Raw genomic sequence first — 47076 nt, 5'->3', positions numbered from 1 at the left:
CCCTCCTCCAAGGCCTCGCGGATCTGTTCCACCTGCGCATCGGTGAGCTTGCGAGGTCGTCCGGTGGGCGGGCGGCGGCGCAGCGCCGCGGTTCCGCCCTGGTCCATCCGACGTTGCCAGCGCCGCACGCTCTCAGGTGTGACCCCGAGCATGCGGGCGATCTGGGCCTGGGAGTGGCCTTGGTCCAGGAGTTCGACCGCACGCATCCGTCGGGCTTCGGCCAGTTGCGGGCGGGTCAGCGGCGGGACGGGTTCAGTGGGGGTGTCGGGTTCGACTCGCGGGGGCATACCGCCATGCTCACACGACTGAGCTTTCCGTACCCACACAACTAACGAAAAACTCAGTAAGAGCTCATCTCAAAAGCCCTGCTTGCCCGCAGGTTCTTCCGGTATTTCAACCACGATCACAGCCCCTCCGGAATTGAACTGCACACAACTTTCACGGTGCACATCGGCAACGTGCACGTGGTTCAAGGCAGTCACGTGCTGGCCATTGAGGCGTTCCGGGCCGCCAACCCCGACAGGTTCACCCGTCGACCCGAAGGCCGCGTGAGCTGGGCATCCAGGAAGGCCAGGTGGGCATGGGATACCATCACCAAGGCAATGCGCTAGACACTCCTCCCTGGAACACACCAGGAACCATGGAAATCCTTATCAAAGCGAGATTTCCGGCCTCACTAGCGGCCAAATATTCGCGCGGCAGCCAAGTCACTTGGACGAGTAATTGCCACGGCCCTTCAGCCAAATGAGCATCTCATCTGCAGATTCGACCATTCCGCGATCGAACCATTCTTTGATCCAGCCGTATAGTCCATACGAGAAGAACGCCGCGAGATAGGCTCCGAAGTTGGGGTATTCGGGCTTGGGGCCGACAATGCCATCAAGAAACTCGTGGAGCAAGGGAAACAGGGAGCGTCGACTGAGAAGCAGGTAGAATTCTCGGTGTTCGTTGAGATGAGCAAATAGATGCCCGAGAAGCCCGTCGTCACCTCCTCCGCCTTGCTGGTCGAAGTCACGTGTCCAGTCTGCGAACAGCAGCCTGATGTGCTCGCGGAGGATGTCTTCTTTCGTTGCGTAGTTGCGGTAGAACGACACCCGGCTGACCCCGGCACGGCCGGTGATCTGCCCGATCGGGATCTCCTTGAGCTCCCGGTCAGCAAGGAGGGAGAGGAGCGATGCGCGGATCTGGCGTTTGACATGGGTGTCTTTTCTGGGGCCTGGCATGTTACATCTCCGCGTTTTTGTATCATTTTTCGCCACTGTGTGCGTCCAACAGCGCCAGCTTGTTACGATTGTAACATCGGGCATTTCGCGCGCGCCTCCGACAGCCGAAGCGCATGGCGTCCGACCTTCGAGGACGAGAAATGATTGGGACCGGGAAAGTGAAGACCTGGCAGAAACGCGCGATCATCATCGCGGCCATCGTGATCGTGGGGGGCACGACCGGATGGTTGACCTTCAACCTCGGTTTGGATTTCCTACTCGGCGGAAGGACTTTCTCGTGATAAAGAAGCTGCTGTGGGGCCTGGTCTACATGATGACCTTCGTCGTGGCGTTCACGGGCGGCATAGCCGTGAACATCCTCTCGAATCAGAACTTCGCGGGCATCGAGGACGTCGAATGGGACGATTCGATGTGGACGATCGAGACAGACCTCGCCTACGCGGACGGCCCGCTGAACAGATTCGACCTGTACCTACCCGCTGACAAAGCGAACGCAACGAAACTCGTTCTCTATATCCACGCGGGTGGATTCACCGGTGGGGACAAGGCCGATGACGCGGCGATCGCGCAGTCGTTCGCCGCGAAGGGCTATGTCGCCGCGACGATCAACTACTCGCTGCGCTCTGACACGAATCAGACGAACGTCATGGAGATGACTCATGAGATAGATGAGGGTGTGGATGCGATTGTCGCCACAGCGACGGAGCGCGGGTACGACCTCGACGGGATGGTCATCGGTGGGGGCTCCGCGGGCGGGAATCTCGCGCTGACGTACGCCTACCGGGATGCCGCCGACGCGCCGGTTCCGGTCGAGGCGGTCATTTCGCTGGTCGGTCCGGCGTCGTTCGAACCGGCCGCGTGGTTCGGCTTCGATGATGGCTACGCCTCGGACGACACCGCTGAGGCGGGGGCCGGATTCGTCTCCATCATCACCGGCGAGCAGGTCACGCCGGACATGATGCGCTCAGGTGACTACGAACAGTACCTGAAGCCCGTGTCGCCGCTGATGCTCGTCACCCCTGACGCACCGCCCACTCTCCTCGCCTACGGGGAGCTCGACAAGGTCGCCCCCTACGCCGCGAGCCAAGACCTCCCGGGCGTCCTGGCGGAGAACGATGTCCCCTATGACGCGTTGATCTTCCCCGACTCCGGTCACGCGCTGAACCGGGATCCCGAGATGGGTGAGCAACTGGGCGTGAAGTTCGACGAATATCTCGACCGGTACGCCCCCCTCGGCTGACACGACAACAGATCAAACCGCAGCACGATACGAAGAAGGACACTGTGAGTACCGAGCGAACACGCCCGTCCAAGACGCCGCGACAGAGGAAGCGGCGCAGGATCACCATCTGGTTGAGCGCGATGGTGACCGTGGTCCTGGTCGCGGTCGGCGGTGTGTTCTGGGCGTTCAAAGCAGCTCAGAAAGAGACGTTCCCACACCTGCCCGACAAACCCGACGCGGGCACCTGGTACGGCGTGTATCCCGACGGGGCCCGGTCCGCACTGGGCGATCCCTACCACGGAATCTTCCGCCTGGGGACCTCGAACAACGTGATGGTGCTGTTCAACGGCGGCGGGGTCAGCGTCAACGCTGAAACCGCGGCGAGCACGGATCACCAGTACTTCAACACCGAGACGGGCGGGGACATCCTGGCCCGCCTCAGCCTGGGCAGCGAGACCGAGGCGAATCCGTTCGCGGACTGGACGATCATCAACCTGCCCTACAGCACCGGGGACTTCCATTCCGGCGCCGGCGACTTCGACTTCGACAACCCCGACGGCGAGCCCGGCACCCTCCACCACGTCGGCTACACCAACCTCGACCTCGTCATGAACGCCGTACGCGCACACATCGGCACCCCGGACAAGCTCCTCGTCGCCGGGTACTCCGCCGGCGGTTTCGCCACCGCGCTGCTCTCCGACCACGTGATGGGCTACTTCCCCGACACTGACAACGTCACCGTCGCCGTCGATAGTGCGCTCCTGCTCAACGACGACTGGCGCGGCATCGCCACCGATGTGTGGCACACCCCGCAAGAGATCACGGATCGGCTCACCACCGACAACATCACCCTCGACGCCCTCACCGCCCTCGCGGAGGAACACCCGGACGTCAAGATCCTGTTCTCCTCGTCCACCCGCGACGAATCGCTCGTCGAAGTCCAGGCGTACTTCGACACCGGAACGCTCGACAAGACCGCCGCCGGAGGCAACGAGTACACCCGCACACTCCGCGCCTTCATAGACCGGCTCCGCCAGGTCTCGCCTCACGTCGCGTTCTACGTCTTCGACGGCGCTCCCCTCGACAGCGGGCTCACACAACACACGATGCTGCTCCTGACCTCCTTCAGCGAGGATCTCGGCGACATCACCCCCGCCCAGTGGATCAGCAACGCCGTCAACGGCACCCTCGAGGACCACGGTCTCGACCTGCTCCGCTGAACCGGACTCCGCACGCCGATGGTGTGCGCTGAACGCCTTCGAGCCGACCTTCGACGGCCGGGTGACCGCAGCAACGCCATTGACTGGGAAGATAGTCGCACCCTTGACGTGACACACCCTGAGACGGCCGCCGCTGTGATCATGCGGATGTGCAGGAACCGAACGATCGGCGGTGGCCGCTCCGTTGGGCACCACCGGACGTGTCGGGTGGCAAAAGGCGATCCCGACACACCGGAGACTCCAACACTGGGCACAAGAGGTGTTTCGTGTCGGGAGCCCGGAGGGTATCCGGTCAGTAGGTCGCCCGACCTCCGCTGATGTCGTAGACGGCGCCGGTGGAGAAGCTGACCTTGTCCGACGCGAGCCAGGCGATGAGCTCGGAGACCTCCTCCGCGCGGCCGACCCTGCCCATGGGGATGAGGCCGGTGATGTGGGCCAGCGCCTCGGGGCTCGTTGCCGCGTTCATCGGGGTCGCGACCACGGCGGGAACGACGGTGTTCACCAGTACGCCGCTGGTGGCGAGTTCCTTGCCCAGGGACTTGGTCAGCGCGATGACGGCGGCTTTGGACGCCGAGTAGGGCGACATGTTCGGGTTGCCGTCCTTGCCCGCCATGCTCGCGATGTTGACGACCCGCCCCCAGCCGCGCTTTCGCATGGCGGGGACGAACGCACGGCAGGTGTTGAACGTGCCGCGGACGTTCACCGCGAACGTTCGCTCCCATGCCTGGGGCGGAACCTCCCAGAGCGGAACGTTGGGGCCGACGATGCCCGCGGAGTTGACGAGGATGTCCACCGCACCGACCTGGTCCGCCGCGGCCTGCACCGCGGTGGTATCGGTGACATCGACGACCAGGTCCGCGTCGTCGGCAATGTCGAGGGTGAGGACGGTGATCCCCTCCTGCTTCAAACGGGCGGCTGCGGCCTTGCCCAACCCACTGCTGCCACCGGTCACGAGGGCGGTTCGATACGCGTTCATGGTGTCCTTCTCAGAGGGGGTCAGTGTGATTCGCGATCGACCCGGTCGCCGCTGGAGCCGGTGAGGAAGTCGAGGTCGGCTCCCGTGTCGGCCTGGTTGACCGTGTCGACGTAGAGGCGCTCCCAGCCGCGTTCGGGGGAGGCGCAGGCGCGCATGAGCTCGGGCGAGGGGGCGCGCGCGTCGAGTTCGTCGTCGGGGACGTCCACGAACAGGGATCGCTTCTCGACATCGAGGACGACGGTGTCCCCGGTGCGCACCCGTGCCAGAGGGCCTCCGGCCGCGGCTTCGGGGGCCACGTGCAGAACGACGGTGCCGTAGGCGGTACCGCTCATGCGCCCGTCACAGATGCGGACCATGTCCCGGACTCCCTGTGCCAGGAGTTTGGAGGGCAGAGGCATGTTGGCGACCTCGGGCATGCCCGGGTAGCCCTTGGGCCCGCAGCCGCGGAGGATCAGCACCGAGTCCGCCGTGACCTCCAGGTCCGGTTCATCGATCCGGGCGCGCATGTCCTCGATCGAGTCGAACACGATGGCGGGGCCGCGGTGGCGGAGCAGGTGGGGTGAGGCGGCCGCCGGCTTGATCACCGCTCCGTCAGGTGCGAGGTTGCCGTGCAGCACGGCGATTCCGGCGTTCGGTAGAAGGGGTTCGGCCCGGGGCCTGATCACCTCGCGGTCATGGACGCGGGCTCCGTCGATGTGGTCGACCAGAGGGCGGCCCGTGACGGCGACAGCCGTGGGATCGAGCAGGTCGCGGATCTCGTTGAGCACCGCGTGCAGGCCGCCGGCCCGGTACAGGTCGTCCATGAGGAAGCGCCCGGCGGGCAGCAGGTCGACCAGGAGCGGCACGTCGGAGCCGGTCCTGTCGAAGTCCTCCTGGGTCAGGTCCAGGCCCAGCCGTCCGGCGATCGCGAGGAGGTGGACGACGGCGTTGGTGGAGCCCCCCAGCGCGGCGAGTGCGACGATGGCGTTGAGGAAGGACGCGCGGGTGAGCACGGTGCTCGGGCGGCGGTCGGCCTCCACCATCTCCACCACGAGCCGACCGGTCCCGTGCGCCGCCTCGAGCAGTCGGCTGTCGGGGGCGGGTGTGCCGGCCACGCCGGGCAGTGTCATACCGAGGACCTCGGCGAGCAGGCCCATGGTGGAAGCGGTGCCCATGGTGTTGCAGTGTCCCCGGCTGCGAATCATGGAGGACTCCGAGCGCAGGAAGTCCTCCCCGGAGAGGGTGCCTGCGCGGACCTCCTCGCTCAGCTTCCACACGTCGGTGCCGCACCCGAGCGGTGCGCCGCGGAAGGTTCCCGTCAGCATGGGTCCGCCCGGAACGACGACGGCCGGTAGGTCCACGGAGGCCGCCGCCATGAGGAGGGCGGGGATGGTCTTGTCGCATCCGCCGAGGAGAACAACCCCGTCGACCGGATTGGCGCGCAGCATCTCCTCGGTCGCCATGGCCGCCATGTTGCGCCAGAGCATGGCGGTCGGCCTGACCTGGGTCTCCCCCAGGGAGATCACGGGAAGGTCCAAGGGGATGCCCCCCGCCTCGTAGACACCGTTCTCGACGCTGCGGGCCACCTCGTCGAGGTGCGCGTTGCACGGTGTCAGGGCGGAAGCGGTGTTGGCGATGGCGATGTGCGGCCGCCCGTCGAACACGTGGTCGGGCAGCCCCCGGCGCATCCATGCGCGGTGGATGTAGGCGTTGCGACCGTCGCCGGAGTACCACTGGGAACTACGTCGAGCCACCATCACACCCTCCTTTTCCGATTATTGGAAATACGATCCACCTAAGGAAACGCAGCGATAGATTACTCGCGAACGACCCCCGGGGAAACCCCGAGGACGGCCCTCTTCCATTTTTTGGAATGATGGTCTAACTTTCGGAATATCACCGGACTACTCCCCCGTCCTCCCGCGTCGGTACCAAGCGACCACAGGGGGGCGGCTTGTGGGATCCGACCCGGTACCGGCCGTCCCGGCCGCGGCCGACCGACGACCTGCCCGCGATCCGCGAGAGCACCATGGGAAGGGACACCGCCCAGTGACCAGTGTTGCAACCGCTGTACCGGCCTCCGAGGGCCGGTACGCGCTCGGCGAGGGACCGGTATGGGACTCCGCCCGGGACCGGCTGCTCTGGGTCGACATCACCGCGGGCGAGATCATCGAAGGGCGGCTCGACCCCGACAGCGGCCGCATCACGGCGACGGGCGTACACCGCTTCGAGGGCACCGTCGGAGCGGTCGCCACCTCCGCGGACGGCGACCTCATCGTTGCCGAGCGGTCGACCCTCACCCGGGTCCGTGCTGACGGCCGCCGCACCGGCATCGCCCGGGTCCTGGACTCCGGTGCGGACAGCAGGCTCAACGACGGCGCCGTCGACCCGGCCGGGCGGTTCCTCGTCGGCAGCCTGGCCGATGACGACCGCACGGGCGAAGAAGTCCTGGCCCGCCTGGGGGCGGACGGCCCCGTCCTCCTCGACACGGATCTGAACCTGTCCAACGGACTGGCCTGGAGTCCCCGGGGGACCCGCTTCTACAGCATCGACACCGTGCCGGGCACCGTGTGGGGCCGTGACTACGACCCCGCCACCGGTGCCACCGGTCCGCGCGAGCGGCTGTTCACCGTCGAGGACGGCTTCCCCGACGGCATGTGCGTGGACGCAGAGGGCAACCTCTGGATCGCGGTATGGGGACGCGGCCGCATCGAACGCCGCGCTCCCGGTGGCGAGGTCCTCTCCACCGTCGCGGTCGACGCCCCGCACACGTCGAGTGTCACCTTCGCCGGACCCGACCTGGACATCCTGGTCATCACCACCGCGACTCATGACCTCTCCCCCCGCGACCTGGACGAATCTCCCGACTCGGGTCGCCTGTTCACCGCGCGCCCGGGCGTGCGCGGGCTCCCCACCCCTTACTGGGTTCCGAGCACCCCGTAACCCCTTCCGACACCAAGGAGAACACCGTGCACCTCATGCGCATCGGAGCCCCCGGCGCGGAGAAGCCCGTCGTCCGCATCGACGAATCCACATATGTCGATGTCAGCGACCTCACCTCCGACTTCGACGAGAGGTTCTTCGGCGCGGGCGGCACCGCCCTGATCGCCGAAGAGGTCGCCCGGCGGGCCTCCGCAGGCGATGTGCTCCCCTTCAAGGGCGAGCGCATCGGCCCGCCCATCGCCCGGCCCCACCAGATCCTGTGCATCGGCCTGAACTACAGCGACCACGCCGCCGAGACCGGGCAGGCCGTGCCCGACGAGCCGATCCTGTTCACCAAGTCGCCCAACACCCTCGTCGGACCCAACGACGACGTGCGCATCCCCCGGGGGGCCACCAAGCCCGACTGGGAGGTCGAGCTCGGGATCGTCATCGGCCGACGCACCTCCTACCTCGACTCCGTGGAGGAGGCGGCCGAGGCCATCGCGGGCTACCTCGTGGTCAACGACGTCAGTGAGCGGTCCTTCCAGCTGGAGCGCGGCGGCCAGTGGGCCAAGGGCAAGTCCGCCGAGACCTTCAATCCGGCGGGCCCCTGGCTGGTCACCCCGGACGCCGTCGAAGACCCCGGCGACCTGCACATGTGGCTGGACCTGAACGGGGTCCGTCGCCAGGACGGCAACACCAGGACGATGATCTTCGACCCGCTCTTCATCGTGCACTACCTGAGCCGGTTCATGGTCCTGGAACCCGGAGACCTCATCAACACCGGTACTCCCCCGGGCGTGGGCATGGGTTTCGACCCGCCGGTGTGGCTCAGGCCGGGCGACGTCATGGAGCTCGGTATCTCCGGGCTGGGCACGCAGTGTCAGCGCGTCGTCGGTCCCAGGTAGGGGGCACCGATGCGAGCCCTGGTCATCACGGGCCCCGGCAGGGCGGCCGTGCACGAGGTCGAACCTCCCAGTCCGGCCGTCGGCCAGGTGGTCGTGGACGTCGAGCGGGTGGGGGTCTGCGGAACCGACGTCGAACTGTTCACCGGGCGGATGAGCTACCTGCACACGGGCGAGGCGCGGTATCCGCTGCGTCCGGGGCACGAGTGGTGTGGAACGGTGACCGCCCTCGGCGACGGAGCCGATCCCGGGTGGCTGGGCCGCCGTGTCACGGGCGACACCATGCTCGGTTGCGGCCGCTGCCGCGCCTGCCGGTCCGGTCGGCACCATGTGTGCGCGGACCGGGCGGAAATCGGGGTGCGCGGCGGGTTCCCGGGAGCCCTGGCCGAACAGATCGCCGTCCCCGCCTCGGCTCTGCACTCCCTGCCCGACGCGGTGGACGCGACCTCGGGCGCCCTCGTGGAGCCCGGCGGCAACGCGCTGAGGTCCGTGCGCGCCGCCGGTCTCACCCGTGGTGAGCGCATGCTGGTCCTGGGCACGGGCACCTTGGGGTTGCTGACCGCCCTGTTCGCCCGCGCCCAGGGCATCGATGTCCATCTCATGGGCCGTGACGAGGACCAGATGCGCGTGGCCGGGGAGCTGGGTTTCACCGGGGTCTGGACACGGGACTCCTTGCCGTCCCTGGTCTGGGAGGCGGTCGTGGACGCCTCCAACTCTCCTCGACTGCCGGGCCTGGCGCTGGACCTGGTCGAGCCGGGCCGACGGGTCGTCTACGTGGGCCTCGCGGGAACCCCGAGCAGTATCGACACCCGCGATCTCGTGCTCAGGGACGTCACGGCCGTCGGCGTTCTGGGAGCATCGGCCGGGCTGGGCGGGACCATCGACGCCTACGCGGACGGCTCGGTCGACGCACGTCCGTTGGTCGCCGCCACCGTGGGTCTGGAACAGGCGCCCTCCGTGCTCTCCGGTGCCCGACCGGAGGGTGCGGGGGCGGGCCCGAAGATCCACTTCGATCCCCGCGTCTGACCCGCAGTGCCGGGGCCGCCCCCTGTACGGCCCCAGTCCATGGAGACAGATGACGGGAGGAACCGCATGGGGCTCTCATCCATGCCCGAAGCCCTCTGTTCTCTCGTTCGCGCCGAAGATATGCGCGCGCCCGAGATGCACCCGATCCAGCTGTCCGCCACGCCTTCTTCCCGATATCGGACTACCATGCCGATAGTCGGATCGGGAGGAGTGTCGTGGTGACACCGGAGGCGGGCCGCGATGAGTCGCGTGTCGTCGGTGCGGACCGGGTGCTCGCGGTACTCATCGAGCTGGGAGGCCACCCGCAGGGAACGACCCTCGACGAGCTGGCACAGGTGATGAGGAGCCCCAAGCCGACCGTGCACCGTGCGCTGACGTCGCTCCGGAAGGTCGGGCTCGCGACACAGATCAGACGCGGAACCTATGCGCTCGGGGACGAGTTCTTCCGGCTGGCGTTCCGCAACTTCGCGGAGCGGCCCGAGACCATGCTCATCACGCCGATCCTGGAGGAGCTCTCACAGCGCTACGGCGAAACGGCCCACTATGCGGTGCTCGACGGCGCCGAGGTCGTCTATCGGGCGAAGACCGACCCCCCGGGCGGTGCGGTACGGCTGACCTCCGTGGTGGGCGGACGGAACCCCGCCTACCGAACGGCGGTGGGCAAGCTCCTCCTGAGCCGCCACGTCGACAGTGAGGCGGAGTTGCGGGAGCTGCTCGGCACAGAGCCCCTCGACGAGCGCACACCGCAGACCATCACGGACATGGGACGGCTCTGGAGCGAGCTCCAGCTCGTCCGCGAGCGCGGCTTCGCCGTTGACGACCAGGAGAACGAGGTCGGCGTCAACTGTGTGGCCGTTCCGGTCTATCCGGTCCCGGGCGCCGCGGCCAGCGGAGCGGTGAGCGTGAGCGCCCTCGCCTTCCGGCTTCCCCTCGCCGACCTCGTCCAGGAGGTGCCGACGATCATCGGCATCGTCGAGGGCGGTCCCCGGACTGCTGGTTGAGCCGCTGGGCCACCGTCGAGACGGAAAGCCGTCCTGATGCCGATTGCGGACGGCATATCCACCGGCGGCACCAGCCTGCTCGGCCGTCGTGCGGAAAGGTCCCGTTGATCCACGGCAGGGCAGGGTCGGAGACGGCTCCGACCGCCTCTGCGGGCATTACGTCCCGCGCGCTCGGTAGTGCTCCAGCGCCATTCTCCGCACTTCCCGCCAGATACCCCGGACAGCCTGCCCGCACGAACACCACCTCCGACCGAGGCTGGAACTGCTCTGGTGGTGGAGTGCCCGCTCTCCGGCTTCTCCGGGCCGGGGAGCCTTCGTCGTCGCCACTGTTACGATTCAGTGCTGTAGGGGCACGGCGCGTTGGGAGGCCCGGGTGGCACGGCGGAGAGGCGTCACAGCCACGGACGTGGCCCGGGAGGCAGGCGTCTCCCAGACCACCGTCAGCTACGTTCTGAACAACGTGCCCCATCAGAAGATCTCCGCGGCGACCCGGCAGCGCATCCTCACCGCGGTTGAGAAGCTCGGTTACCGGCCTTCCGTAGCGGCCCGGACTCTTCGGACAGGGCGCAGCGACACGGTGCTGCTCCTTCTCGCGGACATGCCTTTGGGCCACACGGCGATCGAACTGATCGAACGGCTCACCCAAGTCCTCCAACGGCATGGGCTCAACGTCGTGACCCGGATCGACGACGAGAGCTCGGACGGCTCCCTGTGGGCCGACCTGGTGCCCCGGACCGTGGTCGTGCTCGCCCCCGTCAGTAGCGAGCGCCGCGAACGCATGGAGAGCGCCGGCATCCAGGTGATCAACGCATGGCGTCGTGAGCCCGGGGAAACCGGCCACGATGCGCTCGGCCGGTCCCAGAACCGTGTCGGCCGATTGCAGGCCCATCACCTGGTATCCGCCGGACACCGGCGGATCGGTTACGCCGCACCGCTCGACACCAGGCTGAGCGCTTTCCATGAACTGCGTTCTCAGGGTGTGGAGGACGTCTGCGCCGAGCTGGGCCTCGAACAGCCCGTCGTGCGGGCGGTCGAGGCCGACGCCGGTGCGGCCGCCGCGGCGGTCCGGGCCTGGCGCTCCGAGGGTGTGACGGGAGTCTGCGCCTTCAACGACGAGATGGCCTTCGCACTCCTGGCGGGAATGCGTGGAGAGGGGTGGACGGCGCCTGTGGACCTCGCGGTCATCGGAGTGGACGACATCCCGGTCGCCCGGTTCGCAGAGCCCCCGCTCACCACTGTCGACCAGCATATGGAAACGGTCGCGGGCGAGTTGGCGCAGGCCGTCCTGCGGCCCCGTGACTCCCTTGCCGATATCCACCGCCTACGGGGTGAGTCCGCCACCGTGGTGGTGAGGAGCTCCGCCTGAGTTCCCCGTGCTGGTGCGGATGTAACATGGCGGACGGGTGAAAACGTCCGATGTCCTGTCCTTCTGGGTCTCCGGCGGACTCACCGGACCGGTGCGTCCCGTCAGCGGGCCGGGGAGGACCGTGTCCTCAACCGGTCACTTGACCTTCCTGACGGGGAAGATGGCCAGGGCGCCGATCAGTGCCGCCACCAGCGAGAGCACCCAGACCGACGCGTATCCGCCGGTGAGGGCCACGAGCTGGCCCGCGATGAGGGGGCCGACCGCCTGCCCGAGATTGATCCCGGTGGTGCCCACCCCCAGGTCGCGGCCGACGGCCTTCCGGTCGGGCAGTACGTCGATCATCAGTGCCCGGTCGACCGCGAGGTAGCATCCGGCGGCGATGCCGCCGAGGACGTTCTGGATGATCAGGGACTCGAGCGTGGGCCAGAGCAGCGGCACCGCCATGGAGACGGCGAACAGTGCGGAGGCGGAGATGACGAAGGGCTTGCGGCGCCCCACCCGGTCGGACCACGTTCCGGTGACGAGCATCGAGATGACGGTTCCCGGTATGACGGCCGCGGTCATGACGGGGATCAGTCGGAGTGCCTCCTCAGTGCTGAGGGCCGGCTGGATGTAGCTCTGCATCATGTAGAGGTTGAAGGCGTTGGAGGCGCCGTAGCTCAGCATCACGGCGAGGCCGCAGAGCCAGACCCAGCGGAAGTCGGCGGAGCGCAGGGGGATCAGGTAGGACTTCAGCAGCCCCGCCCAGCCGACTTCGGGGACCTGCAGATCGGCCGAGGAGCGGTCCCGTGCGACCAGCACGAACAGGACTCCCGTCACCGCCAGTGCCAGGGCGAAGGGGTAGTAGGCGGCGAACCCCATGATGTCGAACAGCGCTCCGGCCCCGACCGCACCGACCATGACACCGAGCAGGGTGCCGATCCCGGACACGGCCGAGGTGGTGCCGAGCTTGTTCTGGGGGACCCGGTCGGGGACGGTGGTGTTCAACGCCCCCTGGGCGGCGTTGAGCATGAGTTGCACGAGCGCCCAGACGGCGATCAACAGGCCGATGCCGGTGGAGAAGCGCACCCCCACCAGGAGGGCGGCCGCGAGCACGCTGCCCGCGGCGATCCACGGCGCGCGCCGCCCCCAGGGGGAGCGGGTGCGGTCGGAGAAGAGGCCGACGAGGGGCTGGATGACCATCATGGCGATGGCGCCGACACCGGTGATGATCGACAGGTTTCCGGCCCGCGCCGCCTCGTAGGAGGCAAGCAGGTCGAGCTGGTGTTGCTGCTGTTCGGTCGCCGTCGCCGTGCCCGCTTCGACCTGGGCCTTGAGGTCGTTCAGGTGCTGCAGGTCCGCACCCGCGTCGGCCCCCGTGAACCAGTTGGCGAACTCGATGTCCTGGACCTGCAGCGGCAGCAGAATGGCACCAATGGCACCGTTGACAGCGGTGATGGCCGCCATCGCCAGGATGTAGACGAGCAGGTAGCGGCGGAACGGCCGACCGCCGAGGTAGGTCATCGAGGTTCCCGGAACCGATGGTTCGGCGATGTGCTCGGAGCGGGGCGGTCGTGCTGTGGTCATGGCCAGAACTCCTGTGAGAGCCCGTACAGGGGGGATGGGTCGGTGTGTGCAGGCGGAGCGCCGCGTGGTGTCCGCGAACTCCTGTGTCAGCTCCTCGCCGTTCCTTCGCCGGCGGTGGAGCACGGTCGCTTCAAACGGCCACTGACAGGCGCGGTGAGAAGGGACGTCTGTTCGGTGGCGTCCTCACCCCCGTACGGGCTGCGTGGCCTGACGGGGAGTGCGCAGGGCGGGGAGTCGTCCGTGCCCGCGGTGGTCACCGCGGGCACGGCGGCAGCGGCATTCACCGTCCCTCCTCTACGGAAACGCGGACCGTCGCCGTACCGCAGTCCTGCGCCGAGGCCGTCATCCGGATCTCGCCCGGCCCGGTGGGGCGCAGTACCGCGAGGGCCCTCCCCCGGTAGGTGCGGCGCTCGTGGGAGTCGAATCGCTCGTCCGTCGAGGGGAGTGCACTGGCGAAGCCCGCCAGTTCTCCGTCACCGGATACTTCGACGCGGACGGGGCGGTCGGAGGCCGGATGGCACTCCCCCCTCGAGTCCGTGAGTGTGAGGGAGACATAGGCGAGGTCGCCGCCGACGGCGGCGATCACCTGCCGGTCGGCTTGGGCGTGCAACCGCTCCGGGTCCCCGGAGGTGCGCAGGGTGTGACGCCCGGTCTCGGCGCCGCCGGTGTAGGTGACGGCGAGCACCTCACCCGGCTCGTAGACGGCCTCGAATCCGGCACGGAAGGACTCCAGTGGCCGACGTCCCTGGGACCGTCCGTTGACGAACAGTTCGACCTCGTCCGCGGCCCCGTAGACCTCGATGGTGACGGGGGCGTTCTCGAAGCCCGGCCATGTCCAAGAGGCGAGGACGTCGCTCCATGCCCACGGAGTGCCGGAGAAGGCCTCACCGTGGTGCTGTGGCGGCTGCACGGCGAGGTAGGGGGCGGTGCGGAGGCCGAACACGATCTCCCGGTAGTAGGAGGCCGGGCGGCGGTGGCCGGTGATATCGAGGTCGCCGCAGTCCGCGGTGAGGTGGGGATGGGGTGCGACGAATTCCTGCGGGGGACGGCCGGGCGCGCGGTACTGCGGGCGTCCGATGCCGACCTCTCCGAGGTAGTCCCAGCCGATCCAGGTGAAATCACCGATCACGTGGTCGTGCTCGTGGACGAGGTCCCAGATCCTGTCGATGTGGGTGGGGAAGGTCTCGGTGCCGAGGATGATGCGGCCGGGGAACAGGGTCCGGTCGAGTTCGTACCTGGCCTCGGCGTAGTTCATACCGGCGATGTCGAGGACGGAGAAGGACTCCTCGGTCTTTCGGGTGACCAGCTCGGAGGTGGCGAGTTTCTCCAGTCTCGCCGCGGGGTCGGCCATGAAGGTGTTGATTCCACCGTTGTCCTCGGGCCGTTCCCCGGATTCCTTCTCCTTCATGGCGGCCAGGTCGGCCATGACGGCCAGGGCGGTGTTGATTCCGTTGGTGACGAAGCGGCCGGAGTCGAGGGTGCGGACCTTCTCCGCCAGGCGACGGCCCCAGACGGCCCCAGCGGGTGAGCCCGTCTCGGGGATCTCGTTGCCGATGGAGTACATGATGACGCTGGGGTGGTTGTAGTCCTTGGCGACCATCGCCTCCAGGTCGCGTTCCCACCATTCGGTGAAGTACAGGCTGTAGTCGAAGGGCGATTTGGCGGACGTCCACATGTCGAAGGCCTCGTCGACGACGAGCATGCCGAGCCGGTCGCACGCCCGGAGCATGGAGCTGCTCATGGGGTGGTGGGACATCCGGATCGCGTTGAAGCCGGCCTCCTTGAGCAGCTCCACGCGGCGTTCCTCGGCGCGTGCGTGGGTCGCGGCCCCGAGCGGTCCGTTGTCGTGGTGGACGCAGGCGCCGCGGAGCTTCACCGGCGTACCGTTGATGCGGAGTCCGTGGTCGGGGTCGAGTTGCAGGGTGCGGATGCCGAAGGCGGTGTGCTCGGTGTCGGCGCCGTCGTCCAGGGTCACCGTCGCGGTGTAGAGCTCGGGGCTGCCGGGGCCCCACAGCCGGGGTCCGGTCACGTAGAGCCGTTGGCGGGCGACCGCGTGCCGACCGGGTTCCACGGTGACCGGTGAGGCGGTCCGGGCGACGACGCGGCCGTCGGGGTCGGTGATCTCCGTTCCCAGGCGGACGGTTCGCAGCAGGCTCTCATCGCTGTCGATCCGGACGGCGACCTCTACGACCGCCCGTTCCCGGTCCGCTTCCACGGTGGTGATGCGGACGCCCTCCGGGGCGATCCTCACCGGTCCGCCGGTCAGCAGCCAGGTGTCCCGGTACAAACCCGCGCCGGTGTACCAGCGGGAGTCCTGGTGGGTACGGGCCTCGACGCGGATCTCGTTCATCGCCCCGTGGTGCAGGTACGGCCCGACATCGGCACGGAACTGCGCGTACCCCGAGGGGCGCTGTGCCACGTGGGCACCGTTGACGTAGACCATGGCGTCCCGGTACACGCCTTCGAACTCGACGAGGACGCATCGGCCGTCGTCCCCGGTGGGGGCGGGGAACCTCTTGCGGTACTCGTAGGCGCCGCCCGGGAAGTAGGCCCCGGCTCCTCCCGCCGCAGGGGTACGCTGCTGTTCCAGCATGGCGTCATGGGGTACGGCGACCGGGCGGTGGGCACCGGCCTGCCCGGACACCTCTGCGAACTGGTCGGCCTTCGGCCGGAACTCCCAGCCGTCGTTGAACGACACGCGCTTCATCGGTTACTGCTCCTTTCGGATGGGGTGCGGCGGTCGCCCTTCGCCCCTCGGAGTGGGGCCCCTCGCCTGCGGCGGACGACGGGTCGGGGCGGTGCGACGACGATGCGCCCCGGAGGTCCGTCGTGGGAGGAGGGCGGCCGGGGTGTCACGGGAGCGCTCCGGCCCGCCCTCGCCGCCCGGCCGTACACCGGGAGTACGGTGCCCGGTCTCGCTTCGAGGGGGCCATGGTGGCGTGGTCCGACACTCTCGGTGCCCTTTCTTCGAGTGCTCGCCGGATCAGTCGTCCAGAACGGACCGCAGCGCATCGACGACCCGTGGGACGGAGCTCGCGGGTTCCATACGATTGGTGAGGTAACCGAATCCGATCCGGTGGCGCGGGTCGGCGAACCCGGCCTGGCCTCCGGCGCCGTCATGGCCGAACGACTCCTCGGTCAGCAGGGGCAGCGCTGGTGAGGACAGTTGGACCCCGGCCCCCCAGCGGTGGAACGGACCGGGACCATCGGCATCGGTGACGCCGGGGCCGCTGCTGCGCTCGCGGGTGAGCAGGGCGATACCGAGTTCGGCGAGCGGGCGAAGCCCGTTGGTGGGGGTCACCACCGACGACCAGATCCGCGCGAGTGCCGACGCCGTTCCGATGCCCGCCGCGCTCACCAGACCCGACTTGAGCACCCGGGGGTCGTTGAATCCGCCGTCCTCCGTGACGAATCCCAGCGGGAACGCGCCACCGGCCGTGAGGAAGCGCATGGACTCGTCGTCGGACACCAGTTCGGCCAGCTTGGCGTTGAGCGCCTCATAGGCCGCCGACGTGGAGATGTGGGCGACCCGGCTCAGCTCCTCATCGGTCGCCCGCAGGGTCACATCGGCCGGAGGCGCGGACCCGAACACCTCCCGGAAGAGGTCCGGCAGATCGCTCCCCGTCGCCCGCAGCACTACTTCCCGTACCAGAGGCCCCCAGGTGATCCCGTGGTACAGGTGGGCTTCACCCGGCGTCCACCGGGGGCGCTGGCGGGCCAGGCGCTCGGCGAAAGCACGGCCGTTCAGGACCTCTTCCAGTTCGGTATCGGTGTCCGGCGCGATCAGGCCGGCCCGGTGCGCCATCAGGTCCCCCACCGTGAGGGAGTCCTTGCCGTGGACACCGAACTCCGGCCAGTAGGACGCGACCGACCGCTCCAGGTCGATTCGGCCCTGTTCGGCCAGCCACGCGACCACCAGCGACGCCAGGCCCTTCGTGGAGGAGAACAGCACCGCGGGCGTCCGGGCATCCCATGCACGACCGTCCCGGGCGTCCGCCGTTCCCCGCCAGACGTTCACCACTTCGGTGCCGCGGTGCCGGATCGAGAGCGCGGCGCCTCCGGCGTCCGGTTCGGACACGGTCGCGGCGAACGCCGCCACCACCGGCCGGAACCGCTCGTCGAACGTCCCCCCGAGATCGTCGGGGATCCACTCCCGCGTGTGTGTCGCCTCTCGGCCGCCGCTGCTCGGCGTACCTGAGCTGTTCACTGGACATTCCTTCCGTCAGGGCTTGGCCGGGGTATCACGGAACCGGTAGGTGTTCGCGAAGACGAGCGGCGATACCGGAGCCCCGAGGCGCGGACCCTCGGCGATACGAACGTTTTAATCACGGACGCGGAGACCTTGACCGGATGATCTGCGCTCAAGGGTTTCCGAGATGGGCGGCTCCGGCTCCCCCGGATGCGGTAGCACTTCTGGGACAACCGTGTGAACAGAGCCGCGAGGCTTCTACTTATACGTACAAGTGAAACCTGTAAGTAACGTAATCGTCGATCGGACGGAGCACAAGAGATCAGCGGCGACAATCTTCAGGTGTCTCGTCGGTACGGCTGTCTGCCGAGATCACGTGGGGACCGGGCCGCGCCCGGCTCCGTCGGACGAAGCCGGGCGCGGTCATCTCTGTGGCGGCGGGAAGGGCGTCCCGGAAGGGTCGCCCGAGGCACTCTGCCCGAGCAGAGGCGTCAGCGTCCGCCCCGCTCCTCACGGCGCCGCTCGCGCAGGACGAAACGTTGGACCTTTCCGCTGGGGGTCTTCGGCAGTTGATCGGTGAAGTGGACCGTGCGCGGATAGGCGTGTGCGGCCAACCGGGACTTGACCAGCAGCTGCAGTTCCGTTGCGAGTGCGTCATCGCCGACCGTTCCCGGGCGCAGGACGACGAAGGCTTCGACCACTTCACCCCTGAGGGCGTCGGGCACTCCCACGACCGCCGCGTCGACCACCTGGTCGTTCTGCAACAGGACGCTCTCGATCTCGAAGGGGCCGATGCGGTATCCGGCCATGATGATGAGGTCGTCGTCCCGGGAGGCGAAGAAGAAGTCTCCGTCCTTGTTCCGGAGCCCGGCGTCACCGGTGATGTACCACCGGCCGTCCGCGGAGAAGCGCTCCGCGGTCCTGTCCGGGGCGTCGGCGTAACCGGTGAACCACATCAACGGGCTCTCGGCCACCCTGATCGCCAGTCGGCCGACCGTGCCCTCGGCGACGGGCTCGTCCCGCTCATCGTGCAGGACCTGCGCCGACCACCCGGGCAGCGGCCTGCCCATGGACCCCGGGCGGACCGGGGACCGCACGGTATCCGCCCACCCGTTGGCGATGACCATGCCGTGTTCGGTCTGGCCGTAGTGGTCGCGCACGGGGACACCGAGCGATCGCTCGGCCCAGTCGATGACCTCGGGCGTGAGCGGCTCCCCCGCGGAGGAGGCGACGCGCAGCCGCAGGCCCTCGGGGACGGCGTCCGGCCCGCTGCGCAGGCTGCGGTAGACGGTGGGGGCCGCGGTGAAGTTGGTGACGCCGAATTCACGCATGACCCGCCAGGTCGACGCCGGAGAGAAACCCGAGCGGAACAGCAGGCTGCGGACGCCCGCGGCCAGCGGAGCGAGGATCGCGTAGTAGAGGCCGTACGCCCAACCCGGATCGGCGGCGTTCCAGTAGACGTCGTCGGAGCGGACGTCCAGGCCGTACTCCAGATAGGCCTGGAACGAGGCCAGCGCCTTCACCGGGACAGGCACTCCCTTGGGGGTCCCCGTGGTGCCGGAGGTGAACAGCCGGACCAGTTCCCCGTCCCCTCCCCGGACGACCGCTCGGCCTTCCGGCTCGTCCCCGCTGAAGGCGTCGAGCAGACGGCCGAACGAAAGTTCGCCCTTCTCCGGTTCACATCCCGCGACCACGACCCGCCACGGGGCGTCGGCCGGTATGTCCTCGCCGGGGGCCAGCTTGTGCCGCTGGTCGGCATCGACGATGACGGCCTTCACCGCGGCGGCCTCCAGACGCAGCGCGATGGCCGGTGGGGCAAAGGCGGTGAACAACGGCACGTTCACCGCGCCGCGGCGCCAGATTCCCAGCAGGGCCACGACCAGGTCGGCGGACTTCCCCATGAGGACAGCGACGGCGTCGCCGGGGGCGACCCCCATGTCTGCCAGTGCGGCGGCCAAACGCGCGGAGTCACGGCGGAGCTCACCGAAGGTGAGGTCGCGGGCGGTCAGGTCCTCCTCGACGACGGTGAAGGCGACGGAGTCGTCCGGGTGCCGGTCGCACAGCAGGTCCGCCGCACACGCCTGCGGCGAGTCGAAACGGGACAGCAGCTCTCGGACCCTGTCCTGCACCACGGGCCCTCCCTGCTCATGGACGGATCGGCTTGCCCTGGTCATGTTCGACCCCTTTCTGACACCGTCTCCGCCTCGGTGCGGCGCGGACGGGCGACCTATACTCCGCAGCAAGCCGCAGGCCGACCACCCCCGGAAAGGGGTAAGAACCATGAGCCCCGTTCCGGAGACATCGATGCGTCCGGACGATGGGGCCGCTTTCCGGCAGGCCCTGCGTTCGGCCCGCGACCGCCTGGAACTCCCCCTCGCCTTCGGCGGACCGGTCCGGGAGGAGGTTCTGCACCTGACCCAGCACATCGGGGTCAGGACGAGGGGACTGCGCGGGCTGCCCGTGCTCCCGTCGGCCGGTCTGGGCGGACACGTCCTGGTGTCGCGCCGCCCGCTCGCCGTGGCGAACTACGGCTCGGACACCTCCATCACCCATGAGTACGACACACCGGTGCTCGCGGAGGGCATCCGGTCCGTCGTCGCGGTTCCCGTGGTCGTGTCCGGCTCGGTACGCGGAGTGCTGTACGGGGCGACCCGTGGCCCGGCTCCGGTAGGGGCCAGGGCGATCGACGTGATGATCGACGCCTCCCGGGACCTGTCGAAGGAGTTCTCCCTGCGGGACGAAGTGGACCGGCGCCTGGAACTGCTCCTGGCCTCGGAGACCGCCCCCCACCGGAGTCCGTACCGCGGCCGGGTCGAGGAGCTCAGGGAAGTGCACGCGGAACTGCGCGCCATCGCCCGAGCCGTGCACGACGACGCACTCCGTGACAGGGTTCTGGAGGCCTCACGGCGCCTGTCCGGGCTGTGGGCGACGCAGCCGCCGGAGACACCCTCCCCCTTGTCGGCACGGGAGACCGACGTGCTGGCCCAGGTCGCCCTGGGATGCACCAACGCCGAAACGGCATCACGGCTCTCACTGCGTCCGGAGACCGTCAAGGCCTACCTGCGCAGCGTCATGCGCAAACTCGATGCCCGCACGCGGTTCGAGGCGGTGGTCACCGCGCGCCGCCGGGGCCTGCTGCCCTAGAGTCCGTGTCGAAGCGTGATCGACCAGGGAACGCGCGCCCTCCACGTCCCGGCCGTCCGTGGAATGCCTGCGGACACGGGTGCACGGCCGGGCGGTCACCGATGGGTGGCGAACCAGTGAGCGGTGCCTTCGGCGATCATCCTGCCGCCCGCGCCGCTGAGACCGATGAGGTGTCCGGTCCAGGGGACGCCGACCACCCGCACATCCACCCCGAGGGCGCGTGCGCGCTGCGCGTAGGAGAGGGAGGCCTGGGCGGGAACGAGCCAGTCGTTCTCGCCGTACACCAGGAGGGTGGGCGGTGAGGTGGCCGTCAGGGTGTTCGCGGCGTTGACGGCGGCGTACCTTTCGGGAACCTCCTCGGGAGTGCCGCCGGTGTAGGCCTCGGCAAGGTCGCGGGAGAGGTCGCCGCTGATCGCGTAGGGGTTGCCCTCGGCGAAGCCCGGATCGGTGGCGGCGATACTGACCGCGACCGCGGTGACCTGCGGCAGGGGCCCGCAATCCGCGCCGAGGTCCTGGCCGTCGGTGGCGAGGTTCGCGGCCATCGGGGCGAGGTTTCCGCCGGCGGAGCTTCCGGTGACGTAGAGCCGGGAGGGGTCGCCGCCGTACTCGTCGGCGAGGCCGTTCACGGTGGCCAGGGCGCAGACGATCTCCTTGGGTGCGATGTCCCAGGTCGCGGTCCGGTCCGTGGCCAGGGTGTAGGTGGGGGTGAACACGACGTAGCCCCGGTCGGTGAGATGGCGTGCCAGCGCGGTGTCGCTGTCCACGTCGCCGGAGGTGAACCCGCCGCCGTGGACATGCACCACGACGGGTGCGTGCTCACCTGGTTCGACGGGCAGGTACACACCCATGCGGATCGAACGCCCGTCGACGGGCCCGTACTCGACGACCTCGTCCGGGCCCTTTCCACCGCTCAGGAACGGACCGAAGAAATCACCGGCCTGTGTGCTGACATCCTCCGCGTGGAGGGCTGCCCGCTGGTCGGCTATGACGTTCCCGCCGAAGACGGCGCAGACGGCGCAGACCACGACCCCGATGCCGAGCGCTTTAGACCGGTGAAGCGACCACGCTCCCACCCCGGCCAGGAACCCGAGAAGCGCGAGGACGGTCAACCAGCCGGGCACGTGCCCCCCGATGGAGCCCACCAGCCCGATCACCGGAGCCTGCCACACGAACGTCCCGACGGCCAGTAGGAGTGTCAATCCCGCGAGAGACCAACAGACCGCGGCCATGGCCCGCCGCAGCCGGCGGAGTGCGCGTGTTCGGGTCCTGGTGTCGTTCGTGGTCACCACGTCGGCCTCTCGTCTCGGGTCCGTGGGCATGCCGTCCGGTCTCGGGCCACATCGTAAACCACACATTTGGGTGTTTTTTGTCGGATCACAGTGTCTGCGAGAAGAGGCCCAGGCACACCGACCGGGGCGCCTCCTCTCGACAGGAACCGGGACACGAGCCACGCCTGCCGTCTCACCTCGCACGACGGCTTCTCAGCTTCGGGGAGCGTGTGCGTTGAACCATTCGACGGTCAATTGTGCGATCGCCCTGTCGGCCGCCCCGCTGAGGCCCATGAGGTGGCCGGTCCACGGGATGGCCACGGGGCGGACCTGCGCCCCGCGAAGGCGCGCCCGAAGGATGTAGTTCAGAATCGCCTGGGCGGGCACGAGCCAGTCGTTGGGGCCGTAGACCACCAGGGCCGGCGGGCACTTGGCGTCGAGGTACGCACCCGCATCCACGGCCTCGTACCGCTCGGGCACCTGATCGGGCGTTCCGCCGAGGAACGCCCGCACGAGACGGCGGCCCACGGTACCTGCGGGCACGTACGCGTTGCCCTCGGCGAAGCCCGGATCGACGGCGGGGATGGTGATGGCGATCGCCGTGATGTCCGGCAGCGAGTCGGAGTCCCGGCCGAAGGTCTCTCCTGCTGCGAGGCGATTGGCCACGAGCGGGGCGAGGTTGCCCCCGGCGGAGCTCCCGGTGAGGTGGAAGCGGCCGGGATCGCCCCCGTAGCGTTCGCTGAGCGCTCGGGCCTCGACGAGAGCACATGCGATCTGCTGCGGGGCGAGATCCCAGGTCGGCCGTCCCTCTGCCGCGTAGGTGTAGGTGGGGGTGAACACCAGGAAACCTGCCTCCGCGAGGTGACGCGCGAACCACGCGTCGCTGGTCTCGTCTCCAGCCTCCCACCCTCCACCGTGGACGTGGACGACCACCGGAGCCGGCGAGACACCGGGCTCCGGCCGGTAGACACCCATGCGGGGAGTGAATCCGTCGACGGGGCCGTAGGTCACGACCTCGTCCGGGCCGGTCGTGGACGACCGGTGGGGCCCGAAGTAGTCGCGGAACCGAGTGGACACCCCCAGGTCCGCCAGTACACGGCGCTGGTCGGCGATGACTCTGATACCGACGGCGGCCGCCCACACCGACACGGCCGCCGACACCACCGCCCAGATCGAGGGAGTCGACACCCACGCCGCGACGCCGGCGGCGAATCCGAGTACGGCGGCGACGACGAGCCAGCCGGGAACATAGCCGCCCAGGGAACCGAGGAGTCCGAGCCACGGCGTCTGCCACGCGACCGTCCCCGCGGCGAAGAACAGTGCGATACCCGCCAGTACGCACGCAACCCAGACCATGGCAACCGTCCTCTCCGCAGCGACCCGGAACCCGGGAGTCGCCCGCCCATAAAACCACACAACTGGGTGATTTTTGTGTACGGTGTCCGTACCAGCGGCGACAGCGCGACAGCGCACCCCGGTCCGACACCGACAAGGAGAAGGCGGACATGCCACAAGATGTCGACCTCGAACAACTGATCGCCGACCTCATCGGACGCGGCGAGCTGGCCGACGCCCAGTACGCGATCGCGCGCGACGGAGAGGTCCTCCGCACACGGGCATTCGGGGATGCCGCCCTCGACAGCCGGTTCTGTATCTTCTCGTCCACCAAACCCGTCTTCGCGTCCCTCATTTGGCGCCTCATCGACGACGGCGAGATCAAACCGGACACACGGGTCGTCGATATATGGCCGGAGTTCGGCGCGAACGGCAAAGACACGATCACGCTCGAGCACCTGCTGCTGTTCACCGCCGGTATCCCCTCCCCGATGCTCCCCCGTGATGCGCTGCGCACGCGTGAAGGGCGGGTCCGTGAGATGGAGTCCTGGGAGATCGAGTTCGAACCCGGGAGCCGCTACGTCTACCATCCGTTCTCCGCGGGCTGGGTCCTCGCGGAGCTCGTCACCCGGATCACCGGCCGTCCGCACGGAGAAGCACTGCGGGAGCTGGTGTTCGACCCGCTCGGCCTCGACCGGATCGACCTCGGTGCGGCACCGGAGCGCCAGGGGGACGTACGGGAGGTCCGCCACATCGGCGAGGCGCCCTTCGACCCCTTCGAGGTGTTGACGGGGCGGCCCGCGACGGAACCGCGCATCGGATCGGGGGAACCGTTCGATATCCGCGCCTTCGGTAACGACCCGGACGTGATCGCGGCCGGTGCCCCCGGCGGTGGCGCCGTCTCGGATGCGGAGTCTGTCGCGCTGTTCTACCAGGCACTCCTCCACAATCCCGCCGACCTGTGGAGCCCGGAGATCCTCGTGGACGCGACCACGAACATCCGCAACACCTTCCCCGACGGACTGCGCCTCGACGCCCCCGCCAACCGCACCCTCGGGCTGATCGTCGCCGGTGACGACAACCGGCGCCTGACACGCCCCGAGTACGGTGTCGACCTGGTCATGCACCCGTTCGGACCGGCCGTCTCGCCGACGACGTTCGGCCACGGCGGCGGCGGGGGCCAGATCGCGTTCGCCGACCCGCAAACCGGTGTGTCGTTCTGCTTCCTGTCCAACGCCATCGACCTGGACGCCTTCCGCGCCTTCCGCAATCAGCAGGACATCATCGAGGCCGCCGTGCGCTCCGTCGTCTGACCGCCGTGGGGTGCGGCCCGGCCTGTTGGGCCGGGCCGCACCCCACGGCTCCCCTTCTCCGCTCTGCCCATCGCCTCCGGGAGCAAGCCCGGAGGCGATGCCGTTCAACGGTGTGGCTCGGCCTTCCTCCCGTTCGGGCGGGTCAGAAGCGGTACCGTCCGCTGCCCACCTCGTGAGTCCGGCCGCGCCACCGCACGGTCGCCGTGGTGTTGCAGGGGATGCTCACGTCGAGCCCGTCGCGGTCCCACCGCACCGAGATCTCGCCGAACTCGGTGAGGAGGGTCCGGGAGCACCAGTCGAGGGGGACGTCGGTACGGGGCTCCACAACAATGGTCTTGTAACCGGGGGAGGTGGCGCGTATGCCCGCGATCTCCCGGCAGATCCAGTCGTCCACGCACCCGAAGGCGTAATGGTCCAGGCTCGACGTGCTCGGTGTCCCGTCGGGGGCCACGGCGTCCCAGTTCTCCCAGACGGCCGTGGCACCCTGGTCGACCTGGTAGAGCCAGGACGGCATCCGACGCTCCCACAGCAGGCGCGTGGCGAGGTCGGCGCGCCCGATCTGTACGAGCACGTCCAGGAGGAAGGGCGTGGCGAGGAATCCGGTGTCGAGCAGGCCGTCGTTCGCCTCGACCAGCTCGACGAGGCGCCGTGCGTAGGCCTCGCGCCGCTCGTCGGGGACGAGGTCGAACGCGAAGGCGAGGACGTACGCCCCCATGAGCGGTGTGGGCAGCTCGTCCCCGGCCATGAGCGTCCGCTGGATCGCGTTCCTCGCGGCCGCCGCGTGCGTCGAGTAGCGCCGGTGGTCCTCGGTCCGGCCGAGAACGCGCGCGACCTCGGCGATCAGGCTCAGAGATCGGTAGCCGAAGAACGGTGCGACGTAGAAGGCGGACTCCTTCGTGGCCTCCCAGTCGCCGCCCTTCTGGTGCCTGCTCGGAATGAGCCACTCCCCGAAGTGGAAGCCTGTGTTCCACAGGTGGCGGTCGAGCTCCTCGGGGACGTGCGCCGGGCCGCGCCGGTCCCGGGCGGTGGCGATCACCCATTCCACCCAGGCCCGCATGGACGGATAGGCGTCCCGCAGCACGAGGGTGTTCCCGGTCGCCCGGTACATCTCCCAGGGCACGATCACGGCGGCGTCGCTCCACCCCGCGATACCGGTGACCCCCTCCGTCTCGAACTGCCGGCTCACCTGGAGGGACAGCCGCTCGTACAACGTGGTGAACGGGACCGTCATCGGCACCACACCGTCGGGGAGCTGGTCGGCCGCCAGGTTGCGCAACCAGGCGGTCAGGAACGACGTCATGTCCTCGTTCGCGAACGCCGTCGGTGTGTAGAGCTGGATGTCGCCGGTGAAGCCCGCCTTCTCCCGGGTGGGGCAGTCGGTCGGGATCGACATCGTGTTGTTGCGCTGCGACCACCGCACGTTCTCGTGCAGGCGGTTCAGGCGGGCGTCGGAGCTGTCGAACGTACCGGCGGCATCCTTCGGTGTGCTGAGCACGACCGCGGTGAAGTCCTCGGCACGCACGCTTTCGATTCCCGTGACGCGCACGTACCGGAAGCCGTGGAAGGTGAAGAGCGGCTCGTAGACACGCGGGGTGCCGTCGGAGACGTACACGTCCTTCTGCCCGGCCAGGGTGCCGTTGAAGTAGCCGCCGTCTGGTGTGGTCACCTCGAAGTGCTCGAGCGAGACCTCGACGCCGGACGGGACGTCGACACGGACGCGTGTCCGCCCGGCGACGATCTGCCCGAAGTCGACGATCGTGTCCCCTTCCTGGGAGACATGGACCCCGACAGCGGGCAGGGTCGCTACCGGGCGGACGGGGTCGAGCGGCTGTGCCACGAGGTTGTCGTGGCCGAGGTCGACGACGGTGACCGGCTGTGGGTCGGAGGGCCGCGCCGTGGCGTCGAACCGCTCGCCCCAGTAGAGGTCGGATGAGGTCACCGGTCCGGTGCGGCAGGTCTCCCGGCCGTCGGAGCAGTACGTCCCCGTCCGGCCGTCGTCGTACTCCACTTCGAGCTGGAACAGTACGGCGGGCAGTTCCCTCTGCTCGTGCGACATGGGTCGGGTGACCGGGCAGAAGTACCAGCCGTCTCCGACGTACATCGACAGTTCGTTGGCTCCCGGACGCAGCAGGGAGGTGACGTCATAGGTCTGGTAGTACAGCCGGCTGCGGTAGACCGAGAACTCCGGGGCGAACTCCCGGTCGTCGGGGCGGCTCCCGTTGACCGTCAGCCGGTAGGTGCCGAGTGCGGTCGCGTACAGGCGCGCACGGCGCACGGGGCCGTCGATCTCGACGGTTCGGAGGAACTCCACCGCGGGCGGCTGGGTGCCGTGCCCCCACCCATCCGGCGCGGGCCGCGGGATGGTGCTCTCCACCCAGGAGGCACGCCAGTCGCCGGAACGCAGCCCCGTCTCGAAGGTCCCCGACGCGGCCGCCTCTTCACCGCGGTCGTCGGTCACGGTCACAGTCCACCGGTAGGCGGTGCGGCCGGCGAGCGGGGCACCGCCGTACTCGACGAACGATTGGACGTCGTCGGACACGACCCCCGTGTCCCATAGGGCGCCTCGGGCGTCCTCGACGACGATGCGGTAGGAGGCCTGCCGTACGCCCAGGCGTTCGCCGGTGATCTGCCAGGAGAACTCGGGCGTTTCGTCGATGCCGAGCGGATCGACGCGATGCAGGGTTCGCGGACGGACGACGCGCATCAGTGTTCTCCCCGACCGGTCAGGCGGTGACGGGTGATCCAGTCCCCGATGTCGCGGAGGCCGCGGCCGGCCTCCGACAGTGCGGGCCGGTTCAGGTGCCCGTGGGCGACCCCGCGCGCGAGCACCGTCCTCACCTCGACCCCGTCGTCCAGGAGCTGCCCGGCGTAGGCCTCACCTGAGGCTCGCAGCCCGTCGTACTCGCAGTTGATGATGAGGGTGGGGGGATGACCGCGCAGGTCCTTCGCGACCCCGGGGGTGGCGTACGCGGGGGCGGCCGAGGACGCACAGCCGAGGAAGTTCTCCATGACGGGCTCGATGACCTCGGGCGCGAACGCCATCGCCGGGCTGAGCCCGGCCAGTTTCCCGGCGAGTTCGTCCGACGGCGGCGGCAGCACCGGGTGCACGATCGGATAGGCCAGGACAACGCTCGCCGGCGGTACCCCGTCGTCGCGCAGCCTCAGCGCCGCCCCCGCGGCGAGGCAGGCTCCCGCGCTCGCCCCGCCGATGCCGATACGGGCGGGATCCGCCCCGAAACCCTCCGCGTGTTCGAGCGTCCAGAGCACGGCGGCGATCAGGTCATCGCTCGGGGCGGGGTGGTGAACGCCGCCGAGGCACAGCCGGTAGTCGACCGAGACGACGACGGCGTCCGCGCCGACGGTGAGTTCGCGTGCCACGGCGTCGGCCTCCGGCATGTCGAGGTCTCCCCCGAGGAAGGCACCGCCGTGGCACCACACCAGCAGGGGGCGGCCGGTCCCCTCCGTGAGCGGGCGGTACACGCGAACCGTCACACCGCCCTCCGGCCCGGGAACCGTCCGTGTCACCACCCGGGCAGACGGAGGTGTGTACGTCGCCTCTTCCGGTCCCGGAAGTGTGAGCCGTGCCTGTAGCTCCTGGTCCCCGGTCGGGTTTCGCGCGTCCTCGATCAGCCGCTGCTGGAGGGCGACGACGCGTTCGAAGTAGCGGTCGCTCATTTCCGGCTCCCTTCCGGAGCGGTCATCGCCATCAGGTGGCCCCAGGTTTCGTGTGACACGGTCCCCGCCAGCAGGTTCACGACCTTCTGCATGGGCAGCGACCCCAGCAACCGCAGCGCGTCGGGTTGCAGGCTCGCGTGCAGCAGGTCGGAGGAGACGGTGTCGGCAAGGCGGGGGCCCACGAGCGGGTGCTCGGCCCACTCCTGCAGGGTGGACTCCAGCGTCAGTGCCCTGGTCGGCTCGTCGCCTTCGAGGGTGACCGCCGTCTCCCATTCCGCGTTCAGCGCGTCGCGGCCGACGACGATCCCGTAGGAACCCGCGGTGATGACCCAGTCGTGGAGTTCCACATCCCAGTAGGAGAAGGCACGGCGGTCCAGCCGGAGGCGGATCTCGGACGTTCCGCCCGCCGGTACGACCACCTTCGTGAAAGCTCCGAGTGAACGGGCCGGGCGCCGGACGTTGCGGTGCGCGGACGCGTCGACGTACACCTGAGCGACATAGGCGCCTTCTCGGTCGCCGACGTTATCGACGGCGAATGCGACGTCGACGGCATCGGCCCCGACCGGTGTGACCCGGTGGTCCCGGGTGCGGAATTCGGTGTAGCTCAGGCCGTGGCCGAACGGGTAGCGCACCGGGGTCCCGAACGTGGCGTGGCCGCGGTAGCCGACCAGCAGCCGCTCGCCGTACACGACGTGTCCCTGCTCACCGGGGAAGTTGGCGTAGGACGGCGTGTCCTCGATCCGGAGCGGGATCGTCTCCGCGAGGCGTCCGGAGGGGTTGACCCTCCCGAAGAGCACATCGGCCAGTGCGCTGCCCCCGGCCTGTCCCAGGAGGAACCCGTCCACGATCGCGTCCGCGTCGTCGTGCCAGCCTTCGAGCGAGACCACACCGCCGTGGGAGAGGACGACCACGGTACGGCGCGCGGCCGAGGCGACCGCACGGATCAGCTCCACCTGGTCGGGGGGCAGGTCGATGGAAGCGCGGTCGAAGCCTTCCGATTCGTCGCTCTCCCGCAACCCGGCGAACACCACCGCGACCTCGCTCGTGCGTGCGGCGCGGACCGCTTCGTCGCGCAGTGCCTCCGCATCCCCGTCGCCGTCCAACGGGTAGCCCGGTGCGAAGACCGGCTCCGCACCGATGTGCCGGCAGGCGGCGTCGAGGAAGGAGTCCACGCGTGTGGGCAGGACGTGGGAGCTCCCTCCCCCCTGGTAGCGCGGAGTCCGCGCGAGTTCTCCGATCACGGCAAGAGACGTATCCGGGGCGAGGGGGAGCGATCCGTCGTTCTTCAACAGGACGATGCCCGCCGCGGCGGCTTCCCTCGCGATCTCGTGCTGTGCGTCCGGGTCGATCGGTTCCACGTCGCTGCGCCCGAAGCGGTCCAGCCCCCGGATACGGGCGATGCCGCGGTCCACGGCCTCCTCGTCGAGCGTTCCGTCGGCCAGGGCCGCCGCCACCTGGGCCGCGCTTCTCCCGTTCGTGCCCGGCATTTCGAGGTCCAGGCCGGCCTTCACCGCGGCGACGGGATCGTGCACCGCGCCCCAGTCCGAGACCACCGCGCCTTCGAAGCCCCACTCATCGCGCAGGACCCGCGTGAGCAACCAGTGGTTCTGGGACGCGCGAACGCCGTTGACCTTGTTGTAGGAGCACATGACCGTCGCCGGACGCGCGTCCTTGACGACGCGCTCGAACGCGGGGAGGTAGAGCTCCCGCAGTGTGCGCTCGTCCACCTCCGCGCTGACACGCATCCGGTCGGTCTCCTGGTTGTTCGCGGCGAAATGCTTCACCGACGCGCCGACGCCCGCGCTCTGCAGTCCCCGCACGTAGCCCGCGCCGAGGACACCGGAGAGCAGGGGGTCCTCCGAGTAGTACTCGAAGTTGCGCCCGCAGAGAGGAGAGCGTTTGATGTTCACGCCGGGACCGAGCACGATGTCGATGCCGAGGGAACGTGCTTCGCGGCCGAGCGCTTCGCCGACCCGGCGTGCGATCTCGGCGTCCCAGCTCGAACCCACGGCGACGGCGGGCGGAAAACAGGTCGCCGGCAGGCTGGGCTGGAACCCCAGGGCGTCCCCGCTCCCCTCCTGGGCGCGAAGTCCGTGGGGGCCGTCGGACAGGCGTATCGCGCGCCCGTCGGCCCCGTCGAGGGGCTGTGTCGTCCAGGTGTCCCGACCCGACAGCAGTGCCGCCTTCTGTCCGAGTGTCAGCGGCGCCTCGCCGTTGTCCCCCATGCGGTCGCTCATGTCGCCGTCTCCCCTTCCAGTCGAACACTGTGCGGCCCGCTCGTGAGCAGGCGGGTGCTCCCGTCGGGAAGGTGCAGGTCCGCCTCGACCCCGTCGGGGACAAGGCACTCGACGGTGACGGTGCCGTCCCCGTGCCGTGTCCACCCGCACTCCACCCGCCCATGGCGGGTGTCCAGCCGTCCGCGCGCCCAGTCGAGTCCGGGACCCGGAACCGGTTCCAGGTGGAGGCGCGCGTACCCGGGCAGGGCAGGGCGGATACCGGCGACGCACTTGTACAGCCAGTCGACGACCGCGCCCAGTGCGTAGTGGTTGAAGCTCGTCATCTCTCCCGGGTTGACCGTGCCGTCCGGAAGCAGTGAGTCCCATCGTTCCCAGATGGTGGTCGCGCCCATCGCCACCATGTACAGCCACGAGGGCGGCTCGTCCTGCAACAGGAGGCGGTAGGCCGTGTCGGTGTGGCCGGTCGCGGTGAGCGCCCAGACCACGAACGGCGTTCCCGCGAACCCCGTCTGGACCCGGTGGCCGCCTTGGGCGACGAGCCGGGCGAGCCTGTCGCCGGCACGCTGCCTGTGCGCGTCGTCGAGCAGCCCGAAGTGGATCGCCAGGGCGTAGACCGCCTGGGCGTCGGAGGTGATCAGCCCGTCGGGTGACACGTAGTGGGCCTGGAACGCCGCCCGTGTGCGGTCGGCGAGGGCTCGCCAGCGTCGTTCGTCGGTCCGGAGGCCGAGCTGAGCCGCCGTGTCTGCTGCGAACACCGCAGAGCGGTACAGCGATGCGGTGGCGATCACGGAACGGTCGGCCTTCGCGGTGAGCGGCGCGTCCGGGGGCGCGGTCGGGTCCAGCCAGTCACCGAACTGGAACCCGGTGTCCCAGAGCCCCGTCTCGGACAGGCGCGGCAGGATCGACTCCAGGTGCAGGACCATCGCGGGGTAGTGCTCGGCGAGACGCTCGGCATCGCCGAAGGCCCACCACAGCGCCTCCGGCACCCATACCGCCGCGTCGCCCCAGACCGCGGTGGGACCGACAATGGCCGCGTTCTCTCCGAGGGCCTCCCTCGGAACGAGCTTCAGGACGTTCGGCACGACGAAGGGCACGTGTCCCGAGGCCTTGGTCTCTTCGTGCAGATCCGCCAGCCATCCGTGCAGCACGTCCGCGCAGTCGAACTGGTAGCACGCGGCGGCGGCGTAGACGGCGATGTCCCCGGTCCATCCGAGTCGCTCGTCGCGCTGGGGACAGTCGGTGGGCACATCGAGGAAGTTGCCCCGCTGGCCCCACACGGAATTCTCCACGAGGCGGTTCACTCTGGGATCCGAGCACTCGAAGGTTCCCGTCCGCCGCATCCGGGAGTGCACCACGACCGCTTCGACGTCCTCGGGGTGGAGCTCCCCGGGAAGCCCGCGGAACTCGGCGTACCGGAACCCGTGGAACGTGAGCGTCGGCTCGAAGACGTCGTCGGCGCCGGAGAGGATATAGGTATCGGTGGCGCGGGCCCCGCGCAGCGGCCGCGTCGCCGGTTCACCGGCCTCGAGCACCTCGGCGTGCCGGACGGTGACCGTGCTCCCCGGCGGGCCGGTCACCCGCAGCCGGGTCCAGCCGACGAGGTTCTGTCCGAAGTCGACCAGTGTGCCACCGGACGGTGAGGTCCAGATCCGTTGGGGGGAGAGCGTCTCCTGGCGCTCGATCGGCGGCTTGACCTGCGGGACCAGTACGTCCCGGTCGATGGGCAGTGTCTCCACGCGCAGAGGGCGCGGTCGCGCCGACGCGTCGATGCGGACACCGTCGTAGAGGCTGTTGTCCGAGACCGCCGCGGTGCGGGCGGTCCAGGTCGTGTCCGTGGCGATCCGCCGGGTCCGCCCGTCGGTGTAGACGATGTCGAGTTCCCCGATGAAGCCGGTGCGGTCGCCGTAGTCCAGGGCCAGGCCCTCGAAGCCCAGCTTGCCGCGCCACCAGCCGTTGCCGACGAGGACCTGCAGTTCGGCGCCGTCCCGGATCAGCTCGGTCACGTCGTACCGCTCGACCGGCAGGCGCCGCTCGTACGCGCTCCAGCCCGGTGCGAGGACTCCGCCGGCCTGCTGCCCGTCGATACGGACCTCGAAGACACCGTGGGCGGTGCAGCGCAGCGTGGCCTCCCGGACCTGACCGTGATCGAGGTCGATCAGGGTGTGCAGGGTGAAGGCTCCGGGCGCGTCCGCGGCGGTGATGAGTTCTGCGTCCTTCATGAAGACTCCTGTCGATCGGTCATGCCGTGGGTCCGTGCCCGAGCGCGCGGCGGCGCGCTCGCCGCGCGGCCTGTTCGTCGGGGTCCGAAACCGGTGCGGCGAGGAACAGACGCCGGGTGTACGGGTGCGAGGGACGTGAGGTGACCTGGTCGCCGTCCCCGGTCTCCACGATCTCGCCCTGGTACATCACCGCGACGCGGTGGCTGATGTGCCGGACGACGGAAAGGTCGTGGGAGATGAACAGGTATGCGACGCCGGTGCGTTCCTGGATCTCGATGAACAGGTCGAGGACGCGCGCCTGGGTCGACAGGTCGAGCGCCGAGACGGGCTCGTCGCACACGATGACGCGGGGGTCCAGGGCGAGCGCGCGGGCGATGGCGACACGCTGCCGCTGTCCCCCGGAGAACTCCCGGGGCAGCCTGCCGCGCGCGTCGTCCGTGAGCCCGACCTGTTCGAGGAGGCCGGCCACCTTCGCGCGGGCGCCGCGGACGGTGGTCCCGGTGGCGATGAGCGGCTCGGTGAGGATGCTCTCGATCGTCATCGACGGGCTCAGTGACGAGTAGGGATCCTGGAAGACGACCTGGATCTCCCGTGCCAGCGCCCGCCGGGCACGACCGCGGAGGCGTGTGATGTCCCGCCCCCGATACGAGATCGTGCCGGAGGCCGCGGGGGCCAGGCCCAGGACGGCACGGCCGAGGGTGGTCTTCCCCGAACCGGACTCCCCCACCAGCCCGAGTGTCTCACCGGGCGCGAGATCGGCCGAGACGCCGCGGAGCGCGCGGAACGGCTTGGCCCGGAACCCCTTCCCCCGGTAGTCGACCGTCAGGTCACGGACGCTCATGATCTCGTTCACGCGTGATCTCCCGTTCTCGTCAACAGGGCGGGGCGCGGCAGCGTGTCCTCCAGCAGGGCGTTCAGCAGGGACCGGGTGTAGGGATGCCGCGCGGAGGTGAGGACGTCCCGGGTGGGACCGGTCTCGACGAAGCGTCCCCGCCGCATGACCGTGACGTGGTCGCAGATGTCGGCGACCACGCCGACGTTGTGCGTGACGAGGAGCATCGTGAGCCGGCGTTCCTCCTGGAGGTCCCGCAGCAGGTCGAGCACCTCCGCCTGGACGGTCACGTCGAGCGCGGTGGTGGGTTCGTCCGCGATGAGGAGGTCGGGGTCCATCGAGACCGCACCCGCGATGAGGACGCGCTGGGCCATGCCCCCGGAGATCTCGAACGGGTAGCCGTCGAAGGTGCGGCGGGGATCGGGGATCCCCACCCGGTCCAGCAGGGCGAGCACCTTCTCCCGGGCCTCGCGCTTGCCCGTTCCCTGCCGACGCAGGGGATGGACCAGTTGGCTGCCCACCGTGAACGATGGGTCGAGGTTGCTCATCGGCTCCTGTGGGATGTACCCGATGCGTGATCCGCGCACCCGGGACAGGGCGCGGTCGTCCGCGTTCTCGAGGCGGACGCCTTCGAACTCGATCTCCCCGGCGGTGATCCGGCCGCCGCGGGGCAGGAGCCCGAGGATGGAGAATGCCGTCTGTGTCTTCCCGGAGCCCGATTCACCGATGAGCCCGTGGATCTGCCCGTGCCGGAGCGAGAGCGAGACTCCGTGCACGACCTCGGTCTCCGACCCGTCCGGCCGCGTGTACGCCACGCGCAGACCGCGGACACGCAGCAGGTCACCGTCCCCGGCCCGGGGATCGGGGTGCACCACCGGTTCTTCTCCCTCCGGTGTCTCCGGAAGACCGCCTTCCGGGAGGTCATCGACAGCGTCGGTGTTCGAGGGGGCGGCGGACGCCTCTGCCGCCACCGGGCCGACACGCCCGGTTCCCGCGCGTTTTCCGCTTCGCCGCGCGGGCGTGGTGCGTTCGAGCCCGTCGCGCAGCCCGTTGCCGAGCAGCACGAAAGCGACCCCGGTGACGCCGAGCGCGATCGCCGGGCCGATGACGAGCCACGGGGCGGTGTGCACCTGCATGAAACCCGCGGAGAGCAGGGAGCCCCAGGTCGGTGTGTCCGGATTCCCCAGACCCAGGAACTCCAGACCCGCTAGCAACGACACCGACATTCCCGCGACGAGCGCGGACTGGATGATGATCGGCGCCCGGACGGCGGACAGGACGTGCCGTCCGATGATGCGCAGATCGCCCAGGCCCGACACGCGCGCCGCGTCGATGTAGAGCTCCTCGCGAACGGCGCGTACGGCTCCGTAGACGAGTCGGAAGAACACGGGCGAGAGGAACACACCGAGCAGGAACATCATCGCCGGCAGCGAGGGACCGACGACGGCCCGCGCGGCGACGATCATCACGATGGAGGGCAGCGCCATCACGACGCCGACCAGCCACGAGGACACCAGGTCGAACCAGCCACCGTAGTACCCGGCGACGAGTCCCCCGACCACGCCGAGGACCACGGCGGTGACGAGTGCGAACATCCCGGAGCCGATGCTGAGGGGAGCGCCCGCGATCACCCGGGAGAAGGAGTCCCGCCCCTGTGCGTCGGTACCGAGCAGGTGGTCCGGTCCGGGAGGGAGCAGCATGTCCTCGAGCGAGGGCCGTGCCGGATCGAACGGTGTGATCCACGGACCGAACACGACCAGCAGCGTCATCCCTGCCAACAGAACGATGGCGAGGACGGTGAGTGGGCGTCGGAGCAGCCTTCGGAGCAGGGAGGTGTTCTCGGTTCGCGGGTGTGCACTGCGCGTAGGGGTGCGCTCGTTCATTGGCGTGCCTTCGGGTTGACGGCTGCCTGAGCCAGATCGATGAGGAGGTTGCCGACGACGACCACGAGCGCCGTGACGACGACGACCCCCATGACCACGGGGATGTCGGTGGACAGCGTGGCGTTGACGGCCAACTGCCCGATACCGGGAAGGGCGAAGATCTGCTCGACGAACACGGCCCCTCCCATCAGGCCGATGAACTGGAAGCCGAGCACGGTGAGCGCCGGGCCGCCGGCGTTGCGCAGCACGTGCCGAGCGAGAACGTGCTTGACGGGGAGACCGCGGCTGCGCAGGGTGCGGACGAAGTCCCGGTTCACGGTGTCGAGGATCGATCCCCTGACCTGCTGTGCGACACCCGCGATCGCACTGATGGACAGGGCTGCCACAGGTAGGGTGACCGACCCGATCCAATCGCCCGGCGACTGTGTGATCGGCGTGAAACCGGTCGCCCGGAACCACCCCAGGCCGACGGAGAACACCAGCAGCAGCCCCAGCGCGATGAGGAAACCGGGAACGCTCAGCGCGACCACGCTGAGGACTTGGATGACGGAGTCCACCCAGCCGCCGCGGTAGGCCGCGATGACGCCGAGCAGGATGGCGACGGCGGCGGTGACCGCCACGGTGAGCACGACGAGCGAGAGGGTGACCGGCAGCCTGCTGAGGATCGCGTCGGTGACACGCTGGCCGCTCACCCATGACCGGCCCAGGTCTCCGGTCAGGGCCGAGGCCGCCCACGTGCCGAACTGTTCCCACAGAGGCCGGTCCAGCCCGAGCTCCTGGGTCTTGAGGGCGACGGTCTCGGCCGTCGCGGATTCGCCCAACAGGCGGCGGGCGATGTCGCCGCTCGAACTGAACAGCATTGCGAAGGTGACGAACGCTACAGCGAGCACGAGAACGACGCCGGATAGGATACGTGAAGCGATGTATCGGCGCATGGTGGATCGGTTTCCATCTCCGCCCTGTCCGAGCCGGGGTTCGGCCGGTCCGGACAGGCACGGTGTCGGGTTGCGGAGCGGCTTACAGGGAACGGGGCTGGATGTCGAAGATCGACGGGTAGGTCGTCAGGGTCGGCGGTGTGACCTGGACCTCCGGAGCCGAGCCGATCAGGGAGAAGCTCGGCTGAATGGGCGCGAACCAGGCCTCCTCGACGATGAACTCGTTGATCGCGCGCGCGGCTTCGGCCTGCTCCGCCTCGTCACCCGTCTGGAAGTCGTTGATGAGGTCGTCCAGGGCGTCGTCCTGGGTGGCGAACGGGTTGAACGCGGCGTTCGGCGCGATGATCTGCTGCACCGTCCCCCAGTCGGTCGCGTCGCCGAGGGCGAAATGCACGGCGGAGTACTTCTTGGCGAGGATGTCGGAGACGGAGTTCTGCAGCTGGCTCTCCACCCACTCGACGGTGATGTCCGCCCCGGCCAGGTTCTCCTCGAGCAAAGCGTAGTTGTCTCGGTTGCCGAAGTCCGGCAGTGAGATCGTCAGGCCGTCCGGGTAACCCGCTTCCTCGAGAAGCTCCTTCGCCTTGTCGAGGTCGTAGGGGTAGCGCTCGTCGAGAGCCGGGTCGTAGCCCTGCCCGGACACCGGGAAGACCTGTGTGGTCGGTTCGCCGATACCCGCGTTCATCGCCCTGATCAGGAGGGGGCGGTCGAGGGTGTGGTTGATCGCCTGCCGCACACGCTTGTCCGCGAGCGCGGGAGAGAGCTCTCCGTCGCGGTCGAAGAACGCAAGGCCCGCGAATCCGCCCGGCTCGACCTGGTCGACGATCCATCCTTCGGCTTCGGCGGGGTCCACCGCCTCCTTGGGCAGTTGCACCACGTCGACCTCGCCTGCCGTGATCGCGTTGACGATGGCGCTGACGTCCGGGAGGGCGCGCACGGTCAGCACGTCGAAGTGCTGCACGTCCGGGTTCCAGTAGTTGGGGTTCTTGCGGTACAGGTACGTCGAGCCGATGACCGACTCCTCCGTATCCAGGACATAGGCCCCCGATCCCACGGGCGAGGTCGCGAGGTCCTCGTCGTCCAGTGCCTCACCGGAGGCGATCAGCCCTGCATCGGACGCCAGGTACATCAGCAGGTTGGGGTCTGGGAACGACAGCGTGATCACCACGGTCCGGTCGTCCGGCGCGGCGAAGGAGGAGACTCCGGCCAGTCGGCCGGCGTTGGGCGCGGTGCCGGACTTGAACCGCTCGAGGTTGGCGACCACGACATCGGCTGTCAGCGAACTGCCGTCCGTGAACGTCACGGCGTCACGCAGCGTCAGCGTCAATTCGGTGCGGTCCTCGTTGTACACCCAGTCGCTGGCGAGCCAGGGCTGGATTTCACCCGCGGCGTCCGTACGCAGCAGCGTGTCGTAGACCGCCTCGTAGTACGCGGCGGTCGGGCCCATGGACGCGGCCGCGGGGTCCAGCGACGGCGGTGCCGCGACAGCCACGAGCGTCACCGTGCCGGCGTCGGACTCGGCGGTGTCAGAGCCCGAACAACCCGTCAGCGCGAGTGCGGTCGTCACAGCCACGGCCGCACCCCAGGTGCGTGTGATCCGAAACATCTCGTTCTTCTTCCTCCGACGGCCCCTCATGGGCCGGGCTTGCCGTAGCATAACCCAAAACCACCCAAGTGGGTGGCTTTGATTGAATCGTTACAACCAGCACACATGCAACCCAGCTGACACGAAGCGTTAATGTTGGGTGGTTCCGGTGTTGCGCCGGGCAGGCCACGGGCCAGAGGATCGAGCAGGAACGAGGACGGGATGGCAACTCCGGGAACGCGCGGCGAGTACGCGAAGTCCGCGCGTCGCAGGGAGGAGATCATCCGGGCAGCGGTAGAGGTGTTCTCAGAGTCGGGATTCCGGGACGGCAGCCTGCGACAGGTGGCGGAACGCGCAGGCATGACGCACGCGGGCATGCGCCATCACTTCCCCACGAAGTCCGATCTTCTCGAGGCGGTGCTGCAGTGGCGGGAGCACCAGGCACTCGAACGTGCCCGCCGCTCGCATCCTGTGGGGCTCGAGGTACTGCGCGCCTGGGTGGACTCCGTTGCCGACAGCATCACGCGTCCCGCCTTGGTCGAACTCGAAGCGGTGCTCGGGGCGGAGGCGATCTCGCCGAAGAACCCGGCACACGACTACTTCGACGACCTGTACCGTCGGGCCGTTGACCTGCTCGAGAAGTCGTTCTCCGTCGCGGCGGCGGAAGGGGTGCTGCGCGACGGGATTCCTCCGCGCACCGCCGCACGCCTGGTGCTGTCCACGACGTTGGGACTCCAGTCCCTGTGGCTTCGCGACAAGTCGATCGACGTGGCCGTGGAACTCGAGCTGCAGGTGCGCTCGATGATCACCACCGATCTCCCCCCGGCCATGTCCGAGGAGTGACACTCCGCGGAGCCGTTCCCGCCATGCCGCGCAGGTGTCGGCGTCCCGGCACCCATTCGTCGGCCCTGGTCCGGTACACCGGGTGACGCGGCCTCCGTTCCACCGGCCGATCAGCGGCGGTACGACGGCCTCACTCCCCGACGCCACCCACTCCCGAGGGGCGGGAGCTCGCGGTCCCGCCCGGATCGGATCACACCGCCAGGGTGTCGAGGTCGAGGGAGCGGAACGCGTTCTCGACGAAGCGAACGGCCACCCGCTGTGCAGCCTTCAGATCGGAGCCGTGGTCGATGGCGTGCTCGCAGACCTGACGGGCGACTCCGACGCAGGCCGCTGCGAGAAGGGCGGAGCCGGCGCCCAGGGCGGGACCTGTCGCCTCGCGGCGCCGGTCGATCAGGGCGGTCAGCTGCTCGGTGATGTCGTTGACGAGCTCACGTCGTAGAGCCGCCGACCGGTCGCCGGTCTTGTCACCACGGAAGAGCAGGTCGAAGCCCTCGGCCCGCTCCGTCGCGAAACGGAAGAGCGGTTCCATACCGACCTCCGCCAGATCCGCGAGGGGCAGTCGGCCGCCCTGCTCGTAGGAATCGAAGACCCATCCGCGAAAGACCTCCACCTCCCTTTGGACGACGCGCAGGTAGATCTGCTCCTTGTTGCCGAGCCGGGCGTAAAGGGTCGGTTTGGTCGTCCCGGCCCATCGTGCGATGTCGGCGACCTGCGCGGAGGTGTACCCCTCGGCATGAAAGACATGGCGGGCCGCATCGAGAAGGTGGCCTTCCTCGAAGCGGCGACCGCTGAGGCTGGTGGCTGGGCGTGCGGTCACCCACCGAGTGTACGGGGCGCGTGCCCGGACACCGACGACTCCAATCGAAACCGAATACAGACCTTGACTTCAAGTAAAGCTACGCTTAAGTTAACTAACGATTAAAACGTTTTGCATCCCCTTGTGAAACGACCCCCCAATCCGTTGGAGCGTCATGCGACGACACCCTGCACTCTCCCTGTCGGCTCTGCTCACCCTGCCGACCGCGCTCGTCCTACTTGCGGCGCCCGCCCACGCGGCACCCACCGAGGACTCCTCGACCACTCAGTACGTGGCGATGGGGGACTCGTTCTCCGCCGGCCTCGGCGCGCCCAACGCCGACCTCGACTGCGGGCGCAGCCCGCAGGGCTACCCCGCGCTGTGGGCCCAGGCCCAGGGCATCACCGAGTTCACCGACGTGACCTGCGGCGGCGCGGTCGCGGGCGACGTGCTGGACAACCAGGTCCAGGCGCTGAGCCCGGACACCGACGTCGTCACCATCACCATCGGCGGCAACGACATCGACCTGGGCGGCCTGGTCTTGACCTGCCTGGGCGGCAACCAGGCCTGCTCGCAGAAGATCGAGGAGTTCAAGGCCGAGCAGCCGACCCACATGGCCAACGTCAGCGCCGCCTACGACGCGATCAAGCAGGAGGCCCCCAACGCCCAGGTCTACGTCCTGGGCTACCCGCGCCTGTTCGAGACGACGTTCACCTGCTTCGACCTCATCAGCCCCAGCAAGACCCAGCGCACCCTGCTCAACGAGGCCGCCGACCTGCTGAACGACAACCTCGCCGTTGAGGCGCAGGAGGCCGGTTTCGAGTTCGTCGACGTCCGGCCGCAATTCAACGGACACGGCAGGTGCTCGATCACCCCCTGGATCCACCCCATCGCCAGCCTGCCGGCCCCGCTGCACCCCAACACCGACGGCTACCGGCTGGGCTACTTCGCCGCGCTCAACGAGGCCACCGGCTGACACGTCCCCATCCACGTGCTCGCGGTCAGTCCGGGATGGGACCGGACGGCTTGACCGCGACGGGGCGGCGACCGGAAGGTCGCCGCCCCGCCCATCGCTCCAGCAGCTCCTCCCACGCTCCGGGCTGCACCTCCCGATCCGACGCCCCATGGACATAGACCACCGTTGCGCTCCGTGCTTTCTCTGGCCTGAGTTCCGGATGGAAGTGTTGATGGTGTCTTCAACTCCGGATATCGCATTGGAGCTTCTAATCCGATGGTTTCGAGTCACTCTTGAGAAACGTCTTCTCCAGTAGATCCACCACCCACAGCCAGCCGAGTCACAGCACCGGACTCGCCCACTCACTCCATCAGATGTTGTCCCGGATGGAAGACGGTCAGGATCGATCAGCTGCTGCCTCGTAACCGGCATCCTCATGTCGTCCTTGGATCCCCCGTTTCTTGACCAGCCTCCCCCATCGCTCCTTACGACCGAAGCGATCGGCGATCTCCTTACCAGTCGGCAACCCACCCGTCGACTTTTCCTGCTCCTCTGCCCACTCCCATGCTCGGGCTTGGAACGGGGACAAGGCTTCGTAAGCCTCTCTACCATTCCCAGCGGGCACGACTTTGAGCGCCCTCTCAGCCCGCCCTGCATCAGGCTCAAGGGTGTCAGCGTGTTCAGGAGCGGCGCTCGCCGCGTTCTGCTGACCGCCTGCGTACGCAGTGCGTACGCTCCGGGCGGTGGTGCGGAACTCGCGCATGAGCAGTTCGTACGCGCCGATCAGCGCAAAGGACGGCCAGGCGTGGATGATCCGCGACCACATCGTGGGGTCGGCGACCGCGACGTTGGCGGCCAGGGAGGCGATGGAGCCGAGGATGAGCAGGGTCCAGGGCAGCAGGCCGCCCCGGCGGCCGTGGCGGGCATCGCCCAGCAGGGTCATGGAGGCGCCGACGATCATGCCATCGACCGAAAGTGGGAACAGGGCGGCGCGCCATTCGGGTTCACCGTGGCGCAGCGCGAGTTCGTACATGTGCGAGTAGGACACCACCGCGGCGATGTCCGCGAGCAGCAGAACAGTCGCGATGGTGACCCATCGTGACCAGCGGGAGGACTCCATCCCGATCACCCTTTCCCGGTGACCGAGGGGCCTTCACGGAGCCGGAAGCGCCCTGCCGGGCGGAGTGGGAGACGGGCGTCTCCCACCCCGCAGTGGGAGGTTTCTGGGAGACGCGAACCTCTCCCAGCGGCTCCCAACCGCCGCGAAGATCCCTCAACGGAACCCTCCGACCTGGGCGAATGCTCATCGGCGCAGGTCGCTGCGGAGCCGGAACTACCTTGACACGGTAGAGGTCACAGGTTCGAATCCTGTATCGCCCACCACCTTCCCAGGCCGGAGCACACGCTCCGGCCTGAGTCGTTTCCGGGGCCCTCCTGGACCGGTGCCCACGGTCTTTCTACGTCGGGGAAGTACGCCGCCACGAAGAGCGTCGGGGTGGCAACATGGAAGCATGCCCCCTTCGGATTCCCCCCACCCCACCCCTCCGGTTCCCCCGCCGACGCAGGCGCGGTCCTCGCGGCGTTCCATGTACGTGACCGGCGGCCTGTTCCTGATCGCCGGACTGGCCTCCTGCGGCCAGACCGGTTCGTCCGGTACCGCGCTGGTCGCCCTGGTGGCCGTCTACGGTGCCGCCTGCCTCATCTGCGGATACCTGCTCCGGCGGCCGAGCCGTGCGGTCTACGTGTCCGCCGTGGGGCTGCAACTCCTCCTACTGGTGCTCGTGCTCGCCCTGGCCGTCTGGGCGGTGATCGCCGGTTTCTGGCTGGGCCTGGTGTTCGCGGTCCTGCCACTGGTACTGGTCGCCAACACGCTGCACCTGCTCCACCAGAGCCGGGGCTTCTACCTTCGCGGCCCCTGACCTCGTTTCACCGCTCGCCGCGGCTCCCGCGGGTCAGTCCCCCGTGGTCGGCAGCTCGTTGTCACGGCACCAGTCGAGGATCCGCGGGACCGCGTCGTAGGACCCGGTGAAGTCCTCCTCCTCGAAGATCTCGTACAGGTCGGGATGCAGGTCACCGGGACCTTCCCCCTCGACCCCGATCGCGGCCATAGCCGTGGCGACCAGCACGCTGTAGGCCTCGCCCCGGGCCTGGGCCTCAGCAGTGCTGTCCACCTCACCGGCGTGGAAGCAGACCTCACACGCGACCGCTTCCTGCTCGGGGGTCATGTCGGGGGCGCATCCGGTCAGGACCAGGGCAACGCAGACCCAGCCCATCGGACGAAAGGGGGTAGGCATGGCATCAGTATGCCCCGGACGGGGAACCGGTACCTGTCTCCGGAGGCTGGTGGGAGGGCGGAGCCGCGGCTCCGCCCTCCCGCGCACACGTGTTCACACTCCGGGACGACCGTCAGCGGCTGCTCCGGTCAGGGAGGCGTTCCGCACGGCGTCCCGGCGCCCGAGGACGCGACCGTATCCCCGGTCGGGGGCGTCGACGACCGCCGTGGCCGACCGTTCAGTCGCTGACCCTGCTCCGGGACCGGTACAGCAGGTCCTGGTACTCGGGATGACGGGCGATCCAGCCCGCGAAGAAGGGACAGGTCGCCAGCACGCGCAGGTTCGCGGACCGCGCCTCGTCGAGGGCCGTGCGGGCCAGCGCGGACCCGACTCCTCTGCCTTCGTGCTCCGGCGCGACCTCGGTGTGCACGAACGCGACGAGTTCCGGCGTGCGGATGTACTCCGCGACGCCCGCGACCCCGGGTTCTCCGTCGACGCGGGCCTCATAGCGCTTGGCCTGGGGCACGTCGCCCACCTGGACCGCCACGGGTCCTCCCCTCGTGTTGGTGTGTCAGCCTGTTCACGCCGTTGACCGGCGGTGTCCTCGTCGGCGACGGGACCGGTCGGGGACGGGCTGTGCCCGCCGCGGACCGGCCCCGTCGCGCGGTCGTGTCCTCAGGCGCCGTTCGCGGCGCGGCTGGCCAGCATCTGCGTCTCCCAGGCGAAGGCGATGCCGGTGGCACCGCCGTGCTGGGTCAGGACGTCGACCATGCCCTCCATGGTCTCCTCGCGGGCCCAGTCGCGCTGCCACTCGCCCGCCACGGCCAGCCAGGTGATCGGCGCCACGCCGGCCTGGACCATGCGCCGCACGGCCATGTCGTGGGACTCCGCCGTGGCACCGCCCGACGCGTCGGTGACGGCGAAGACCTCGAAGCCCTCGCCCGCTGCCTGGATCGCCGGCATGGCCAGGCAGATCTCCGTCCACAGACCGGCCATGACCACCTTCTTCCGGCCGGTCTCCTTGACGGCGTCGACGACGCGCTCGTCCTCCCAGGTGTTGATGAACGTGCGGTCGATCGGCTTCTGCTCCGGGAACACGTCCTGAAGCTCCTTGATGAGGTAGCCGCCGCGCTCCTCCAGCACGGTCGTCAGGATGGTCGGAACGCCGAACGCCTTGGCGGCCTTGGCGAGGCCGACGGTGTTGTTGACGACCATGGACGGCTCGTGGCTGTTGAGGTTGGCGAACTGGAACGGCTGGTGGTCGATCAGGACGAGGATGCTCTCCTCCGGCGTCAGCAGCGCCTGGAGTCCGTTCTTGGCCTTGGTGCTCACAGGGGGTTCCTCTCAGGGGTTTCGTGCTCTGGGGGCTCGGCCGGGACACCGCCGGCCGCCGTGCGGGCGGCACGGGCGCACGCGCCCGTGCCCGTGCCGCCCGTACCGGCCGACGTCACGCGGCGTCGGCCGACACTGATGCGCGGACCAGCGCGACCTCTCCGCATGGGAGACGGCCCTCCGCGTCAGTGACGGCGCGTCTCCGGTAAGTTAGGTGACGCATCACCAAAATTAACATCATTGGATGATGTGTCAACCAAATCGGGCCCTGGATCCGCCGCCGCCACCGAACACGGATCGCCTACCAGCAAGTTGACTTGTCACCTACTGTCCGGATGATGTATCAACGACCAGCGGGGGTCTCGCACCCACAGGCGGCGCGGGGCGCCGCCCCTCCGGAGGCCGTCGGCCGCCGGGGGTGCGGCGGGGACCGGCAGGACCGCGGCCCGCCTCGTTCCAGGAGGGAGGGGGGTCAGGACACCCGTCCGCGGCGCACGACCGCCTCCGCCCCTTGGCGTACAGAAGGAAGTGAGTGAGCGATGACCAGCCCTTCAGCCACGAACTGGCCGAGCCTGCGGGTCTCGGACTGGACCCCCACCCGCGACACCCTGCACATGTGGACCCAGATCGTGGGCAAGATCCGCATGGCCCACGCTCCGCTGATCAACCACTGGTGGCAGGTGACCCTCTACGTCAGCCCACGCGGGTTGACGACCTCGGCCGTCCCGTACGGCACAGGGGCCTTCGAGATCGAGTTCGACTTCGTCGACCACCAGCTCCGGATCCGCAGCAGCGACGGCGGCGAGCGGAGCTTCGCGCTACGGCCGATGCCGGTCGCCGAGTTCTACACCCGGATCATGGAGATGCTCGGCCGACTCGGGATCGAGGCACCGATCCGGCCGAGCCCCAACGAGGTCGAGCCCGCGATCCCCTTCGCCGAGGACCACGAGCACGCCTCCTACGACGGGGAGGCGGCCACCCTGTTCTGGCGTCAGCTCCTCCAGGCGAACCGGGTGATCGGCGAGTTCCGGTCGCACTTCGTGGGCAAGGTCAGTCCGGTGCACTTCTTCTGGGGGGCGATGGACCTGGCCTGCACCCGCTTCTCCGGGCGGACGGCCCCGCCCCACCCGGGCGGAGCGCCCAACTGCGGGGACTGGGTCATGGTGGAGGGCTACTCCCGGGAGCTGTCCAGCTGCGGCTTCTGGCCCGGCGGCGGCGAGGAGGGCGCCTTCTACTCCTACGCCTACCCCGCACCCGACGGGTTCGCCGACCAGCCGGTGGGCCCCGAGGGCGCGTACTACAGCACCGAGTTCCAGCAGTTCCTGCTGCCCTACGAGGCCGCCCGCACCGCGCCCGACCCCGACCGCGCGGTGGCCGAGTTCCTGCGCACCACCTACGAGGCCGCCGCGAACCTCGGGAACTGGGACCGCTCCGCGCTGGAGGACGACCCCCTGCGCTGGCAGGGCACCCCCGCGTCCTGAGGGACGACGGGACGGACCGGGCCGTGGTGGTGGCCCCCGTCGACGGGCCCTCCGCTCTTTCGGAGGGCCCGGCCCGACGCGAGGCCGCGTTCCGGCCGCTTCGTCCCAAGTGGATGAGGTGTCAACTTCTTCGTTACACTGCGCCCATGAACGAGACGCCGCGCTGGCTGGAGGCGGATGAGAAGGCCGCTTGGGACGGCTTCATCCGCATGCAGGAGACACTCGTCGGGCGGCTGTCCCGTCTCCTCCAGTCCGACTCCGGGATGTCCGCCTCCGACTACCTCGTGCTCGTCAACCTCACCGCGACGAGCGACGGCAGGATGCGCTTCCTGGAACTGGCCAGGCTCGTGAACTGGGAGAAGAGCCGGATGTCCCACCAGGTCCGGCGGATGGCCAAGCGCGGGCTCGTGGCCAGGGAGGAATGCCCCGACGACGCCCGCGGGGCGTTCATCGTCGCCACCCCGGCCGGATACGCGGCGATCGAGGAAGCCGCGCCCCTGCACGTCGAGCACGTCCGCCGCCTGTTCATCGACGCACTGACCCCCAACCAGCTCAGGACGTTCGCCCGGCTCTCCCAGCGCGTCGTGGACCACATGGAGAAGCAGCCGGACTGAGCGGGCGGCGCTCGGCCTCGGGGAATACCTCGCTATTCCGTTGATTGATCAACTTTCACTTGGGCTACTATGGTTGATACATCAACAAAAAGACGATGATGCCGCGACGGGGGCGACCACACCCGGCACCGCGTTCGCCACGGCAGTCGGCACAGCGACCACAGGGAGACGGGTGCGATGCAGTTCGGGATCTTCACCGTCGGTGACTTGACCACCGACCCCACCACCGGCCGTACGCCGACCGAGGCCGAGCGCGTCAAGGCGATGGTGACCATCGCGCTCAAGGCCGAGGAGGTCGGCCTGGACGTCTTCGCCACCGGCGAGCACCACAACCCGCCCTTCGTGGCCTCCTCACCGACCACGATGCTCGGCTACATCGCGGCCCGAACGGACAGGCTCCTGCTGTCCACCTCCACCACGCTGATCACCACCAACGACCCGGTCAAGATCGCCGAGGACTTCGCCATGCTCCAGCACCTGGCCGACGGCCGGGTGGACCTGATGATGGGCCGCGGCAACACCGGCCCCGTCTACCCCTGGTTCGGCCAGGACATCCGCCAGGGCATCCCGCTGGCGCTGGAGAACTACAACCTGCTGCACCGGCTCTGGCGCGAGGACGTGGTGGACTGGGAGGGCAAGTTCCGCACCCCCTTGCAGGGCTTCACCTCCACCCCCCGCCCCCTGGACGGGGTGCCCCCCTTCGTCTGGCACGGCTCCATCCGCAGCCCCGAGATCGCCGAGCAGGCCGCCTTCTACGGTGACGG

39 protein-coding genes and 1 tRNA gene are annotated in these 47076 nt (G+C 68.9%); 17 read left to right on the top strand and 23 right to left on the bottom strand.

The features are described from left to right. Both G011_RS31510 and G011_RS0127590 read right to left on the bottom strand, forming a co-directional pair. Positions 1-287 (bottom strand): helix-turn-helix domain-containing protein (locus G011_RS31510; protein ID WP_155979858.1); only part of this gene is annotated, 287 nt, incomplete at its 3' end. Between the two features lie 420 nt (positions 288-707). Beyond that, positions 708-1223 (bottom strand): TetR/AcrR family transcriptional regulator, encoded by a 516-nt coding sequence (locus G011_RS0127590; RefSeq protein WP_019611299.1) that lies wholly within the window; start codon positions 1221-1223, stop codon positions 708-710. A gap of 158 nt (positions 1224-1381) precedes the next feature. Between G011_RS0127590 and G011_RS32820 the strand changes: the two genes are divergently transcribed. From G011_RS32820 to G011_RS0127575, 3 genes are read left to right on the top strand one after another with little or no spacing between them, the layout of a single operon-like run. After that, complete coding sequence (locus tag G011_RS32820) at positions 1382-1504, top strand: hypothetical protein (protein ID WP_255342167.1); 123 nt, start codon at positions 1382-1384, stop codon at positions 1502-1504. Further along, positions 1501-2463 carry an alpha/beta hydrolase gene (locus G011_RS0127580; RefSeq protein ID WP_019611297.1) on the top strand — a complete coding sequence of 321 codons (963 nt, stop codon included), beginning with the start codon at positions 1501-1503 and terminating at the stop codon, positions 2461-2463. The genes G011_RS32820 and G011_RS0127580 overlap by 4 nt, the downstream gene beginning before the upstream one ends. A gap of 44 nt (positions 2464-2507) precedes the next feature. Further along, on the top strand, positions 2508-3665 hold the full coding sequence (locus G011_RS0127575) for a pectin acetylesterase-family hydrolase (protein ID WP_155979856.1): 1158 nt from the start codon (positions 2508-2510) through the stop codon (positions 3663-3665). Positions 3666-3957: 292 nt separating this feature from the next. Here the strand turns inward: G011_RS0127575 and G011_RS0127570 are convergent, their stop codons facing one another. After that, positions 3958-4641, bottom strand: coding sequence for an SDR family NAD(P)-dependent oxidoreductase (locus G011_RS0127570; protein WP_026338726.1), 684 nt, complete (start codon positions 4639-4641; stop codon positions 3958-3960). 20 nt (positions 4642-4661) lie between these two features. Then, positions 4662-6377 (bottom strand): dihydroxy-acid dehydratase, encoded by a 1716-nt coding sequence (locus G011_RS0127565; protein ID WP_019611294.1) that lies wholly within the window; start codon positions 6375-6377, stop codon positions 4662-4664. A 292-nt stretch (positions 6378-6669) separates the two neighbouring features. Here G011_RS0127565 and G011_RS0127560 point away from each other — a divergent pair, with 292 nt between their 5' ends. The 5 genes from G011_RS0127560 to G011_RS0127540 all read left to right on the top strand — a co-directional run bounded on the left by G011_RS0127560 (position 6670) and on the right by G011_RS0127540 (position 11840). Then, positions 6670-7563, top strand: coding sequence for an SMP-30/gluconolactonase/LRE family protein (locus G011_RS0127560; protein ID WP_019611293.1), 894 nt, complete (start codon positions 6670-6672; stop codon positions 7561-7563). A 26-nt stretch (positions 7564-7589) separates the two neighbouring features. Continuing rightward, the gene (locus tag G011_RS0127555) at positions 7590-8450 is read left to right on the top strand and encodes a fumarylacetoacetate hydrolase family protein (RefSeq protein ID WP_019611292.1); all 861 of its coding nucleotides are present in this window, start codon (positions 7590-7592) and stop codon (positions 8448-8450) included. A 9-nt stretch (positions 8451-8459) separates the two neighbouring features. Next, on the top strand, positions 8460-9473 hold the full coding sequence (locus tag G011_RS0127550) for a zinc-binding dehydrogenase (protein ID WP_019611291.1): 1014 nt from the start codon (positions 8460-8462) through the stop codon (positions 9471-9473). Between the two features lie 215 nt (positions 9474-9688). Continuing rightward, positions 9689-10474, top strand: a complete 786-nt coding sequence (locus G011_RS0127545; protein WP_019611290.1) for an IclR family transcriptional regulator — start codon at positions 9689-9691, stop codon at positions 10472-10474. Positions 10475-10880: 406 nt separating this feature from the next. Beyond that, the gene (locus G011_RS0127540) at positions 10881-11840 is read left to right on the top strand and encodes a LacI family DNA-binding transcriptional regulator (protein WP_019611289.1); all 960 of its coding nucleotides are present in this window, start codon (positions 10881-10883) and stop codon (positions 11838-11840) included. Between the two features lie 135 nt (positions 11841-11975). Here G011_RS0127540 and G011_RS0127535 read toward each other — a convergent pair whose 3' ends face one another. The 4 genes from G011_RS0127535 to G011_RS0127520 form a co-directional block, all read right to left on the bottom strand. Continuing rightward, a complete protein-coding gene (locus G011_RS0127535) occupies positions 11976-13406 on the bottom strand; it encodes an MFS transporter (RefSeq protein ID WP_026338724.1) in 1431 nt (476 codons plus the stop codon). Positions 13407-13686: 280 nt separating this feature from the next. After that, positions 13687-16113 (bottom strand): glycoside hydrolase family 2 TIM barrel-domain containing protein, encoded by a 2427-nt coding sequence (locus G011_RS0127530; protein WP_019611287.1) that lies wholly within the window; start codon positions 16111-16113, stop codon positions 13687-13689. A 276-nt stretch (positions 16114-16389) separates the two neighbouring features. Next, on the bottom strand, positions 16390-17613 hold the full coding sequence (locus tag G011_RS30380) for a serine hydrolase domain-containing protein (protein ID WP_019611286.1): 1224 nt from the start codon (positions 17611-17613) through the stop codon (positions 16390-16392). 473 nt (positions 17614-18086) lie between these two features. Then, positions 18087-19727, bottom strand: coding sequence for an AMP-binding protein (locus G011_RS0127520; RefSeq protein WP_019611285.1), 1641 nt, complete (start codon positions 19725-19727; stop codon positions 18087-18089). Positions 19728-19875: 148 nt separating this feature from the next. Here G011_RS0127520 and G011_RS0127515 point away from each other — a divergent pair, with 148 nt between their 5' ends. Next, positions 19876-20739, top strand: coding sequence for a LuxR C-terminal-related transcriptional regulator (locus tag G011_RS0127515; RefSeq protein ID WP_026338723.1), 864 nt, complete (start codon positions 19876-19878; stop codon positions 20737-20739). 95 nt (positions 20740-20834) lie between these two features. On the opposite strand, the gene G011_RS0127510 is transcribed toward G011_RS0127515, so the two are convergent. Together G011_RS0127510 and G011_RS0127505 are read right to left on the bottom strand one after the other, a co-directional pair. Then, positions 20835-21938: an alpha/beta hydrolase gene (locus G011_RS0127510; protein WP_231391611.1), complete on the bottom strand. Its 1104-nt coding sequence runs from the start codon at positions 21936-21938 to the stop codon at positions 20835-20837. A gap of 282 nt (positions 21939-22220) precedes the next feature. Continuing rightward, positions 22221-23363, bottom strand: a complete 1143-nt coding sequence (locus G011_RS0127505; RefSeq protein WP_019611282.1) for an alpha/beta hydrolase — start codon at positions 23361-23363, stop codon at positions 22221-22223. A 149-nt stretch (positions 23364-23512) separates the two neighbouring features. Between G011_RS0127505 and G011_RS0127500 the strand changes: the two genes are divergently transcribed. Then, a complete protein-coding gene (locus G011_RS0127500) occupies positions 23513-24655 on the top strand; it encodes a serine hydrolase (RefSeq protein ID WP_019611281.1) in 1143 nt (380 codons plus the stop codon). Positions 24656-24797: 142 nt separating this feature from the next. Here the strand turns inward: G011_RS0127500 and G011_RS0127495 are convergent, their stop codons facing one another. The 8 genes from G011_RS0127495 to G011_RS0127460 all read right to left on the bottom strand — a co-directional run bounded on the left by G011_RS0127495 (position 24798) and on the right by G011_RS0127460 (position 38006). Further along, positions 24798-27359, bottom strand: a complete 2562-nt coding sequence (locus tag G011_RS0127495) for an alpha-L-rhamnosidase (protein WP_019611280.1) — start codon at positions 27357-27359, stop codon at positions 24798-24800. Next, positions 27359-28330, bottom strand: coding sequence for an alpha/beta hydrolase (locus G011_RS30375; protein ID WP_019611279.1), 972 nt, complete (start codon positions 28328-28330; stop codon positions 27359-27361). The genes G011_RS0127495 and G011_RS30375 overlap by 1 nt, the downstream gene beginning before the upstream one ends. Then, positions 28327-30567: a glycoside hydrolase family 3 C-terminal domain-containing protein gene (locus tag G011_RS0127485; RefSeq protein ID WP_019611278.1), complete on the bottom strand. Its 2241-nt coding sequence runs from the start codon at positions 30565-30567 to the stop codon at positions 28327-28329. The genes G011_RS30375 and G011_RS0127485 overlap by 4 nt, the downstream gene beginning before the upstream one ends. Further along, a complete protein-coding gene (locus G011_RS0127480; protein ID WP_019611277.1) occupies positions 30564-32786 on the bottom strand; it encodes an alpha-L-rhamnosidase in 2223 nt (740 codons plus the stop codon). The genes G011_RS0127485 and G011_RS0127480 overlap by 4 nt, the downstream gene beginning before the upstream one ends. Before the next feature lie 19 nt (positions 32787-32805). After that, positions 32806-33639, bottom strand: coding sequence for an ATP-binding cassette domain-containing protein (locus tag G011_RS0127475; protein ID WP_019611276.1), 834 nt, complete (start codon positions 33637-33639; stop codon positions 32806-32808). After that, a complete protein-coding gene (locus G011_RS30370; RefSeq protein WP_051104418.1) occupies positions 33636-35501 on the bottom strand; it encodes a dipeptide/oligopeptide/nickel ABC transporter permease/ATP-binding protein in 1866 nt (621 codons plus the stop codon). Before G011_RS30370 ends, G011_RS0127475 begins: the two co-directional genes overlap by 4 nt. Then, positions 35498-36436 (bottom strand): ABC transporter permease, encoded by a 939-nt coding sequence (locus tag G011_RS0127465; protein WP_026338721.1) that lies wholly within the window; start codon positions 36434-36436, stop codon positions 35498-35500. Before G011_RS0127465 ends, G011_RS30370 begins: the two co-directional genes overlap by 4 nt. Positions 36437-36518: 82 nt before the next feature. After that, a complete protein-coding gene (locus tag G011_RS0127460) occupies positions 36519-38006 on the bottom strand; it encodes an ABC transporter substrate-binding protein (protein ID WP_196808547.1) in 1488 nt (495 codons plus the stop codon). A 234-nt stretch (positions 38007-38240) separates the two neighbouring features. On the opposite strand from G011_RS0127460, the gene G011_RS0127455 reads away from it, so the two are divergent. After that, positions 38241-38861 (top strand): TetR/AcrR family transcriptional regulator, encoded by a 621-nt coding sequence (locus G011_RS0127455; RefSeq protein ID WP_019611272.1) that lies wholly within the window; start codon positions 38241-38243, stop codon positions 38859-38861. A gap of 190 nt (positions 38862-39051) precedes the next feature. On the opposite strand, the gene G011_RS30670 is transcribed toward G011_RS0127455, so the two are convergent. Continuing rightward, positions 39052-39678: a TetR/AcrR family transcriptional regulator gene (locus G011_RS30670; RefSeq protein ID WP_019611271.1), complete on the bottom strand. Its 627-nt coding sequence runs from the start codon at positions 39676-39678 to the stop codon at positions 39052-39054. Positions 39679-39832: 154 nt separating this feature from the next. Here G011_RS30670 and G011_RS0127445 point away from each other — a divergent pair, with 154 nt between their 5' ends. Then, positions 39833-40633 (top strand): SGNH/GDSL hydrolase family protein, encoded by an 801-nt coding sequence (locus tag G011_RS0127445; protein WP_026338720.1) that lies wholly within the window; start codon positions 39833-39835, stop codon positions 40631-40633. Positions 40634-41009: 376 nt separating this feature from the next. Here G011_RS0127445 and G011_RS0127440 read toward each other — a convergent pair whose 3' ends face one another. Beyond that, positions 41010-41732 (bottom strand): DUF2637 domain-containing protein, encoded by a 723-nt coding sequence (locus G011_RS0127440; protein ID WP_036553208.1) that lies wholly within the window; start codon positions 41730-41732, stop codon positions 41010-41012. Between the two features lie 173 nt (positions 41733-41905). On the opposite strand from G011_RS0127440, the gene G011_RS0127435 reads away from it, so the two are divergent. Then, positions 41906-41995, top strand: a tRNA-Val gene (locus tag G011_RS0127435). A gap of 128 nt (positions 41996-42123) precedes the next feature. Next, the gene (locus G011_RS0127430; RefSeq protein WP_155979854.1) at positions 42124-42531 is read left to right on the top strand and encodes a hypothetical protein; all 408 of its coding nucleotides are present in this window, start codon (positions 42124-42126) and stop codon (positions 42529-42531) included. 33 nt (positions 42532-42564) lie between these two features. On the opposite strand, the gene G011_RS0127425 is transcribed toward G011_RS0127430, so the two are convergent. The 3 genes from G011_RS0127425 to G011_RS0127415 all read right to left on the bottom strand — a co-directional run bounded on the left by G011_RS0127425 (position 42565) and on the right by G011_RS0127415 (position 44217). After that, entirely contained in the window at positions 42565-42906 is a 342-nt protein-coding gene (locus tag G011_RS0127425) for a hypothetical protein (protein ID WP_155979853.1), read from the bottom strand. Positions 42907-43123: 217 nt separating this feature from the next. Beyond that, positions 43124-43432: a GNAT family N-acetyltransferase gene (locus G011_RS0127420; RefSeq protein ID WP_013152153.1), complete on the bottom strand. Its 309-nt coding sequence runs from the start codon at positions 43430-43432 to the stop codon at positions 43124-43126. Positions 43433-43560: 128 nt separating this feature from the next. Continuing rightward, positions 43561-44217: a hydrolase gene (locus G011_RS0127415; protein WP_019611266.1), complete on the bottom strand. Its 657-nt coding sequence runs from the start codon at positions 44215-44217 to the stop codon at positions 43561-43563. A gap of 539 nt (positions 44218-44756) precedes the next feature. On the opposite strand from G011_RS0127415, the gene G011_RS0127410 reads away from it, so the two are divergent. From G011_RS0127410 to G011_RS0127400, 3 genes are all read left to right on the top strand, one after another. After that, positions 44757-45698 (top strand): DUF5996 family protein, encoded by a 942-nt coding sequence (locus G011_RS0127410; protein ID WP_019611265.1) that lies wholly within the window; start codon positions 44757-44759, stop codon positions 45696-45698. 146 nt (positions 45699-45844) lie between these two features. Beyond that, positions 45845-46312 carry a MarR family winged helix-turn-helix transcriptional regulator gene (locus G011_RS0127405; RefSeq protein ID WP_019611264.1) on the top strand — a complete coding sequence of 156 codons (468 nt, stop codon included), beginning with the start codon at positions 45845-45847 and terminating at the stop codon, positions 46310-46312. A 177-nt stretch (positions 46313-46489) separates the two neighbouring features. Next, positions 46490-47076 (top strand): LLM class flavin-dependent oxidoreductase (locus G011_RS0127400; RefSeq protein WP_019611263.1); only part of this gene is annotated, 587 nt, incomplete at its 3' end.

Source organism: Nocardiopsis sp. CNS-639 (genome assembly GCF_000381685.1).
GTDB classification, from domain to species: domain Bacteria; phylum Actinomycetota; class Actinomycetes; order Streptosporangiales; family Streptosporangiaceae; genus Nocardiopsis; species Nocardiopsis dassonvillei.
Note: the sequence above shows the minus strand (reverse complement) of the source record. Positions and strands in the feature narration are given on the sequence as shown.

What these genes read in the sequence shown, in the direction of transcription:
- G011_RS0127590 (WP_019611299.1), bottom strand. Translation starts at nt 1,223, where the DNA reads ATGCCAGGCCCCAGAAAAGACACCCATGTCAAACGCCAGATCCGCGCA.
- G011_RS0127570 (WP_026338726.1), bottom strand. Translation starts at nt 4,641, where the DNA reads ATGAACGCGTATCGAACCGCCCTCGTGACCGGTGGCAGCAGTGGGTTG.
- G011_RS0127565 (WP_019611294.1), bottom strand. Translation starts at nt 6,377, where the DNA reads ATGGTGGCTCGACGTAGTTCCCAGTGGTACTCCGGCGACGGTCGCAAC.
- G011_RS0127550 (WP_019611291.1), top strand. Translation starts at nt 8,460, where the DNA reads ATGCGAGCCCTGGTCATCACGGGCCCCGGCAGGGCGGCCGTGCACGAG.
- G011_RS0127535 (WP_026338724.1), bottom strand. Translation starts at nt 13,406, where the DNA reads ATGACCACAGCACGACCGCCCCGCTCCGAGCACATCGCCGAACCATCG.
- G011_RS0127530 (WP_019611287.1), bottom strand. Translation starts at nt 16,113, where the DNA reads ATGAAGCGCGTGTCGTTCAACGACGGCTGGGAGTTCCGGCCGAAGGCC.
- G011_RS0127515 (WP_026338723.1), top strand. Translation starts at nt 19,876, where the DNA reads ATGAGCCCCGTTCCGGAGACATCGATGCGTCCGGACGATGGGGCCGCT.
- G011_RS0127505 (WP_019611282.1), bottom strand. Translation starts at nt 23,363, where the DNA reads ATGGTCTGGGTTGCGTGCGTACTGGCGGGTATCGCACTGTTCTTCGCC.
- G011_RS0127500 (WP_019611281.1), top strand. Translation starts at nt 23,513, where the DNA reads ATGCCACAAGATGTCGACCTCGAACAACTGATCGCCGACCTCATCGGA.
- G011_RS0127495 (WP_019611280.1), bottom strand. Translation starts at nt 27,359, where the DNA reads ATGCGCGTCGTCCGTCCGCGAACCCTGCATCGCGTCGATCCGCTCGGC.
- G011_RS30375 (WP_019611279.1), bottom strand. Translation starts at nt 28,330, where the DNA reads ATGAGCGACCGCTACTTCGAACGCGTCGTCGCCCTCCAGCAGCGGCTG.
- G011_RS0127485 (WP_019611278.1), bottom strand. Translation starts at nt 30,567, where the DNA reads ATGAGCGACCGCATGGGGGACAACGGCGAGGCGCCGCTGACACTCGGA.
- G011_RS0127480 (WP_019611277.1), bottom strand. Translation starts at nt 32,786, where the DNA reads ATGAAGGACGCAGAACTCATCACCGCCGCGGACGCGCCCGGAGCCTTC.
- G011_RS30370 (WP_051104418.1), bottom strand. Translation starts at nt 35,501, where the DNA reads ATGAACGAGCGCACCCCTACGCGCAGTGCACACCCGCGAACCGAGAAC.
- G011_RS0127465 (WP_026338721.1), bottom strand. Translation starts at nt 36,436, where the DNA reads ATGCGCCGATACATCGCTTCACGTATCCTATCCGGCGTCGTTCTCGTG.
- G011_RS0127455 (WP_019611272.1), top strand. Translation starts at nt 38,241, where the DNA reads ATGGCAACTCCGGGAACGCGCGGCGAGTACGCGAAGTCCGCGCGTCGC.
- G011_RS0127445 (WP_026338720.1), top strand. Translation starts at nt 39,833, where the DNA reads ATGCGACGACACCCTGCACTCTCCCTGTCGGCTCTGCTCACCCTGCCG.
- G011_RS0127440 (WP_036553208.1), bottom strand. Translation starts at nt 41,732, where the DNA reads ATGGAGTCCTCCCGCTGGTCACGATGGGTCACCATCGCGACTGTTCTG.
- G011_RS0127430 (WP_155979854.1), top strand. Translation starts at nt 42,124, where the DNA reads ATGCCCCCTTCGGATTCCCCCCACCCCACCCCTCCGGTTCCCCCGCCG.
- G011_RS0127425 (WP_155979853.1), bottom strand. Translation starts at nt 42,906, where the DNA reads ATGCCTACCCCCTTTCGTCCGATGGGCTGGGTCTGCGTTGCCCTGGTC.
- G011_RS0127410 (WP_019611265.1), top strand. Translation starts at nt 44,757, where the DNA reads ATGACCAGCCCTTCAGCCACGAACTGGCCGAGCCTGCGGGTCTCGGAC.
- G011_RS0127405 (WP_019611264.1), top strand. Translation starts at nt 45,845, where the DNA reads ATGAACGAGACGCCGCGCTGGCTGGAGGCGGATGAGAAGGCCGCTTGG.